Origin of the sequence: Streptomyces sp. S.PB5 (assembly GCF_030403745.1) — a bacterium.
Classification (GTDB): Bacteria; Actinomycetota; Actinomycetes; order Streptomycetales; family Streptomycetaceae; genus Streptomyces.
The window spans coordinates 1-53,942 of the sequence record NZ_JAQMWP010000036.1 but is presented as its reverse complement, the minus strand read 5'-3'; the positions used below and the strand labels follow the sequence as shown (position 1 = coordinate 53,942).

General features: G+C 71.2%; 44 protein-coding genes and 5 pseudogenes. 24 read left to right on the top strand and 25 right to left on the bottom strand.

From position 1 onward, the window contains the following. The 3 genes and pseudogenes from PH203_RS47515 to PH203_RS47505 form a co-directional block, all read right to left on the bottom strand. Window positions 1-123 (bottom strand): annotated as a pseudogene (locus PH203_RS47515) (2-oxoacid:ferredoxin oxidoreductase subunit beta); the annotation flags it as partial. Continuing rightward, window positions 113-2,014: a 2-oxoacid:acceptor oxidoreductase subunit alpha gene (locus tag PH203_RS47510; protein WP_289928988.1), complete on the bottom strand. Its 1,902-nt coding sequence runs from the start codon at window positions 2,012-2,014 to the stop codon at window positions 113-115. The pseudogene PH203_RS47515 and the gene PH203_RS47510, both read right to left, overlap by 11 nt. Before the next feature lie 447 nt (window positions 2,015-2,461). Beyond that, complete coding sequence (locus tag PH203_RS47505) at window positions 2,462-3,931, bottom strand: MFS transporter (RefSeq protein WP_289928986.1); 1,470 nt, start codon at window positions 3,929-3,931, stop codon at window positions 2,462-2,464. A 566-nt stretch (window positions 3,932-4,497) separates the two neighbouring features. Between PH203_RS47505 and PH203_RS47500 the strand changes: the two genes are divergently transcribed. The 10 genes from PH203_RS47500 (at window position 4,498) to PH203_RS47455 (ending at window position 15,080) form a co-directional block, all read left to right on the top strand. Next, on the top strand, window positions 4,498-5,568 hold the full coding sequence (locus PH203_RS47500; protein ID WP_289928983.1) for a ketoacyl-ACP synthase III family protein: 1,071 nt from the start codon (window positions 4,498-4,500) through the stop codon (window positions 5,566-5,568). Continuing rightward, window positions 5,568-6,560: a beta-ketoacyl-ACP synthase 3 gene (locus PH203_RS47495; RefSeq protein ID WP_289928979.1), complete on the top strand. Its 993-nt coding sequence runs from the start codon at window positions 5,568-5,570 to the stop codon at window positions 6,558-6,560. The genes PH203_RS47500 and PH203_RS47495 overlap by 1 nt, the downstream gene beginning before the upstream one ends. A 57-nt stretch (window positions 6,561-6,617) precedes the next feature. After that, window positions 6,618-7,505: a Phenylacetic acid catabolic protein gene (locus PH203_RS47490; protein WP_289928976.1), complete on the top strand. Its 888-nt coding sequence runs from the start codon at window positions 6,618-6,620 to the stop codon at window positions 7,503-7,505. Further along, window positions 7,505-8,542: a Phenylacetic acid catabolic protein gene (locus tag PH203_RS47485; RefSeq protein WP_289928975.1), complete on the top strand. Its 1,038-nt coding sequence runs from the start codon at window positions 7,505-7,507 to the stop codon at window positions 8,540-8,542. The genes PH203_RS47490 and PH203_RS47485 overlap by 1 nt, the downstream gene beginning before the upstream one ends. After that, a complete protein-coding gene (locus PH203_RS47480) occupies window positions 8,539-9,048 on the top strand; it encodes an iron-sulfur cluster assembly protein (RefSeq protein WP_289928974.1) in 510 nt (169 codons plus the stop codon). Before PH203_RS47485 ends, PH203_RS47480 begins: the two co-directional genes overlap by 4 nt. Next, entirely contained in the window at window positions 9,045-9,788 is a 744-nt protein-coding gene (locus PH203_RS47475) for an SDR family NAD(P)-dependent oxidoreductase (RefSeq protein ID WP_289928973.1), read from the top strand. Before PH203_RS47480 ends, PH203_RS47475 begins: the two co-directional genes overlap by 4 nt. After that, window positions 9,785-10,585 (top strand): enoyl-CoA hydratase-related protein, encoded by an 801-nt coding sequence (locus PH203_RS47470; RefSeq protein WP_289928971.1) that lies wholly within the window; start codon window positions 9,785-9,787, stop codon window positions 10,583-10,585. The genes PH203_RS47475 and PH203_RS47470 overlap by 4 nt, the downstream gene beginning before the upstream one ends. A gap of 5 nt (window positions 10,586-10,590) precedes the next feature. After that, on the top strand, window positions 10,591-12,294 hold the full coding sequence (locus PH203_RS47465; protein ID WP_289928970.1) for an AMP-binding protein: 1,704 nt from the start codon (window positions 10,591-10,593) through the stop codon (window positions 12,292-12,294). A 164-nt stretch (window positions 12,295-12,458) separates the two neighbouring features. After that, window positions 12,459-13,799, top strand: coding sequence for an MFS transporter (locus PH203_RS47460; RefSeq protein ID WP_289928969.1), 1,341 nt, complete (start codon window positions 12,459-12,461; stop codon window positions 13,797-13,799). 51 nt (window positions 13,800-13,850) lie between these two features. Continuing rightward, window positions 13,851-15,080, top strand: a complete 1,230-nt coding sequence (locus PH203_RS47455; RefSeq protein ID WP_289928967.1) for a cytochrome P450 — start codon at window positions 13,851-13,853, stop codon at window positions 15,078-15,080. A gap of 400 nt (window positions 15,081-15,480) precedes the next feature. On the opposite strand, the gene PH203_RS47450 is transcribed toward PH203_RS47455, so the two are convergent. From PH203_RS47450 to PH203_RS47410, 9 genes are all read right to left on the bottom strand, one after another. Next, window positions 15,481-16,785, bottom strand: coding sequence for an NAD(P)/FAD-dependent oxidoreductase (locus PH203_RS47450; protein WP_289928966.1), 1,305 nt, complete (start codon window positions 16,783-16,785; stop codon window positions 15,481-15,483). Window positions 16,786-16,837: 52 nt separating this feature from the next. Continuing rightward, window positions 16,838-17,857, bottom strand: coding sequence for a zinc-binding dehydrogenase (locus PH203_RS47445; protein WP_289928965.1), 1,020 nt, complete (start codon window positions 17,855-17,857; stop codon window positions 16,838-16,840). Window positions 17,858-17,890: 33 nt separating this feature from the next. Further along, window positions 17,891-19,384: an aldehyde dehydrogenase family protein gene (locus PH203_RS47440; RefSeq protein WP_289928964.1), complete on the bottom strand. Its 1,494-nt coding sequence runs from the start codon at window positions 19,382-19,384 to the stop codon at window positions 17,891-17,893. 54 nt (window positions 19,385-19,438) lie between these two features. Beyond that, the gene (locus tag PH203_RS47435) at window positions 19,439-20,980 is read right to left on the bottom strand and encodes a GMC family oxidoreductase N-terminal domain-containing protein (protein WP_289928962.1); all 1,542 of its coding nucleotides are present in this window, start codon (window positions 20,978-20,980) and stop codon (window positions 19,439-19,441) included. A gap of 62 nt (window positions 20,981-21,042) precedes the next feature. Next, complete coding sequence (locus PH203_RS47430; RefSeq protein WP_289928956.1) at window positions 21,043-22,287, bottom strand: cytochrome P450; 1,245 nt, start codon at window positions 22,285-22,287, stop codon at window positions 21,043-21,045. 103 nt (window positions 22,288-22,390) lie between these two features. Then, on the bottom strand, window positions 22,391-23,755 hold the full coding sequence (locus PH203_RS47425) for an aspartate kinase (RefSeq protein ID WP_289928949.1): 1,365 nt from the start codon (window positions 23,753-23,755) through the stop codon (window positions 22,391-22,393). Window positions 23,756-23,799: 44 nt separating this feature from the next. After that, window positions 23,800-24,912, bottom strand: coding sequence for a 3-dehydroquinate synthase II family protein (locus tag PH203_RS47420; protein ID WP_289928948.1), 1,113 nt, complete (start codon window positions 24,910-24,912; stop codon window positions 23,800-23,802). Window positions 24,913-25,046: 134 nt separating this feature from the next. Beyond that, complete coding sequence (locus tag PH203_RS47415; protein ID WP_289928946.1) at window positions 25,047-25,880, bottom strand: 2-amino-3,7-dideoxy-D-threo-hept-6-ulosonate synthase; 834 nt, start codon at window positions 25,878-25,880, stop codon at window positions 25,047-25,049. A 177-nt stretch (window positions 25,881-26,057) separates the two neighbouring features. Beyond that, window positions 26,058-27,101 carry a ParB N-terminal domain-containing protein gene (locus PH203_RS47410; RefSeq protein ID WP_289928943.1) on the bottom strand — a complete coding sequence of 348 codons (1,044 nt, stop codon included), beginning with the start codon at window positions 27,099-27,101 and terminating at the stop codon, window positions 26,058-26,060. 550 nt (window positions 27,102-27,651) lie between these two features. Here PH203_RS47410 and car point away from each other — a divergent pair. Then, the gene (gene car / locus PH203_RS47405) at window positions 27,652-31,194 is read left to right on the top strand and encodes a carboxylic acid reductase (RefSeq protein ID WP_289928942.1); all 3,543 of its coding nucleotides are present in this window, start codon (window positions 27,652-27,654) and stop codon (window positions 31,192-31,194) included. Between the two features lie 339 nt (window positions 31,195-31,533). Beyond that, entirely contained in the window at window positions 31,534-32,139 is a 606-nt protein-coding gene (locus tag PH203_RS47400) for a TetR/AcrR family transcriptional regulator (RefSeq protein WP_289928941.1), read from the top strand. A gap of 259 nt (window positions 32,140-32,398) precedes the next feature. On the opposite strand, the gene PH203_RS47395 is transcribed toward PH203_RS47400, so the two are convergent. From PH203_RS47395 to PH203_RS47385, 3 genes are all read right to left on the bottom strand, one after another. After that, complete coding sequence (locus PH203_RS47395; protein ID WP_289928940.1) at window positions 32,399-33,124, bottom strand: HAD-IB family hydrolase; 726 nt, start codon at window positions 33,122-33,124, stop codon at window positions 32,399-32,401. 14 nt (window positions 33,125-33,138) lie between these two features. Then, a complete protein-coding gene (locus PH203_RS47390; RefSeq protein ID WP_289928939.1) occupies window positions 33,139-34,374 on the bottom strand; it encodes an acyl-CoA dehydrogenase family protein in 1,236 nt (411 codons plus the stop codon). Between the two features lie 302 nt (window positions 34,375-34,676). Beyond that, complete coding sequence (locus tag PH203_RS47385; protein ID WP_289928938.1) at window positions 34,677-35,717, bottom strand: ScbA/BarX family gamma-butyrolactone biosynthesis protein; 1,041 nt, start codon at window positions 35,715-35,717, stop codon at window positions 34,677-34,679. Window positions 35,718-35,854: 137 nt separating this feature from the next. On the opposite strand from PH203_RS47385, the gene PH203_RS47380 reads away from it, so the two are divergent. Further along, window positions 35,855-36,484: a ScbR family autoregulator-binding transcription factor gene (locus PH203_RS47380; RefSeq protein ID WP_289928936.1), complete on the top strand. Its 630-nt coding sequence runs from the start codon at window positions 35,855-35,857 to the stop codon at window positions 36,482-36,484. Between the two features lie 487 nt (window positions 36,485-36,971). Next, window positions 36,972-37,952 (top strand): helix-turn-helix domain-containing protein, encoded by a 981-nt coding sequence (locus PH203_RS47375; protein WP_289928934.1) that lies wholly within the window; start codon window positions 36,972-36,974, stop codon window positions 37,950-37,952. A gap of 169 nt (window positions 37,953-38,121) precedes the next feature. Here PH203_RS47375 and PH203_RS49890 read toward each other — a convergent pair whose 3' ends face one another. From PH203_RS49890 to PH203_RS47370, 3 genes and pseudogenes are all read right to left on the bottom strand, one after another. Further along, window positions 38,122-38,349 carry a DUF6882 domain-containing protein gene (locus tag PH203_RS49890; RefSeq protein WP_354671326.1) on the bottom strand — a complete coding sequence of 76 codons (228 nt, stop codon included), beginning with the start codon at window positions 38,347-38,349 and terminating at the stop codon, window positions 38,122-38,124. 85 nt (window positions 38,350-38,434) lie between these two features. Next, a pseudogene (locus PH203_RS49885) lies at window positions 38,435-38,525 on the bottom strand (IS3 family transposase); the annotation flags it as partial. Window positions 38,526-38,735: 210 nt separating this feature from the next. Then, a complete protein-coding gene (locus PH203_RS47370) occupies window positions 38,736-39,113 on the bottom strand; it encodes a MerR family transcriptional regulator (protein ID WP_289928933.1) in 378 nt (125 codons plus the stop codon). 74 nt (window positions 39,114-39,187) lie between these two features. On the opposite strand from PH203_RS47370, the gene PH203_RS47365 reads away from it, so the two are divergent. Continuing rightward, on the top strand, window positions 39,188-39,916 hold the full coding sequence (locus tag PH203_RS47365) for an SDR family oxidoreductase (RefSeq protein ID WP_289928932.1): 729 nt from the start codon (window positions 39,188-39,190) through the stop codon (window positions 39,914-39,916). 153 nt (window positions 39,917-40,069) lie between these two features. Next, window positions 40,070-40,171, top strand: a pseudogene (locus PH203_RS47360) (IS5/IS1182 family transposase); the annotation flags it as partial. A gap of 558 nt (window positions 40,172-40,729) precedes the next feature. On the opposite strand, the gene PH203_RS47355 reads toward PH203_RS47360, so the two are convergent. Next, window positions 40,730-41,233 (bottom strand): MarR family transcriptional regulator, encoded by a 504-nt coding sequence (locus PH203_RS47355; RefSeq protein ID WP_289928930.1) that lies wholly within the window; start codon window positions 41,231-41,233, stop codon window positions 40,730-40,732. 178 nt (window positions 41,234-41,411) lie between these two features. Between PH203_RS47355 and PH203_RS47350 the strand changes: the two genes are divergently transcribed. The 4 genes and pseudogenes from PH203_RS47350 to PH203_RS47335 all read left to right on the top strand — a co-directional run. Continuing rightward, window positions 41,412-41,885 (top strand): cupin domain-containing protein, encoded by a 474-nt coding sequence (locus PH203_RS47350; protein ID WP_289928928.1) that lies wholly within the window; start codon window positions 41,412-41,414, stop codon window positions 41,883-41,885. Between the two features lie 149 nt (window positions 41,886-42,034). Beyond that, window positions 42,035-42,391, top strand: coding sequence for a hypothetical protein (locus PH203_RS47345; protein ID WP_289928927.1), 357 nt, complete (start codon window positions 42,035-42,037; stop codon window positions 42,389-42,391). A 95-nt stretch (window positions 42,392-42,486) separates the two neighbouring features. Continuing rightward, the gene (locus PH203_RS47340) at window positions 42,487-43,431 is read left to right on the top strand and encodes an NADP-dependent oxidoreductase (RefSeq protein ID WP_289928925.1); all 945 of its coding nucleotides are present in this window, start codon (window positions 42,487-42,489) and stop codon (window positions 43,429-43,431) included. A 94-nt stretch (window positions 43,432-43,525) separates the two neighbouring features. Next, a pseudogene (locus tag PH203_RS47335) lies at window positions 43,526-43,759 on the top strand (IS5/IS1182 family transposase); the annotation flags it as partial. Window positions 43,760-43,885: 126 nt separating this feature from the next. Here the strand turns inward: PH203_RS47335 and PH203_RS47330 are convergent. Continuing rightward, window positions 43,886-44,623 (bottom strand): SDR family oxidoreductase, encoded by a 738-nt coding sequence (locus PH203_RS47330; RefSeq protein ID WP_289928923.1) that lies wholly within the window; start codon window positions 44,621-44,623, stop codon window positions 43,886-43,888. 83 nt (window positions 44,624-44,706) lie between these two features. On the opposite strand from PH203_RS47330, the gene PH203_RS47325 reads away from it, so the two are divergent. Beyond that, the gene (locus PH203_RS47325) at window positions 44,707-45,345 is read left to right on the top strand and encodes a TetR/AcrR family transcriptional regulator (protein WP_289928922.1); all 639 of its coding nucleotides are present in this window, start codon (window positions 44,707-44,709) and stop codon (window positions 45,343-45,345) included. A gap of 100 nt (window positions 45,346-45,445) precedes the next feature. On the opposite strand, the gene PH203_RS47320 is transcribed toward PH203_RS47325, so the two are convergent. Continuing rightward, window positions 45,446-45,649, bottom strand: coding sequence for a hypothetical protein (locus PH203_RS47320; RefSeq protein ID WP_289928920.1), 204 nt, complete (start codon window positions 45,647-45,649; stop codon window positions 45,446-45,448). A 231-nt stretch (window positions 45,650-45,880) separates the two neighbouring features. Beyond that, window positions 45,881-46,009 (bottom strand): hypothetical protein, encoded by a 129-nt coding sequence (locus PH203_RS47315; protein WP_289928919.1) that lies wholly within the window; start codon window positions 46,007-46,009, stop codon window positions 45,881-45,883. A 1,177-nt stretch (window positions 46,010-47,186) separates the two neighbouring features. On the opposite strand from PH203_RS47315, the gene PH203_RS47310 reads away from it, so the two are divergent. After that, complete coding sequence (locus tag PH203_RS47310) at window positions 47,187-49,202, top strand: glycosyl hydrolase (RefSeq protein ID WP_289928918.1); 2,016 nt, start codon at window positions 47,187-47,189, stop codon at window positions 49,200-49,202. A gap of 198 nt (window positions 49,203-49,400) precedes the next feature. On the opposite strand, the pseudogene PH203_RS47305 reads toward PH203_RS47310, so the two are convergent. From PH203_RS47305 to PH203_RS47295, 3 genes and pseudogenes are all read right to left on the bottom strand, one after another. Then, window positions 49,401-50,265 (bottom strand): annotated as a pseudogene (locus PH203_RS47305) (transposase). A gap of 217 nt (window positions 50,266-50,482) precedes the next feature. Next, window positions 50,483-51,247 carry an MBL fold metallo-hydrolase gene (locus tag PH203_RS47300; protein WP_289928915.1) on the bottom strand — a complete coding sequence of 255 codons (765 nt, stop codon included), beginning with the start codon at window positions 51,245-51,247 and terminating at the stop codon, window positions 50,483-50,485. Between the two features lie 215 nt (window positions 51,248-51,462). Next, window positions 51,463-52,161, bottom strand: coding sequence for an SDR family oxidoreductase (locus PH203_RS47295; protein WP_289928914.1), 699 nt, complete (start codon window positions 52,159-52,161; stop codon window positions 51,463-51,465). 112 nt (window positions 52,162-52,273) lie between these two features. Here PH203_RS47295 and PH203_RS47290 point away from each other — a divergent pair, with 112 nt between their 5' ends. Together PH203_RS47290 and PH203_RS47285 are read left to right on the top strand one after the other, a co-directional pair. Further along, on the top strand, window positions 52,274-52,765 hold the full coding sequence (locus PH203_RS47290; protein ID WP_289928913.1) for a helix-turn-helix domain-containing protein: 492 nt from the start codon (window positions 52,274-52,276) through the stop codon (window positions 52,763-52,765). 102 nt (window positions 52,766-52,867) lie between these two features. Next, a complete protein-coding gene (locus PH203_RS47285; protein ID WP_289928911.1) occupies window positions 52,868-53,866 on the top strand; it encodes an alanine racemase in 999 nt (332 codons plus the stop codon). Window positions 53,867-53,942 lie beyond the last annotated feature (76 nt).

Below are 53,942 nucleotides of genomic sequence, written 5' to 3'. Positions count from 1 at the left end.
GCCCAGTTCGGGCATGAAGCCCTGCACCGCCGCCAGGATCGCGTAGTCACCGCACCCCGGGCACCAGCGCACCTCCTGATCCGACTTGAAGTCGCGGACGGTGAGCTTGAGTTCAGTCGGCATGGATGACTTCCTCCAGTACGTCGGCGAGCTGTTCCGTCCTGAACGGCATGCCGTTGACCTGGGTGTGGGAGCGGGCGTCGACCAGGTATCGCGCGCGGATCAACGTGGTCAGCTGTCCGAGGTTCATTTCGGGGACGACGACGCGGTCGTAGCGGGACAGGAGCTCGCCGAGGTTGCGCGGGAAGGGGTTGAGGTGGCGGAGGTGTGCCTGGGCGATGGGTTGGCCGGCCGTGCGAAGTCGGCGGACGGCTGCGGTGATGGGTCCGTAGGTCGATCCCCAGCCCAGCGCCAGAGTGCGGGCCCCGTGCGGGTCGTCCACTTCGACGTCCGGTACGGCGATGCCGTCGATCTTCGCCTGGCGGGTGCGGACCATGAGGTCGTGGTTGGCCGGGTCGTAGGAGATGTTGCCCGTGCCGTCCTGCTTCTCGATGCCGCCGATGCGGTGCTCCAGACCCGGCGTGCCCGGGACCGCCCACGGACGGGCAAGAGTCTGCGGATCCCGCTTGTACGGCCAGAAGACCTCGGAGCCGTCCTCCAGGGTGTGGTTCGGCTGGGAAGCGAACTGGACGTGCAGATCGGGGAGTTCGCCGGTTTCCGGGATGCACCAGGGTTCGGAGCCGTTGGCCAGGTAGCCGTCCGACAGCAGCAGGACGGGGGTGCGGTAGGTCAGTGCGATCCGGGCTGCCTCCAGTGCTGTGGCGAAGCAGTCCGCCGGTGTGCAGGGGGCGACGACCGGGACCGGAGCCTCGCCGTTGCGGCCGTACATCGCCTGCAGCAGGTCCGCCTGCTCGGTCTTGGTCGGCAGACCCGTCGACGGGCCGCCCCGCTGGATGTCGATGATCAGCAGGGGCAGTTCCAGGGAGACTGCCAGGCCGATGGTCTCCGACTTCAGTGCGATGCCGGGGCCCGAGGTCGTCGTCACGCCCAGTGAGCCGCCGAAGGCCGCGCCCAGCGCCGCGCCGATGCCGGCGATCTCGTCCTCGGCCTGGAAGGTGCGCACACCGAAGTTCTTGTGCCGGCTCAGCTCGTGCAGGATGTCCGAGGCCGGCGTGATCGGGTACGAGCCCAGGAACAGCGGCAGGTCCGCCTGGTGGGAGGCGGCGATCAGGCCGTAGGCGAGGGCCAGGTTGCCGGAGAGGGAGCGGTAGGTACCCGGTGCGAAGGCCTTCGTGGCCGGAGTGACCTGGTAGGAGACCGCGAAGTCCTCGGTCGTCTCGCCGAAGTTCCAGCCGGCCCGGAAGGCGGCGATGTTGGCTTCGGCGATGGCCGGTTTCTTGGCGAACTTGCGCCGCAGGAAGGCTTCCGTGCCTTCGGTTGGCCGGTGGTACATCCACGACAGCAGGCCCAGCGCGAACATGTTTTTCGAGCGGTCGGCGTCCTTGCGGGACAGTCCGTGGGCCTTCAGTGCCTCCACCGTCAGGGTTCCCAGCGCTACCGCGTGGATGTTGTAGCCGTCGAGGGAGCCGTCCTCGAGCGGGTTGGCCGGGTAGCCGGCCCTGGCCAGTGCGCGCTCGGTGAACGCGTCGGTGTTGACGATGAGTTCGGCGCCGCGCGGCAGGTCGGCGATGTTCGCCTTCAAGGCGGCCGGGTTCATGGCGACCAGGACGTCCGGTGCGTCGCCGGGGGTGAGGATGTCGTGATCGGCGAAGTGCAGTTGGAACGATGAGACGCCCGGCAGGGTTCCTGCGGGCGCCCGGATCTCCGCGGGGAAGTTCGGCAGCGTGGACAGATCGTTGCCGAAGGAGGCGGTCTGTGACGTGAAGCGGTCGCCCGTCAGTTGCATGCCGTCGCCGGAGTCGCCCGCGAACCGGATGACCACCCGCTCCAGTCGGCAGACCTCTTTCGCGGGCGGTGCCTCGGCCTCGGTGGACGGGCCGGTCTGGACAAGCATCGGAAAGCTCCTGTCGTCCTGGGTCTCGCGGATCGCGGTGCCGGAGGCCGTCGTACGCGGTCGTCGGCCCGGTCAGGAGGGTGGGGCGTGCCGCGGGTTCGGCGGGGACGGTTGAGCGGTCGCAGTCGACGTCTCGCCCGTCGGTTGCTGTCGCGGTGCCGTGGCCGGAGGCGTGCGGCGGCTGCTCTGCCCGCCGTGCAGGTGTGGCTGTGTCCGGGGCGCCGTTGTGCGCCGCCTGTCCGGTCGCCCGCGCACAGGTTCTCCGCCCGGATCAGCGTGGCCGGGGTGCGGGGCCGGCGGTAGTGCGTCTGGCGGTTGAGGCGTGCACAGGCGCCGTCGGTGCCACCGGTGGTGCGTGTCGTGTGCTCGCTGTGGCGGTCCGGTGCCGGGCGCCCGCATCGGGGGGTGCGGGCGCCCGGGTCGCCGCCGGCCGGGGGTGGGGCGGCGTCAGCCCGCCTGTGTGGCGGCGTCGGTGACCTCAGGGGCCGTTGTGGGGGTGGTGGCGGGTGCGGGGGTGGGGCGGGGCTGCTTCTTGAGGCCGAGGCCGATGACGGCGCCGGCGAGGGTGCCGACGGCGGCGACCCACCCTGCCATGCGCAGGCCGCCGACCAGCGCGTGCGGGTCGGGGTTGTGGCCGGCGTGGGCGTTGGCGACGGCGACCAGGGCGGCGAGGCCGAGGGCGCCGCCGATCTGGCGGCAGGTGGAGGCGAGCGCCGAGGCGACGCCCTGCTGGGCGGGTTCGGCTCCGGAGGAGGCCACGGCGACGAAGAGCGTGGGGAAGGCGAAGCCGCCGCCGGCGCCCCAGATGGCGATGCCCGGCACCAGGGCCCAGTAGGAGCCGTGGGTGGACATGCCGGCGATGACGGCGGCCAGTCCGACGGCGGTGGCGGTGGTGCCGAGGAAGAGCGTGGTGCGCACTCCCAGCAGGCCGAGGACCCGGGCGTTGAGCTTCATCGCGACCGCCATGCAGATCACGGTCGGCGGCAGGAAGGCGATGCCGGCGGCGAAGGGGCTGTAGTTCAGCACGGACTGCAGGTAGGTGGTGAGCAGGTAGTAGGTGCCGCCCAGGGACGCCTGGAAGACGATCAGCGCCAGCATGGGGATGTTCAGGCCGCGCAGGCGGAACAGCTTCAGGGGGACCAGGGGATCGGCGGAGCGCTTCTCGATCAGGACGAAGACGGCCAGCAGCAGGGCGCCGGTCGTCAGGGCGCCGAGGCCCTGCAGCGAGCCCCAGCCCTTGTCCGGGCCGCTGACCAGGCCGAACACCAGCAGCGTCGAGCCGACGGTGGCGACCGCGGCGCCGACGGCGTCGAAGCTGCGGCCGGTGCCGAAGGGGCGGTCGGGCGGCAGGACGCGGGTGGCGGCGAACGCCGCGATCAGCGCGAGGGGGACGTTGACGAAGAAGACCCAGCTCCAGCCGAAGGCACTGGTCAGCACTCCGCCGAACAGTGAGCCCGCCGCCAGGCCCGCGCTGCCGACGGCGCCCCACACGGATGTGGCCCGGTTGCGCTCCGGGCCGGGGGCGAACGTGGTGAAGACGAGCATCAGCGTCGCCGGTGTCAGCAGCGCACCGCCCACACCCTGGAGCGCGCGGGCGGCCACCAGGAGGCCGGCGTTCTGTGCGAGGCCGCCGGTGAGTGAGGACAGCGCGTAGATGACGAGTCCGGTCACCAGCATGCGGCGCGGGCCGATCCGGTCGGCCGCGCGGCCGCCGAAGAGCAGCAGTCCGCCGAGTGCGACCGCGTAGGCGCTGACGACCCACTGCAGCGACTGCGCGGAGAAGCCGAGCTGGCTGCCGATGTCCGGCAGTGCCACGTAGACGATGTTGTAGTCGATGGTGACGATGAACTGGGTGAACGCCAGCAGGGCGAGGGTGTACCCGGCCCACCGTGGCGATCGGGAGTCTGTGGTGGCCATGGGGTGGCTTCTTCCTTTTCCTTCGGGGTGAGCGGGGCGTGGGCCGACCGAGGGAGGTTCTGCAGCCGAGAATAATCCCTTCGTGAAGGTATGTAAATCTGAGGCGGGGGCCGGGATCAGGCAACTTCACCTCGCGATCGCACAGTTGAGGACGGCCACCCCTGCCGCGGAGCGGGCCGCGAGGGGCCGAAACGCCTGCCCGTGTGCAAGTGGGGAGGGTCCCCACTTGCACACGGGCAGGCACCTTCGCGCGGCACCGGCGGTGCGCAACGGTGCAGGCACCGCGGGTGGCGCCCGCGGGTCCGGTGCGGTGCGGCGCCCGCTCGCGGATGCCAGGCCCCGTCACAGTTACATACCTCTGCGAAGGTATGCGATTGTGAGCCGGAAGCCACTGGCAGCCCGGTGCGCGATGACCCCCGCGGTCGAGGGCCCGCGTATCGCACTGCGCCCTCACAACGGCGTTCCCCTCTTCCCTGGCCGGACGAACCGCCCAGCGCTCACCCGGCCCCGCTCGTCGGCCGGCGACCCGCACACGACACGGATCCCGAGCTTTCGAAGGAGCCTGCATGAAATTCGGAGACGATCTGCGGATCAAGACCGTGACCTCGTGGTTCCCACCGGACCGCGAGAACGTCGAGGACGCCGTGGCGGCCGGGAAGCTGACCGCCTCGGACGCACAGCGGCTCGGCGTCGGCCACCTGCCGTTCTCGGCCGCCCTGTCCGCTCCCGAGATGGCAGCGGAGGCCGGCCGCGCCGCACTGGGCAGGGCGGGCTGGAGCCCGTCCGCCGTCGGTCTGGTCCTGCACACCTGGATCTACCACCAGGGCCATGACATGTGGTCGCCGCCGCACTACGTGGCCCACGCGGTCGGCGCCGGCACCGCCACGCCCTACGGCGTCCAACAGGGCTGCAACGCCGGCTCGCTGGCCCTGCAGCTGGCCGGGATGCACCTGGACGCGGACCCGGGACTGGGTGCCGTGCTCGTCACGACGGGCGACCGGTTCTGTCCTCCCGGCATGGACCGCTGGACCTCCGACTACGGCCTCGGCTTCGGCGACGCGGGCACCGCGGCCCTGGTGCACCGGGGCGACGCGGAACCGGACGACTACGCCCTGCTGTCCCTGGCCACCGCGACCGACGCCCAGTTCGAGCTGATGATGCGGCACGGCAACGACTTCAGCCCGGCTCCCATGTGGCACGACGGCTTCATCGACCTGCGCACTCCGAAGAAGTCCTACATGGCGGCGTACGGCAAGGAGAAGTTCGAGACCACAGCCGGCCGCAACATCCGCAAGGTGATCACCGACAGCCTGCACGACGCGGGGCTGGAGCCCGACGACCCGAGGATCAAGTACATCGCGCTGCCCCGGCTCGGGGCGAGCCTGCTGGACTCCATCTACGGCCCCGTGCTCGACGAGCTGCTCAAGGCCGAGGCCCTGCGGTTCGGCTCAGCCACCGGCCACCTCGGATGCGGCGACTTCTTCGCCAACCTCGTCGACCTGCGCGACCGAGTGCCGCTGGAGCCGGGCGATGTCGCGCTGGTGATCAGCGGCGGGGCGGCCTGGACCTGGGCCTGCGCCGTCGTGCAGGTACCCGGCGGCCCGTCGCAGGACCGGGCCTCGGCGAAGGGCGTGTGATGGGCCACGGACTCCTCGGCCTGGGCGGCCACGTGCCGCTGCGGGTCATCGACAACGCGCAGGTCGCCCAGTGGACGGGCGCGGAAGAGAGCTGGATCGTCGAGCGGACCGGCATTCTGGAGCGCCGCTACCGCGAGCCCGGCACCGCCACCTCCGACCTGGCGCTGCACGCCGCGCGCGAGGCGCTTCGGGCGGTGCCGGAGGCGGCGGCCCGGCTGGGTGTGATGGTCGTGGCCACCTCCACCCCGGACCAGCCGCAGCCCTCCACGGGGGCCATCCTGCAGAACAAGCTCAGCCTGTCCGAGGTCCCGGCGTTCGACGTCAACGCGGTGTGTTCGGGCTTCCTGTACGCGCTGGCGGTCGCCGACTCGATGCTGTCGGCACGGCTGGCCGGCCAGGGCGGCGACCACGCCCTGGTGGTCGGCGCCGACATGTACTCCTCGCTGATGAACCGCACCGACCGGCGCACCGTCAGCCTCTTCGGCGACGGGGCCGGCGCAGTACTGCTCGGTCCGGTACCCGACGGGTACGGGGTGCTGGGCTGGCGGCTGGTCGCCCACGGCGAGCACCGCGAGCTGGTCGAGGTGCCCGCCGGCGGCACCCGTACGCCGTTGGACGCCCGCAGCCTAGAGGCCGGCGAGCACCTGTTCCGCATGCGGGGCCGCGAAGTGCGCGAATACGCGCTCGGTGTGCTGCCCAAGGTCATCGGCGAGGCGCTGGACTCGGCCGGGGTGCGGCTGGAGGACGTGAACCGCTTCATCCTGCACCAGGCCAACACCCGCCTGGTCGAGGCCTGTACGCGCGAACTGGGCGTCGATCCGGAGCGGGTGCCGCTGACCGCACCGCAGTTCGGCAACACCGCCACCGCCTCCATCCCCCTCACCCTGTGCGCGGAGAACGAGCGGCGGCCCTTCCGCCGGGGCGAACACCTGGTGCTGGCCGGAGTGGGCGGCGGCATGACCGCGGGGGCCGTGGTCGTCCGCTGGCACTGAGCCCTCCCCCGGCGAACACCGCTGCCGACCATACAAGCGCTGCGAAAGGAACCAGACATGCCGACTGCGACAGCGGCGGGACTGCGCTGCTACGAACTGTGGGACCCGATGCCCGACGAAGTGCGCGAAGGCGCCCGGCGGTTCGCCACCGTCCAGGCGCTCAACGAGCTGGTGGGCGTGCTGCCGTTCGCCGAGTGGCTGGACCGCGCGCCCAGCTGCACCCGGCGCCAGATGCTGATGGCCAAGGTCCAGGACGAGGTCGGCCACGGGCACGTGGCCGCGCGGGTCGCCGAGGACCTGGGCATGCCCCGCGAGCGGATCCTGGTGGACTACCTGGAGGGCCGCTCGAAGGTGCACAACATCTTCCACTACTCCTTCGCGTCCTGGGAGGAGTTCGGCCCCGGGCTGCTGCTGATGAACTCGGCGGCGATCTTCCAGTTCCGGTCGCTGATGAAGGGCGTCTACCTGCCCTACGGCCGTGCGCTGCGCAAGATCGAGCGCGAGGAGTCCTTCCACTACCAGCACGCCCTGGACCTGACCCACGAGGTGCTCACGCACGGAGACGCCGACCAGCGCCGCCGCGTGCAGGAGGGCTTCGAGACGTGGCTGCCGCGGGTGCTGGCCTACCTCGGCCCGCCGGACACCGACACCCTGCACGCCAACCGCATGCACCAGATCGGCCTGAAGCCCGACGGCAACGACGAGCTGCGCCAGGCCTGGCTCAGCAAGATCATCCCGGTGTTCGAGAAGCTCGGCGTGCACGTGGATCCCGCGCTGGCCCGCCAACTGCCCTCGGGAGAGTGGGAGTTCGCGATGCCCGACTGGGCCGAGGTGAAGAAGGTCATCGCGGGCGGCGGCCCCGCCTCGCAGCGCCGGCTGGAATGGGTGCGAACCGCCCTGGACCGCAACGCGCGCTACCGGCACGCCCTGCGGGGGGTGGCGTGATGCCACACGTTCCCACCGACACCGATGTCTACGAGGTGTTCGCGCAGACCGGCAGCGGCTCGCCGCTGAACCACGTCGGCTCCCTGCTGGCGCCGCGCCGGGACGCCGCCTGGCACCTGGCCAAGGAGACCTACGGGCGCCGCGACGACCTCTTCCGGCTCTGGGTGGTACGGCGCACCGACCTGATCGTCTCCAGCGCCGACGACCGCGGCCTGCTCGCGGCCAAGACCCGGATGCCGCACCGCCAGCCCGGATTCCCCACCACCCGCCGCCGCGACCGTGCCACCGCCCCGGACACCGCCGCCCCGCCGCAGCCCGCGTCCGCCGAATCCGGCGATCCGCGCGGGGCCGCCGGCCCCGACCCGAGCCGGCTGTGGCCGGCGCTCGCCGAGGACCTGTTCGTGCTGGGCAACCGGCTGGGCGAGCGCATCGTCGACTACATCGACCTGGAGGAGTCGCTGGCGGTCGGCTCGATCGGCCAGGAGGCACTGGCGCACGCCGAGACGATCCTGACGCTGCACGGATTCGACGCCCGTGCCGCCGACGCCCACCTCTTCGAGCGGCCGCAGGAGCAGTGGCGGGTCTCCCGTGTCATCGGGCTGCTCACCGACTGGCCGTCCACCGTGGCGGGCGGGCTGGTGCTCGCCGCGGCCGTCAGCGTGCTCGCCGAGGAACGCGCCGCCGGGGAGCCCGCGTTCGCCGCCATCCGCGACGAACAGCTGGTCCACCTGGAGCACTGGCGGCGCTGGGCACGGGCGCTGGCCGCCTGGCCGGAGACGGACCAGGAGTTCACCCAGGCCTACGCCGACGTGACGCACTGCGCCGGCGACCTGTTCGGCGCCGACCCGCACAACCCCCTGACGCAGACGCTGCACGCGCGGCTGGCCGCGCGCATCGGCGACAGCGGCGTCCCCGGCTCCCGCCTGCCGCACCAGCCGGTGCCACGGGCCGCCGGCAGAGGCGGCAGCGTCCTGGCCGACTGCCTCCGACGCGGCCGCCTCGTGCGCGAGCACTACGCCCCGGAGGTGTTCCTGTGAACGCCCCCACGACCACCCCGGCCCCCGACCCGCTCACCGGCGTCGTCGCCGAGGTGCTCGACCCCGAGATCGACGTCACCCTGGGCGACCTCGGAGTGGTGCGCTCGCTCTCCCGCACCGACGGCCGGATCGTGGTCCACCTCGCGCCCACCCGGCTCAGCTGCCCCGCCCGCGGCGAGATCGCCCGGCGGGTGCGCACCGCCCTCACCGAGGCCGCACCCGGGCACACAGTCGAGATCGTGTGGGAGCGCGGCACATGGCAGCCCGACGCGGTGACCGCCGCCGGGCACGACGCCCTGCGCAGCGCCGGCTACCACGTGGCGGGCAGCACGCCCCGCTGCCCCTACTGCGCCGGCGAGGACGTCGTCCGCGCAGGCCGCTTCGGCGGCGCGGTCTGCAAGGTGCCCTACGACTGCCGCGGCTGCGGATCGCCCTTCGATGTGATCGGTACGGCCGGCTGCTGCGCCGTGCTCCCGGTCCCCGACGCCAGGCAAGGAGGATCATGATGAGGCTCGCCGGAAAGACGGCCGTGATCACCGGGGGCTCCCGGGGACTGGGCCGCGCGATCGCCGAACGCTATCTACTCGAGGGCGCGCAGGTGGTGTGCGCCGCACGCAACCCCTACGACATCAAGGAGGTCCTGGACCTCTCCCCCGGCCGCGGCGCCTACGTCCCGGTCGACGTCACCAGCCCCGACTCGGTCGCCGCGCTGATGGCCGAGACCGCCGACCGCTTCGGCGGCGTGGACATCCTGGTCGCCAACGCCGGGGTGAGCCGGGACGGGCGAGTGGAGCGGCTGCCGGTCACCGACTGGCAGGACATGGTGGCCACCAACCTGACCGGGGTGTTCCTGTGCACCCAGGCGGCGATCCCCTACCTGGAACGCAGCCAGGCCCCCCGGATCGTCAACGTCTCCTCCAGCATGGCCACCCGGGTCGCCGTCGGCGCGGCCGGATACTGCGCCACCAAGGCCGCGGTGGAGATGTTCACCCGCGTCAGCGCCATCGAACTCGGCCCCCGCGGCATCCTGGTCAACTCCCTGGCCCCCGGCATCCTCGACGAAGGCATGGGCCAGCAGCTCACCGAGAACGACAAGATCTGGGCGCGCTACAAGACCCGGCTTTCGCTCGGCCGGCCCGGCGGCGCCGACGAGGCCGCCGACGCGGCCGTCTTCCTGGCCGGTCCCGAATCCAGCTACGTCAACGGCCACGTCCTCGAAGTCAACGGAGGCCTGCTGTGGTCATGACCAGCACCCCCACGGTGGAACGCCTCTCCGCCTGGCTGGACCTCGACGGAGCGGTGGGCATCCTGCGCCTGGACCGGCCGCCGCTGAACGTGCTCGACCGTGCCGCTCAGTCGGCGCTGCGCGCCGCGGCCGAGCAGGCCGCCGGCGACGAGCGGATCCGCGCGGTGGTCCTGTACGGCGGGCCCACGGCCTTCTCGGCCGGCGGTGACATCAAGGAGATGGCCGCGATGACGCACGCCGAGATGGTGGGGCACGCGCCCCTCCTCCAAGGCGCCTTCGACGCGGTGGCCGCCATCCCCAAACCGGTGGTGGCCGCGATCAACGGGCCCGCCCTCGGCGGCGGTTGCGAGCTGGCGCTGACCGCGGACGCCCGCATCTGCGGCACCGAGGCACGCCTGGGGCTGCCCGAGGTCCTGCTCGGCGTCATCCCCGGAGCCGGCGGCACCCAGCGGCTGCCGCGGCTGATCGGCCCGGCCAAGGCCAAGGAGCTCATCTTCACCGGCCGCCAGGTGGGTGCGGACGAGGCCCTGCAGCTGGGCCTGGTGGACCAGGTCGTGCCGACCGACCAGGTGCTGCCCGGCGCACTGCGCTGGGCGCGGCGCTTCGCCAAGGGCCCCGCGTTGGCCCTGCACGCCGCCAAGACGGCCGTGGACCAGGGGCTTGCGACCGACCTGGCCTGCGGTCTGGCCATCGAACGGTCGGTGTTCGCCGCCCTGTTCGCCACCGAGGACCGGCTGACCGGCATGCGGACCTTTGCCGCCGAGGGGCCAGGCCGCGCCGCCTTCGACGGGAGGTAGCCGTCATGCGTGAAGCGACCGAAGGGTTCCGGCGCGCCCGCGACCACCTGCTGTCCTCCTACGGGGACCTGCCGCGCGCCCGCGCCTTCCCCCGGCCCGTACTCGGCGAGACGTTCAGCTGGGTCGCGGACTGGTTCGACGTCATCGCCGACGGCAACGACGCCACCGCGCTGCGCGTGGTCGACCTCGACCGGCAGGGCGCGGTCCTCGCCGACACCGCGCTGAGCTTTTCCGAACTGGCCGAACGCTCCCGGCGCGTGGCCGGATGGCTGCACTCGATCGGCGTGCGGCGCGGGGAGCGCATCCTGCTCATGCTCGGTAACCGGGTGGAGCTGTGGGAGTGCGTGCTGGCCGCGTTCCGGCTGGGCGCCGCGGTCATCCCCGCGGCCGTCCAGCTCACCCCCGAGGACCTGGCCGAACGGCTGGAACGCGGCGCGGTGCGCCACGTCATCGCCCAGGCCGACCTCACCCCCAGGCTCGAGGCGCTGCACGGCAGTTGGACACGCGTCGCCGTCGGGGACCGGGTGGCGGGCTGGCAGGACTACCAGCAGGCCTACACCGCCGCACCGCTGCGGGAGGCGGTACGGACCCGGCCCGAGGACCCGTCGCTCGTCTACTTCACCTCCGGCACCACGGCCCGTCCCAAGATGGTCGGGCACACCGGGCTGAGCTATCCGGTCGGTCACCTGTCGACCATGTACTGGCTCGGTCTGCGCCCCGGTGACGTGCACCTGAACATCTCCTCGCCCGGGTGGGCCAAACACGCCTGGAGCTGTCTGTTCGCGCCCTGGAACGCGCAGGCTTCGGTCCTGGCCGTCAACCAGCCCCGGTTCGCGGCCCGTCCGCTGCTGCACATGATGTCGCGCTACGCGGCCACCTCCTTCTGCGCGCCGCCCACCGTGTGGCGCAGCCTCATCCAGGAGGACCTGAACCGGTGGCCGATCCGGCTGCGCGAGGCGGTGGCCGCCGGGGAACCGCTCAACGCGGAGGTCGTGCACCGCATCCGCGACGCCTGGGGCGTCACGGTACGGGACGGCTACGGGCAGACCGAGACGACCGCCCAGATCGGCACCCCGCCGGGGATGCCGGCCGTGGAGGGCGCGCTGGGCTGGGCGTTGCCGGGCTACGACGTGGCCCTGCTGGACGCGCGGACCGAGACCCCCCTCCTGGAGGGGGCGGCAGAAGGCGAGATCTGTCTGCCGCTGGCCGGCCGGCCCCTGGGTCTGATGAGCGGCTACCTCGGCGATCCCGAGGCGACCGCGCGCGCCCTGCACGGCGGCCTCTACCACACCGGCGACTTCGCCACCCGCGACGCCGGTGGCCTCTTCCGCTACCTGGGACGCGGCGACGACGTCTTCAAGGCGTCCGACTACCGCATCTCCCCCTTCGAACTGGAGAGCGTGCTGCTGCGGCACGCGGCCGTCGCCGACGCCGCGGTGGTGCCCTCACCCGAGCCGCTGCGCCTGGCCGTGCCCAAGGCATACATCGCCCTGGCCGCCGACTACAAGCCGGAGGCGCAGACCGCGCAGCAGATCCTGGCGCACGCCCGCGAGCACCTCGCCCCCTACAAGCGGATACGGCGGATCGAGTTCGCCGAGCTGCCCAAGACCATCTCCGGCAAGACCCAGCGGGCCGAGCTGCGCCGGCGCGAGGAGCAGCGGCGCACGCGCTCACCGCAGGAGTGGTGGGAGGAGGACTTCCCCGGCTAGCGCCCCGCTCCCCCGGTGCGGCTGCCGGGGGCGGTGTCCGCGCCGTACCACAGGCGCCCTTCATCCGACCGGTGAGCGGGCCGCGCCATGCCATCGGCGCCACCCGCCCCCCTCGGGCCGCACCACCTCACCGGCATCCTCGCCCCCTGAGCCTCGGAGACCCCATGACACCCGGCCCCGCCCACGACAGGCAGCGCGCCCAGACCGTACTGAGCAGCCTCATCGGCAACAGCATCGAGTTCTACGAGTTCCTCATCTACGGCTCCTTCTCGTCCCTGTACTTCGGCACCCTGTTCTTCCCCTCCTTCGCCCCCGCCACCGCAACCCTGCTGTCGCTGTCGACGTTCGCGGTCGCGTTCGTGGGCAGGCCGCTCGGCGCTGTCGTCTTCGGACACCTCGGGGACCGGCTGGGCCGCAGGACGACGCTGGTCACCACGCTCACCGTGATGGGCGGCGCGACGGTCCTGATCGGCCTGCTGCCCACCTACCGCACGATCGGAGTCGCCGCCCCGATCCTGCTGACCGTCCTGCGGTTCGTCCAGGGATGCTCACTCGGCGGGGAGTCCAGCGGCGGCTTCCTGATGGCGCTGGAGAACGCCCGGCCCGGCAAGCGGGGCCTGCTCACGGCCATCGTCGGCACCGGCAACGCCTGGGGGCTGCTGCTGGCCAACGGCGTCCTGCTGCTGGTCACCCTGCTGCCGGACCGTCAGGTGCTCTCGTGGGGATGGCGGCTGCCGTTCCTGTTCAGCGCGGTACTCGTGGCCTTCGCGCTGCGCGTGCGGCTGCGGCTGACGGAGACCCCCGAGTTCGAGCAGGTCAAGTCCGAAGGCGCCGTGAGGACCGTACCGGCGCTGGAGATCGTGGGACGGCACGGTCTGCTCACCCTGTGCGCGTCGCTGTCGGCGCTTCCGATGTTCCTGGTCTTCTACCTCGGGTCGGTGTTCTCGCTCAAATACGCCGCGAGCATCCACGTGAGCCGCGCGCAGATGCTGACCCTGCTCGCCGGATCGTGCATCTTCCTGATCGTCGCCATGCCGTTCTTCGGCCGGCTCGGGGACCACCGCGGCCGCAAAGCGGTCTTCGTCGGCGGCATCGCCGTCATGACGGTGGCTCCCTTCGCCTGGTTCCCGCTGCTGCAGACCAGGTCCCTGCCACTGATGGCGCTCGGCTTCCTGGTCCTGTTCGCCGGGTTCGCCGCGAACTACGGCGTGCAGGGCGCCTTCTACCCGCAACTGTTCCCCACGGCGCTGCGCTACTCCGGGATGTCCATCAGCTACAACGTGGGCGGTCTGCTCGGCGGCGCCGTCAGCCCTCTCATCGCCACCTCCCTGCTCGGCACCTATCACAGCTGGACACCGATCGCCCTGTACATGGCCGCGACCGGCGTCATCGGCCTGGCCGCGTCGCTGTTCCTGCGCGAGCGCACCGCCGGCTCACCCGCCCAACCCGCCACTGCCGCACGGCCGGTGGCCGCGCCCGCCGACGTCGCCACCGCCGCCGGCTGAGCGGAAGCCGGCGCAACCCTCCCCGTCCGATCCGAAGTCAGGAAGTCCTCCATGACAGCCCCGTCCGTCACGCGCTGCCCCGTCCTCGACCCCACCGGCCGGGCGATGCACGCGGAAGCCACCTCGCTGCGCGAGGCACCCGCCGTGCTGGTGGAGCTTCCGGGACCCGTCCGCGCCTGGGCGGTCACCCGGCACAGCGTCATCCAGTCGCTCACCAACGACCCACGTATCTCGCGCGACATACGACAGCACTGGCCCGACCTCGCCCACATGCCCGACGGCTGGCCGCTGGCCGCCCTCGCCCTGCAGCAGAGCTTCTTCAACTTCTACGGCGAGCAGCACCGCACCTCCCGGCGCCGAGTCGCCCCCACGTTCTCGCCACGGCAGGTCGAACGCATGCGCCCGCAGGTCCAGGCCACCGCCGACCGGCTGATCGACGCCCTGGCCGCACTGCCCCCCGGGTCCGTCGCCGACATCCGCCAGGCCCTCGCGCTGCCCCTGACCATCACCGTCATCTGCGACCTGTTCGGCGTCCCCGGCCACCTGCGCACCAAGATCGGCACCGGGATCGACGCGGTACTGAACTCCTCCCTCGGCCCGAAGGAGGCACAGGCCGCCAACGACACCCTGTACGAGCGGCTCGGCGAACTGCTGCGCCACAAGCGCCGGCACCCGGCCGCCGACCTGACCAGCGACCTGCTGCTGCCTGCCGATGACGGCCAGGAGCCGCTGTCGGAGGACGTGCTCCTCGGCACGCTGTTCCTCATGATCGGCGCCGGTTACGAGACCACCGTCAACCTCATCACCAGTGCCGTCCACGCCGTGCTCGGCCACCCCGAGACCCTCACCCTGATTCACGAGGGGACCATCGGCTGGAAGGACGTCATCGAGGAGACGCTGCGCATCGAGGGCCCGATCATGCACATACCGATGCGCTGCGCCCTGGAGGACATCGACCTGGGCGAAGGCGTCGTCATCCGCAAGGGTGATGCGATCACCGTCGCCTTCGCGGCCGCCGGACGCGACCCGCAACTGCACCCGCAGTGCCCCGAACGCTTCGACCCCACACGGGCCGGCAAGGAACACCTCGCGTTCGGCCACGGGCCCCACTTCTGCCTCGGCGCGCACCTCGCCCGCCTCGAGGCGGACGTCGCCCTGAGCACGCTCTTCGGCCGGCTGCCCGAGCTCGCCCTGGCACACCCCGGCCAGCAGCCCCCGCGCGTGGAGTCCTTCATCATCAACGGGCCCCAGCGCCTGGACGTCGTCCCGCGACCTGCCTGACCTGCCCACGCCGCCGGCGCCGCCTGCCGGGAACCCCGGGGCGGCGCCGGGGTGTGTCCGCGGCCTCGTCCGCCCGATGCCAGGGCCGCTCCCCCACGGCGCCGGCCGGGAGCACGTCCCGGCCGGCCCCGTTCGCCGGTCCCTGCCGGTACGGCCGCCGGGGGCCGTGAAGCCGGGCCCGTCGCGACCGTGCACTGCACACCGGCGACGACGAGGCGGCGCGGCACACGGCGGCGCGGCACGGCCGGATCAGAGGCGACACGCCGTCACCGCAGTGGCGTAGCACGGCCGGGACGCCCCCGACACGCCGCCGCAGCAGCCCGAAAGGGCCGTTCCAGTGCCGGCGCAACACGGCGGCGCCCGGCGGGACTTCCCGCCGGGCGCCGAGGGCGGCTCCGCTTCAGGCCCAGAGCGGGCCGAGCGCCGCCGGCGAGCGGTGGCGCAGTGTGTTGTCGAGGTGGATGCCGTGCGCGACCCGCTCCGCCTGGATCCGGGTGGAGGCGATGAGCAGCGGCATCACCGAACCGCCCTCGGGCAGGCCCGCGTAGTACAGCCCCGGCAGGGTGCCCGCCCCCGCGCGGTGCACCGGCATGCCGGTGTCGTCCAGGGCTGCGGGCGGCAGGATGCGGTAGTCGGGCACGAATCCCGTGGCCCAGACGATCGACGTGATGTTGTGGGCGGTCAGGTCCAGCCTGTCCCCGTGGTCCGTGAACAGCGAGTCGTCGAAGGGGGCTACGGGGGTGCGGTCGGGCACGACCAGGCCGTGCCGCGCTATCGCGGTGTCGATGGCCGCGAGGAGCTCGGACTCGGCGCGGGCCGCGGCCCGCGCGATGGCGCGGACGTTGTCCTGCAGGTGCAGGACGTCGCCCTGCGCGCCGCGGACGGTGCCGACGAGGGTGACGCCCTTGCGGGCCAGCACCCCGAGGTTGAGGTCGCGGCCGCCGGCCTTGCCGGTGAGTACCGACACGCCGGGCAGGACCGGCGAGTTGCCGCGCCCGCCGGAGGCGGACTCCAAGTTGCCTTCCAGCGGCAGCAGTTGCAGCCAGTCCAGGACCTGGGCGCCCCGGTAGCGGCGCGGCGAGGTCTTGTGGCGGCCGACCGCCAGGTACACCTGCCGGTCGGCGTCGCTGAGGTCCTCGGCGATCTGCTGGCCGCTGTTGCCCGAGCCGACGACGAGGACCGCGCCGGGCGGCAGCGACTGGGGGGTGCGGTAGTAGCGGGTGTGCAGCTGAGTGATCGACGGGTCGATCCGGGCGGTCAGTTCGGGCAGGCGCGGCGCGCAGTAGCCGCCGAGGGCGGCGACGACGTTGCGGGCCTCGACGGTTCGGCCGTTTTCCAGGTGGAGGAGGAAGCGTGCGTCGGGGTGGGCGGGCGTGTCGAGGGGCGATTCGACAGACCGCACGGAGGTGTGCTCGCGCACGTCGATGCCCGCCTGGGCCACGTAGCGCCGCAGCCGTGCGGCGACCTCGCGGGCGGGCATGTAGCCCTCGGGGTCGTCGCCGTCGTAGGGCATGCCGGGGAAGGTGACGGTCCGGTTGGGCGTGTTGACGCGCAGGCTCTCCCAGCGCTCCTTCGCCCAGGCCTGGCCGATCTCTCCCCGCTCGAAGACCGCCGCACGGTAGCCGAGGCGGGCAAGGCAGCCCGCGACCGAGCAGCCTTGCTGGCCCCCTCCGACAACGGCGGTCTCGACGAACTCGGTCATCATGGCTGCGCTCCTGGTCCGCTTGGGGTGTGGTGTCTGCTCGCGCGGTGGTGCGTCATGGGCCGGCGTCCCCGCCGGTGGCGTCGGCCCAGGGCAGTACGACCGTCTTGCCGGTGGCCTGGTCGGCCTCCATGCGGCGGTGGGCCGCCACGATGTCGTCCAGGGCGAAGACGGCATCGAGGCGAGGGCGGTAGAGGCCGGCCTGGACGGCGTCCACGATCCGCTGCAGCAGGCCCTGGCCGCCGGCGCCCTTGAGGGTGTCGCTGTGGAAGGCGGTGAGGCGGGTCCCGGTGGGGATCATGGCGATCGGTTCGAAGTCGGGGATCAGCCAGCCGCTGAGCGAACCCGCCACGCACACCGTCCCGCCGCGGCGCACCAGCCGCAGCGAGTCCGGCACCGTGCGGGTGCCCACCAGGTCCAGGACGTGGTCCGGTCCGTCGGGCCACAGCGCGTGCACGGCGTCGGCCGGCGGCCGGCCGTCGTCGAGCAGGACGTGGTCGGCGCCGGCCGCTTTCAGTGCGTCGGCCTTGCCTTCGGTGCGGGTGGTCGCCGCGGTCTCGATGCCGTGGGCGGCGGCGATCTGCAGCGCGGCCAGCCCCACCGAGGAGGTGCCGCCGCGGATCAGCAGCCGTCCCCCGCCGGACAGGACGCCCAGGGTGTCCAGGGCGCCGTGCGCGGTCAGGTAGGTCTCGGGCAGTGCGGCCAGGACCTCCCACGGCAGGGTGGTGGTCACCGGCATCAGCAGGGCGTCGGGCAGCAGCGCGTACTGCGCGTAGCCGCCGTCGAACCGGCGGCCCATCTCCCCCATGACCGCGGCCACCGTCGTCCCCGCCGGCAGCCCAGGGTCGGTGGAGTCGGCCACGGTGCCCACGCACTCGATGCCGAGCACGCGCGGGAAGGAGACGTCGGGGGAATGTCCCTGACGGGTCCTCAGTTCGGAGCGGTTCAGGCCCGCACCCTCCACGCGTACCAGGCTCCAGCCCTCGCGGACCTGCGGGACGGGCAGGTCGCGGATCTGCAGGACCTCCGGACCGCCCGCCCGCACGCAGACCGCCGCACGCATCGTCGTCTTCATGAGGCAACCACCTTGCCGATGTCCGGTTGATGGTCAGGCTTCGTCGACGACGTCGAGGGAGGGGGCCCAGCGGGGGATCTCCTCGCGGCCGGAGGGCAGGCGCAGGCTGCGGCTGAAGCTGTACTCCTGCAGGGTCTCCAGGGCGTGTTCACGGCCGTATCCGCTGGCGCCGACGCCACCGAACGGGGTGCCGGTGAAGGCGCGGTTGTAGTGGTTGACGAACACAATGCCGGCCTTCAGTTCGCGGCTGACCCGCAGGGCGCGCTCGGAGTCCCGGGTGAACACGCCGGCGACCAGACCGAACTCGGTGCCGTTGGCGATGCGGACGGCCTCGGCCTCGTCGTGGAAGGGGATCAGGCACACGACGGGCCCGAAGATCTCCTCCTGTGCGATGCGCATGTCGGGGGTGACGCCGGTGAACAGGGTCGGCGCCACGTAGTAGCCGTCGGCCAGTTCTGGGTCGGTGGGCAGGGGTGCCTGCGCGGCGACGGTCGCGCCCTCACGGACACCGATGTCGAGGTAGTCCAGCACCCGCTGCCGCTGTGCGGGGCTGACCAGCGGGCCGACGTGGGTGGCGGCGTCGGAACCGGCGCCGACCTTCAGTCGGCCGACGGCGGAGGCGAGACGGCGTGCCACCTCGTCGTGCAGGTCGGCGTGGACCAGGACGCGGGAGGATGCGGTGCAGGCCTCGCCCTGGTTGAAGTAGCCGCCCTCGACGGCCCAGCGCAGTGCCGAGTCCACATCCGCGTCGTCGAAGATCACCAGGGCGTTCTTGCCGCCGAGCTCCAGCAGCGTCGGCGTCAGGTTGTCGGCGGCCGTCTTGATCACGGCCCGGCCCGTGGTGGGCGCGCCGGTGAAGGAGATCTTGCCGACCAGGTGGTGGCCGGCCAGGTGGGCGCCGACCTCTCCGCCGCCGGGCACGATGTGCACAACGTCGTCCGGCAGCACCGACTGCACCAGTTCGGCGATGCGCAGCACCGACAGGGGCGCCTGCTCCGGCGGCTTCATGACCACGGCGTTGCCGGCGGCCAGGGCGGGTGCGAGCTTGCCGGCGGTGTGCAGCGGGGGCCAGTTGAACGGCACGATCGCGCCCACCACGCCGAACGGCTCGCGCACCGTGACGTCGAGCATGCTGCCCGCGTCGCGGACCTGGCCGGGCATCGCCTCGCACAGACCGGCGAACATCTCGAAGATGGTGACCGCGCCCTCCAGGTCGAACTGGCGTGCCTGGGTGAACGGCTTGCCGTTGTCGCTGGACTCCAGGGCCGCGATCTCGTCGGCGTGCTCGCGGATGACCTGGGCGACCTTGTACAGCCAGCGGCCTCGCTCGCGCGGGGTGCGGGCCTTCCACGCGTAATGGGCTTCGTGGGCGGTCCTGACCGCCTGGTCCACCCGGTCGGCGTCGGCCCCCTGGACAACTGTCAGGGGCCGGCCGGTGGCCGGGTCGTCCACGGTGAAGCGGTCGGCCTCGTTCTGGGACGACCAGCGGGTGCGCAGGACTTGTACGGCTTCGACGGTCGTGGACACGGGGTTCCTCCTGGCAGGGCGCCGGACGTCGCCGGCTCGGTCTGATGGTGGGGATCAGGTGTGCGGGGCGAGTCGTTCGCACAACACCGTGGCGATCCGCTCGGCGACCACGACGGCGGGGACGTTCGTGGCGACACGGGGCATGGCGGGGAACACCGAGGCGTCCGCGACGCTCAGGCCCTCGACGCCGCGTACGGCGCCGTCGGCGTCGACCACGGCGCCCGGGTCGTCGGGGCGGCCCATGCGCATCGTGGCGCTGGCGTGGTTGTAGTGGGCCGGGGCGCGGCGCACGGCGGCGGCCAGTTCCCGGTCGCTGATGTCCGCACCCGGTATCCGCTCGTCGGCCAGCAGGTCGGCCAGCGGGCGGGTGCGGGCCAGGCGGCGGGCCAGACGGACCCCGTCGGCGACCCGTTCGGCGTCGGCGGCGGTGGTGTACAGGCCGAGGTCGATCGTCGGCGCCTCCCCGGGGTCGCGCGAGGCCAGCCGTACGCTGCCGCGGGAGCGGGGCTGGACGCAGGAGACGAAGAAGACCATGTCCCAGCCGGTGGGGTGGTTTTCCGCCCACGGCACGAACTGTTCGGGCAGACTGCCGGCCGGTACCGCGGCGGAGGGCAGGATCTGGACGTCGAAGTCGGGCTCGCCCGGACCGGTGGCGACGCTCAGGACGCTGCCGAACACCGAGCGGGCGTCGGCCCGGGGCGGCTTGGCCGCGTGGACGTTCCAGTAGGCGGGGTGCTCGGTGAGGTTGCGTCCCACCCCGGGCAGGTCGGCCACCACGTCGATGCCGAGCGCGGTCAGCTCGCCGCGGTCGCCGATGCCCGAACGCAGGGCGATGGCGGGCGAGTTGTAGGCGCCGGCCGCGAGCACGACGTGCCGGGCGGGGATCTCCTCCCCGGTGGCCAGCCGGACGCCCCGGGCCCGGGCGCCGCGGAGCAGCACGCGGTCGACGAGCGTGTCGCCGCGCACCTGGAGGTTGGGCCGCTCGCGCACGGGGTTGAGGTAGCCGATGGCGGTGCTCAGCCGTATGCCGTCGGCCGCGCTGAGCGGGGTGCGGGCGAATCCCGGCACCCCGGGCGCGTTGAAGTCGGCGACCTGCGCATGCCCCAGACGCAGGCCGGCCTGCTCGGCGGCGACGGCGTGCTCGCCCAGGTCCTCGGGGGCGGGCAGCGTCATGCGGTAGGGCCCGCCCAGGCCGTGGTACTTCTCCTCGCCGTAGGGGTAGTGCTCCATCCGCCGGTACAGGGGGAGCATCCGCTCGTAGCCCCAGGCGTCGCCGGCCGCGGCGGCCCACGCGTCGTGGTCGGCGGGCCGGGCCCGCATGGCGACGCAGACGTTGACGGCCGAGCTGCCGCCGATGACGCGGCCCCGCGGCACGGGCACCTGGTTGCCGAAGGCGTCCGGGACGGAGCGGTAGCCCCAGTCGTAGGTGTAGGGGGCGTAGGTGGCGTCCTTGATGTCCGACGGTGTGTCGTCGGTGGTGGCGAAGTCGGGGCCCGCCTCCAGCAGGAGGACCGAGCGCCGCGGGTCGGCGCTGAGCCGGTTGGCCAGGACGCAGCCGGCGGATCCGCCGCCGATCACGATGACGTCGTAGGTCATGGCGGCCGCCTACTCGGTCCGGGGCCGGCCGGCCAGACGGCGCGGGCCGGGGGCTGGTGCGGTCATGATGCGGCCTCCCGTCGGGGCGGGAGGTTCCAGTGCAGGTGCAGTTCCTCGAATCCGCGGGCGATGACGAGGCGTTCGCGGGTGCGGGAGCCGGCGGGGCCCAGGCGCAGCCCGGGCAGGCGGTCGAAGAGCAGCGGGATGGCGACGCGCAGTTGCAGACGTGCCAGGGAGGCGCCGAGGCAGGCGTGGACGCCGCGGCCGAAGGCCATCTGGTGCCGGCGGGGGCGGTCGGTGAGGGCGAAGGCGTCGGGGTTGTCGAAGACGCAGCCGTCCCGGTTGGCGGAGCCCCAGTGGACCATCACGCGGTCACCCGGCACGAGGCGCCTGCCGCCGAGTTCCGTCTCACGGGTCACGGTACGGAACAGGCCCTGCACCGGGGACTCGAAGCGCAGGATCTCCTCGGTCATCGCCTCGGCGGACGCCTCGCCCGCGCGCAGGGCGGCGAGCTGGTCGGGGTGTTCCAGCAAGGTGACCAGACCGTTGCCGATGGCGCGGGTGACCGTGACGTGCCCGGCGATGATCAGGTTCATCACGATGCGCATCAGTTCCACGTCGTCGAGCCCGTGCTCGGCGCCGTACTGCGCCAGCGAGGCGACCAGGGAGTCCTCGCCGGCCCGGCCGGTGTCGTCCAGCAGGCCCATCACGTAGTGCTGCATGGCGACGACGTCACGGGCCCATGCGGCGCGTTGGGCCGGCTCGCCGGTGCCCACGGACAGCTTCAGCCAGTGGGAGCTCCACTGCCGCAGCAGCGGCACGTCCTCGGGCGGCATGCCCAGGATCCGTGCCATGACGATCAGGGGCAGGGGCCAGGCGTAGCCCTCGATGATGTCGGCCCGGCCGTCCGCGGCGAACCGGTCGATCAGCTTCTCGGCGGTGTCGCGGACGAAGGGCTCCAGCGCTGCCACGCGCCGCGGGGTGAAGACGCGGTTGACGGCAACGCGCAGCCGGGTGTGCTCCTCGCCGTCGCTCTCGGTCAGGTTCGGCGTCAGCGCCCAGCCTTCGGCCAGGACCTGTTTGACCTCGTCGGACTCGGGTCCCGCGGTGATGCGCACCGCGCTCGCGGAGGAGAAGGTCTCGGGGTCGTGGACGACGCGCGTCACGTCCTCGTGGCGGGTGAGAATCCAGAGGTCCCGGCCCGCATCGTGGAACACCGGGCACTGGGCGCGCATCTGTGCGTAGACGGGGTAGGGGTCGGCCAGTTGCTCGTCGCAGGTGGGGTCGAAGGCCGGTGTGGCGGTCATCGAAGGCCCTCCGGCCCCGGCCGGGCACCCCGGGCCGCCCGGCCGCCCGAGGTCGCGTGGGATGTGGGACATCGGTGTTCTCCCTCGTGGTGTGAGGCCGGGGTCACTCGGCGGCGGCCAGGGCGGGCATCGCCACGTCGTGCTGTCCCGGCCCGGCGGCCAGCGGCCAGGCGGCGCGGGCGTGGCCGGTGTCCGCCGGGTGGACCAGGGGCGTCACCGGCTCGGACAGGAAGGTGTCGTGGACGGTCTGGGTGGCCGCGGCCAGGTCGCTGCGGCCGGTCAGCACGCTGAGCCGGTTGGAGGTGACGTGCAGGTCGGTGCGTGCGGCGCCGACCGAGCGCAGGGCTTCCAGCAGCCGCAGCGGTGCGTACGGCCGGCGGCCGATGCCCAGGCCGACGACGGAGAGCCGGGCCAGGTTCGACGTCCAGTGCGCCTCGTCCAGGCGGATGCCGCGGTCGGTGTCGGCGAGCAGGTCCCGCATCTCCTCCACGCTGTCCTCGGGCAGGGTGAGCGCGATGTCGCCGGCGTCCTCGGTGCCGAGGTTGCCGTAGCGGCGCAGTTCGACCTCGGTCTCGCGCTCGACGAGTTCGCCGAGCAGGCGCAGGACGTGGTCGGAGGTGATCCGCCGCAGCACGCAGCGCACCAGGCCGGAGCGCCCGGCGACCCCGGCGATAGCGCGCACGCGGCCCGCGGGCGTCCAGAACTCCCCCGACGCCGCCCCGGCGGCGCGCCGGCCGTCGCCCACCCAGGTCTGCGGGCCGATCGCGGCGCTGTTGGAGCGCACCTTCAGATCGACGCCGTGGGTGCGCGCGTAGTCGACCGAGTCGGAGGCGAGCACCTTGGCGCCGCTGACGGCCAGTTCGGCCATCTCCTCGTACAGCAGGGAGGTGTGGCGGCGGGCGCCGGCGACCGTGCGGGGGTCGGCCGTGTAGACGCCGGCGACGTCGGTGACGATCTCGCAGTGGTCCGCGCCGAGCGCGGCGGCCAGGGCGACACCGGTGGTGTCGGAGCCGCCGCGGCCCAGGGTGGTGCGGGCCCCGGTGGCGATCGACTCGCCCTGGAATCCCGCGACGACGGGGACGGCTCCGCAGGCGAGTTCCTCGCGCAGCCGACGCGGGTCCACCTCCACGATCGTGGCCCGGCCGTGGCGGTGGTCGGTGCGGATGCCCGCCTCGGGACCGCTGAACGAGCGGCTGGCGACACCCTGGTGGCCCAGCGCCAGCGAGAGCAGTCCGGCGGACGCGGCTTCGCCCGTGCACAGCAGGGCGTCGAGTTCGCGTGCGTCGGGCCGGGCGGTCACGGCCGATGCCAGGCGCAGCAGTTCGTCGGTGGCCCCGCCCATGGCGGACACGACCACGACGACCTGGTTGCCGTCCTCGCGCGCCGCCCGGATCTGCCGTGCAGCTTCGATGACCTTTTCAGGTGTGGCGACCGACGTTCCGCCGTATTTCTGCACTATGAGCGCCATCTCACGCACTCTCTTCCTTCAAATCCGTGGACCGTGGAGGCTTGTCACTGCTCGTGCAGGAACTCCCGGATCGCGTAGCCGACGTGGCGCTGGTCGGTCATGGTGTGACCGAGGATGACGTCGCCGGGCCGCAGCTCGGTGAAGTTGTGCACGCTGCCGCCGGGGCCGAGCGCCCGCACGTGCCAGTCGTCCTGGCCGACCATGTCCACGAGCTGGCCGCTGCGGGTACGGGCCTCGATCCGCAGCATGGGGCGGGACTCCATCTTGATCCGGCCCACGACCACGGTGCGCACGCTGCCGTCGGTGCTGACGGCCAGGATCTCCGAGCCGCAGTGCAGTTCGGACAGGTACTGGGTGCGGTTGCCGGGGGTGAGGGTGTAGGAGGACAGGGCGGCGGCGTTCACCCGGAACGGGCGGGTGGGCATGTACGGCAGCGGGTGGGTCTCGCTGCTGACCAGGACCAGGCCGGTGGAGTACGAGCCGACCAGGATGCCCTCGTTGGGCCGCAGGTGGGAGCAGGTGTCGACGCAGACCCGGTCGCCCAGGCCGAGATGGGTGAGCTGGACGATCTCCAGTTCCTCCATCTCCAGGGAGGCGGCCTCGCCGCGGGTGACCTGCATCAGCTCGGTGGCGTCGCCGACCCGCTTGGGGGCCAGCAGCACCGCGTCCGAGCCGCGCTCCAGCACGCCGAGGGTGGTGGCCGCGTCCTCGACGTCCTCGACGACGGTGACGATGGAGCCCTTGGCCTTGTCGGCCGCCGCCAGCAGGATCTCCAGCGGGATTTTGCTGGGGTCCTGGCGGAACTCCACGAGGGTCAGCTCGGCCTCGTTGGCGATCCGGCAGGCGAGGTCGAGGCTCTGCTCGTCCAGCACCTTGACCAGGACGCCGGAGCGCAGGCCGGGACGCAGGCCCTGGAACTTCTCGGCGATGCTGTGGTCGGCGATGAGGAGGTCGACTGCGTCGACGAGCTGGTCGATGAGGGTGGTGGGTGTCTCACCGGTGACGACGGCGGCCTTCTGCACGTTCGGCGGGACCTTGCCGGCCAGTTCGGGGTCGTCCAGCACCACGGTCTCGACGCCGATGTGGGTGCTTTCCTCGACGATGGCGGTGGCGAGTTCGGAAGCGGTGCCACGGAGGTCGATCCAAGCGGATTTCATGTTCGCACCTTTGGTTGTGGGTGGCTTGCTGTCGTGGTCGCGCCTGGCTGTCGGTGACGGGTCGTCACGATGTCCGGAGGTGGAGCTGGAGGTGGGGGTGACCGGCTCGGTGAGGACGGCCGGGTGGGGGTGTGTCAGACGGTCGCCTCGGACAGTTCCTGGCCAAGGACGGCCAGGTCCTCCAGCGAGCGGGGCCCGGCGTGGACCCGGCGGGCCACCGAGCGGGCCAGTCCGCCCGGGTCGGGTGCCTGGAAGACGTTGCGTCCGACGGCGACGCCGAGCACGCCGGACTGCATCGTGCTGTCGATGAGGTCGAGGAACTGCCCGGTGTCCTTCAGGACGCCGCCGCCGGCGGTGACGACCGGGATCGGGCTGGCCTCGACGACCTCGCGCATCGTCAGGGGCGAGCCGGTGTAGGGCAGCTTGACGATGTCGGCGCCGAGGTCGGCGGCGACGTTCGCGGCATGGGCCAGCAGGACCGGGTCCCTGGGGTCGGTGATGCGGGGGCCCCGCGGATAGACCATCGCCAGCAGTGGCAGGCCGTAGCGTGCGCACTGGCCGGCGACCGCGCCGAGGTCGGTGAGCTGGGCGGCCTCGGTGTCCGACCCGAGGTTGATGTGCACGCTGACGCCGTCGGCGCCCAGGGCGACGGCCTCTTCCACGGCGCCCACCAGGATCTTGGCGTCCTTGTCGGGGGCGTGCTGGGTGCTGCCGTTGAGGTGGACGATCAGTGCCATGCGGCCGAGCGCGTCGGCCGGCAGGAACCTCACGCGCCCCTTGTGGACGATGATCCCGTCCACCTCGTTGGCGGCCATTTCCTCGACGAGTGTCGCGAATCCGGCAGCGGAAGCCACCGGACCGTCAGCCAGCGAGTGATCGAGCGGAACCAGAAACGTCGTCCCCGAAGCCGAGTGGATAATTCGCTGAGCCCGGCGATCCTTACCGCTCCAGGCGTATGCATCGGTCATTTTATCAACACCCTGTCCCAAACCCAGATGACCAGATCAGTTGTCCGGCGCGCATTCGGTGCGCTTTCTTCGGAAGTTTCTCTGCGGTGTTTTCGGTGTTGCCGAAACGACCAAACCAAGGAATTATCCGGCCCGTCAAGCCCCGCACTTTTCTCGCTTTTCGGCGTTTGCCGCGGGCTACTTCTGCTCCGGCGGCTGTGCCCGGCGCTGCGACACGCGGGCGGCAAGGTCCTGCCACGCCTGCACGCTCGCCTGCGCGAGTTCGGCGACGAAGTCCAGACAGTGGTCGGGCAGGTCCAGGACGAGCCCCTCCTGCGCCTGCGGACCCATGGCGGCCACCGCGAGGATGCTCAGCAGCAGGCGGCCGGACTGGTTGAAGCGCAGGGAGGGGTCGGTGCGCAGGGAGCGCAGCAGCGCGGTGGACCGGTCGAGCTTGCCCTGCCCCGAGGACGCGGGCCGGGCGGGGCCGGCCTTGACCTGGCGCGCGGGCGGCAGGCGGCGCTGTGCGGGGATGACGGCCCTGGTCTCCCGCTTCAGCTGGTCGCGCACGTCACGGACGGTGCCCGGGGACACGCCGGCCACCGCGCTCACCGCCCGCAGGGAGGAGGAGGGGTCCCTCAGGAGCATCTCCTTGGCGCGCTCCCGCCCGGCGGCGGTGCTGACCGGCCGCACGCGGCCGTCCCTGCCGAGCCTGGTCTGCCCGCCGGGCCGCCCGGTCGCCTCACGCAGGGCGGCGATCGTCTTGGGCGAGAGCCCGACGGCCGACGCGATGGCGCGGTTGGACCAGCCTTCCTGCTCGTACAGGATGCGCCTGCCCGCCGCCTTCCTGTCGGCCAGCGACAGCGGCAGCCCGTGCCGTACGTTCAGCCGGACCGCCAGAACGAAGGCGCTCGCGTCGTCGCCGTCGAACCAGCGCGCCCGGATGGCCTCCTGCCCTCGTAACCGGGCCGCGCGGACCCGGTGCACGCCGTCGACGACCCGGTTGGTGCCGCGCTGCACGACGATGGGCGGAAGATCGGCCTGCGATTCCGCCAGGACCCGTACGTGCTCGCCGTTCTCCCCCGCGGAGCGCGGCGAGTGAGACAGGTCGAGGTCCGCGATCGGTATCCAGTCCGTCTCCGTGCCGGCGTCCCGTCCTGCGGGGTCCGCCTCCGCGTCCCCGCGGTCCGGGGGGTGGGTGCGCGCGTCCCGTCGCTGGAGCACTGCTTCGCTTTCTGCCACGTTCGACCACACTCCTCAGCCACACCTGCCGCTGCCGGTCAGGGGCCGCAGAGTCTGTGCGCACTCCGACGGACCCACCACAAGAATACCTTCGCCAAGGTATCTTTTATAGCGGTCGGCGGCACCTCCCCTGGGCGGTGTGCAACCGGGGAAATCCCCGGTTGCACACCGCCCGGCAACGGGGGCCGCACCGGCGGGCGGGGACGGCGCGGCCTGGCGGGGGCGGGCGAGGGCACGCACCCCGTCCGTGTCCGGGACGGTGACGCGAGCGCACCACCTCCGGACCCGGTGCGCGAGAATTTTCCCGGCAGTCGCCCTGCCCGCCCGTACGAGAGCAATTCCGAACAGCCGTCGGCGACGCAATTCTCCACACCTCCCCTATCGCCCTGCGACAGCCTGGCCTCCATTTCTCTACGCGCGCTAAGCTGACCGCGCCTTGGCCACCGGAGCCCTCTGCTCCCCTGCGCCGGCCCGGCCCGTGGTGGTCCTCTTCGGCTTTCAGCCAGACTCATGTGCCGGAAAGAATTCGCGGTCACCGAAAGGCGTGGTCATGGGTAATGACTCACCAGGCACCACCGTGCACGCTTCCGCAGAAAAAACCCGGAAAGAGCGCATTGCCGAATTGTTCCGGGCCGAGCCGGAACTGGCCGACAGCATGCCGGTGGCCGGCGTCTTCGAGGAGCGGTCCGGACGCGCGCCGCGCCTGTCCGAGATCGTCCGGCGCACCCTCGTGGCGTACGCCGACCGGCCCGCCCTCGGCGAGCGTGCCCGGCAGTACGTCACCGTGGACGGCCGCGTCACCGCACGGCTGCTGCCCCGGTTCGACACCGTCTCCTACGGCGAGCTGTGGTCACGGCTGAGCGGCCTCGCCGCCGACTGGTACCACCACCCGCACCATCCGCTGCGCGAGGGCGACTTCGTCGCGATCCTGGGCTTCGCCGGCACCGACTACACCACCGTCGACCTGGCGTGCGGCCAGCTCGGGGCCATCGCCGTGCCCCTGCACACCAACGCCTCGGTCGACCACATCCGCCACCTGGTGACAGAAGCCGCCCCACGGGTCTTCGCCACCAGCACCGACCGGCTGGCGACCGTGCTGGAAGCGCTGGCCGGGCAGAGCAGCGTCCGCCGCATCCTCGTCTTCGACCACCACCCCGAGCTCGCCGAGCACCGGCAGGCGCTGACCGACGCCGAACGGCTGCTGGCCGCGGCGGATGCCCCGAAGTCGCTGGAGCTGCTCGCGGACGTGGTCGGCCGCGCCGGCTCGCTGCCGCCGCTGCCCGAACTGCCGCCGGACCACAGCGCGGACGGCGCGCTGTCGGCCCTCATCTACACCTCGGGCAGCACCGGCACGCCCAAGGGCGTGATGTTCCCGGAGTCGACGGTGTCCCTCATGTGGCGTCCGCCCGCGGGACCCGACCACCAGTACCCGCTGATCACCGCCAACTTCCTGCCGCAGAGCCACCTGGTCGCCAGGAGGATGGTGATCAAGACGCTGGCCACCGGCGGCACCGCGCACTTCGTGGCCCACAGCGACCTGTCCACCCTCCTGGAGGATCTGGCACTGATCCGGCCGACCGAGATCGCCATGGTGCCGCGGGTGTGCGAGCTGCTCTTCGAGAGCTACCACGCCCAGCTCAACCAGCGCGCGGCACACGGCGAGCCGGACGAGAACGACCGTGCCGAGGTGATCGCGCACCTGCGCGACCACGTGCTGGGCGGGCGCGTCATCCACGCCCCTTGCGGGTCCGCACCGCTCGCCCCGGAGCTGGCCGCCTTCCTCCGCGACGCCCTCGACGTCCCGCTGGTGAACAGCTACGGCACCACCGAGACCGGCCTGGTCATGCTGGGCAACCGCGTGCAGAGCCCCCCGGTGCTCGACTACAAGCTCGTGGACGTTCCCGAACTGGGCTACTCCACCGCCGACTTGCCCCATCCGCGCGGCGAACTGCTGGTGAAGACCTCCCTGATCACCCCCGGCTACTACCGGCGTCCCGAGGACACCGCCGAGGTCTTCGACCAGGACGGCTACTACCGCACCGGCGACATCATGGCCGAGACCGCGCCCGGCGAACTCTTCTACGTCGACCGGCGCAAGAACGTACTCAAGCTCTCCCAGGGCGAGTTCGTCGCGCTGTCCAGGGTGGAGGCGGCCCTGGTCGCCAGCCCCCTGGTGCGGCAGGTCTTCGTCTACGGCAACAGCGCGCGCGCCTACCTGCTCGCCGTGGTGGTGCCCACCCCCGAGGCGATCGCGCAGGCCCGCGACGAGACGGCGCTGAAAGCGGCGCTCAGCCGGTCGCTGCACAGCGTCGCCGCACAGGCCCGCCTGGCGCCGTACGAGATCCCGCGCGACCTGATCGTCGAGACCGTGCCCTTCAGCCAGGACAACGGCCTGCTGACCGACTCCACCAAGCAGCTGCGCCCACGGCTGAAGGAGCGCTACGGCGCACGACTGGAACAGCGCTACGCCGAACTCGCCGCCAGTCAGGCCGCGGAACTGCGCGCGGTGTGGCAGGACCACGACCGCCCGGTGGCCGAGACGCTCGCCCGCGCCGCGCAGGCCCTGCTGCCCGGACTCGACGCCGAGCCGGACCCGCAGCAGCGCTTCACCGACCTGGGAGGCGACTCGCTGTCGGCACTGTCGTTCGCGAACCTGCTGCGGGAGGTCTTCGGCGTCGAGGTCTCGGTCGGCACGGTCCTGGGACCGGCCAACACCCTGGGCGAGATCGCCGCCCACGTGGAGCGGCTGCGCGGCCCCGCCGCAGCGCAGCGGGCCACCTTCGCCGCCGTCCACGGCGAGGACGCCGCCTCGGTACGGGCCGGGGACCTCACTTTGGACAAGTTCATCGACGCCGGGACCCTCGCCGCCGCCACAGCACTGCCCCGGCCGGCCGGCGAGCCGCGCACGGTGCTGCTCACCGGGGCCAACGGCTACCTCGGCCGGCTGCTGTGCCTGGAGTGGCTCGAACGCCTGGCCCCCGTGGGCGGCACGCTGGTCTGCCTGGTGCGCGCCACCGACGACAGCGCCGCCCTCCAGCGCCTGGAGCAGGCCCTGGACAGCGGGGACACCGCGCTCAAGAGCCGCTTCGCCGACCTGACGGCCGGCGGGGCGCTGCGCGTACTGGCCGGCGACATCGGCGCGCCCCGCCTGGGCCTGGGCGAGCGGGACTGGCAGCAGCTGACCGCCACCGTCGACCTCATCGTGCACCCGGCGGCGCTGGTCAACCACGTGCTGCCCTACCGGGAGCTGTTCGAACCCAATGTGGCCGGCACCGCCGAGGTCGTCCGCGCCGCCCTGACCACCCGGCTGAAGCCGGTCGTGTACGTGTCCACCGTGGCCCTGGCCGCACACGGCACCACCACCGTGGCCGAGGACAGCGACATCAGGGCCGCCGACCCCGAGCGCGCGGTCGACGACCGGCAGGCGGGCGGCTACGCCACCAGCAAGTGGGCAGGCGAGGTGCTGCTGCGCGAGGCCCACGACCTGTGCGGGCTGCCGGTGACCGTGTTCCGCTGCGGCATGATCCTGGCGCACGCCCGCTACACCGGGCAGCTCAACGTGCCCGACACCTTCACCCGCCTGCTGCTGAGCCTGATCGCCACCGGGATCGCACCCGAGTCGTTCTATGACGGCGCCCGGGACGGCCGACGGCCGCGGGCCCACTACGACGGCCTGCCGGGGGACTTCGTCGCCGCCGCCGTGGCCGCCCTGGGCTACCGGAACGCCGAATTCCGGACGTTCCATGTGGTCAACCCGCACAACGACGGAGTCTCACTGGACACCGTGGTCGACTGGCTCCTCGACAGCGGAGTCACCGTCCGCCGGGTCGGCGGCCACCCGCAGTGGCGCACGCAGTTCGAGGCCGCGCTGCAGAGCCTGCCGCAGGTGCAGCGCCCGTACTCCCTGCTGCCGCTGATGGCCGCCTGGCGGGAGCCGCTGCCCCCGCGCACGACATCGGCACTGCCCGCCGAGCGGTTCCGTGCGGCGGTGCGCGCCGCCGGCATCGGCGCCGAGCGGGACATCCCGCACCTGTCCCGGCCGCTGATCGAGAAGTACATCGCGGACCTGCGGCACCTGGGCCTGATCTCGTAGAACCAGCCCCGCTGCGGGAGGCGACGGTGCGGCGCCTCTCGCAGCGACGACGGGCTCCCGGGAGCCGGCACGCCGGCCCCCGGGAGTCGGCGCGGCGCGCGGGCCCGGCAGGAATGCGGCGCCTGGCCCGGCCGGAGCGCGCTCCCCGCCCGCGAAGGGACGAGGCCGCCGCAACGCCGCATCCGCCCCCGGTCCGCGGTGGCCGGCGGGCGGAACGCGGCGGTGGCGGGATATCGCCGCGCTCCGGCGCCACCTGGATAAGGTCATGTCAATGCGGTCGGCGGTACGGCACCACATAACATACCTTTCTAAAGGTTTTTATTCGGGTGGAGGCTCGGCATGGTTCAAAAGCGTGCAGTCCGCACACGGCAGCAGGTGCTCGACGCGGCGGCCGAGCAGTTCGCCGCGCACGGCTACATGGGCACGACGCTGCTCGATGTGGTCAAGCGCACCGGCATGACCAAGGGCGCGCTGTACGGTCACTTCTCCTCCAAGGAGAAGCTGGCGGCGGCGCTGGTCGAAGAGGCCGGAGCCGAGCTGAGCCTGCGGGCGGCGCGGGCCGACCGGCCGGGACCGGCGGCGGTCGACGCACTGCGCGAGACGGTCCTCGACCTCACCCGGCACCTGCGCCAGGACGCGCGGGCCCGCTCCGCGTTGCGGCTCGCCGTGGAGGTCCCCTGTCTGGACCACAACGAACACGGGTTGGTGGAACGGATCTGCCTGCCCCTGGCCCGTGCCGTCGCACAGACGCAGGCCGACGGCGGGGGCTCGGGCCAACTGCCCCCGCAGGCCGTGGCCCGCTTGCTGATGTCAGCCTTCTTCGGGATCCCCCATCCCGTGCCCGACGACGACGCCGACGCGGCACGGCGGTTCGACGAGCTGTGGGCGACCGTGTCCGCACCGGCGCCGGACCGGCCGGCGCCACAGGGCCGTACCCGAAGGTGAAGTGCACCCACCTCCGAGTGCGCCCGCCTCCTCACCCGAGCGCGCCCCGACCCTCCCCCCGCCGCGCCCGAGACAGGGCGCGTACCGGGGGCGCGCTCGGCCGTACAGCCACCAAAAAAAAGGGGGGCTGCAGACGCCGGCGAGGTTTCAGCTCGGCCGGCGCTGAGATCCCCCCGGGGCGCGCTGCTCCACGGCCACCCCGCCACCGGCACGACGCTGCTCGCGTGCGCCGTCGCCGGCAAGGAGGAGGGTGCCGTTCTCAGACACCGGCCCTCGGGGTCTCCTCCCGGCGCCGCTCTCGCGGGCGCAGCAGGGCGGGGACCTCGCTCGCGGTCTGCGGGTGCAGCACCCGCGCCCACGGCAGCCGCGCCCGCAGTTGCACCGATCCGCCGACGATGACCGGGTTGCCCACCTCCGCCAGCATCGGCAGGTCCGAGACGTGGTCCCCGTAGGCGTAGCAGTGCGCCGGGTCCACGGCCGGGCGGCTTCGCAGCATGGCGCGGATCGCCGTGCGCTTCGCCTCCCCGATACAGGGCTCGCCCACGAGGCGGCCGGTCAGCACGCCGGCTCGGGCCTCGGGGACCGAGCACAGCAGGCACGCCGCGCCCACCTCCGCGGCAATGGGCGCCAGGACCGCGGGGAACGATCCGGACACCAGGATCACCATGTCCCCCGCCTCACGGTGCACCTCCAGCGCCTGGCGCGTGGAGGCCAGGTAGAAGCCGGCAGCCGCCGACCGCTCGGCGTACCAGACCCGGGCCAGCTCCTCGACCCGGGCGGCGGGCTCACCCGCCCAGGCGCGGTAGTACAGGCGGTTCATGGCCTCCCGGGGAGCGCCGGCGGACGTGCGGCGGGACAGCTCCCGGCGGACGCCGGCCGCGTGGCGGGCTCCCGGCGTTCCGCGGGTGGCACAGAAGTAGTACGCGAGGAAGTCGAACAGGGACTTCACCGCAATGAGGGTCTCGTCGACGTCACTGAAGACCAAGCGGGCAGGCCGGCTCACCGCGCTTCCCACAGCGCCGACGCCGACCACTCGCCCTCGGCCCAGTCGGCGTACGCGCCGGCCGCGACGTCCAGGCGCAGGGCGCCGTGCGCCGCCACCGTGTGCGTGTCCCGCCAGGCCCGCTGGACCTCGCTGGTGTCGTCCCGGGCATGGAGCCCGCCCGTCCTGAACAGCCGCTCGACGGCCTCCACCAGCAGCTCGGCCGCCACCGCGGCGTCGCGCCGGTTGGCCGCCTCGACACGCGCCGCGGTGGGCTCGGCGTCGGCGCCGGCTGCGGCCCGGTCCAGCAGCAGCGCCACGGCGTCGATCTCGGCGGCCGAGCGTGCCAGCACCCGCTGGACGGCCGGCTCGCCCAGGGCCGCCGGGCGCCCGGCGGCCGAAGTCACCGCCCAGCGCGTCCAGGACCGCAGAGCCAGCCGGGCCGCGCCGAGCGCCGGCGCGCAGAACATCGGGCCGCCGGCCAGCTGCGCGGACGCCTGGCGTGCCGGTGTGGCGCCGGGCTCGGCCACGGTGGCGAGCATGTGGCCCAGCAGGCAGGCGCGCCGGTCGGGGACGAACACCCCGTGCACCTCGACGGAGTTGCTGCCGGTGCCGCGTAATCCGGTGCTGCGCCAGGTGTCGTGCACGCTCACCTCGGAACGCGGCACCACCAGGACCCGTGCCGCGGCCCGCGCCGGAGCCGCGGGGGCGGCACCGGCTGCGACCGGGGCGTCGACGACGGGCGCCGCGAGCAGCACCCAGTGGGAGTGGTCCACGCCGCTGACACAGTCCCACCGGCCCTCCAGCAGCCAGCCGCCCGGTACCGGGCGGGCCGCTCCGGCGGGCGGGGCCAGGGCCGCGACGATCAGCGTGTCGGGGCCCTTCGCCCACAGCTCCCGCTGTCCTTCTTCGGGCAGCCTGGCGGCGTAGCGCCCATGCGCGGCCCAGAGCATGCCGCACCAGGCCGCCGAGGGGCAGTGTCCGGCGATCAGCGCCGTGGCGGTGATCAGGTCGGCGAAGCCACCCTCCCGGCCGCCCCATCGACGGGGCACGAAGTAGCGTGCGAAGCCCGCCTCTTTCAGCGCGGTCACGACCCCGGGCGCCAGCCGCCGGTCCCGGTCCGCCGCCCGTGCGGCATCTCCTGCCGCACGGGCGGCACGCAGGACGGCGTCCTCGGCGAGTGCGCCGCCCGTTCGCTGCGGACGGGAAAGGCCTGATCGCGGCCTTTCCCGCGGCTCAGCATGATCGAGCATCATTCAGCTCCTTGTCGAGCCGGGCATCGATATGGAAAAATACTTTCTCAACGGTTTCTTACTTGGAGGTGCAGATGCCGTGCGAGAGGCAGCGCTCCCGGCGCACCTGCGCTTCCGCACGCGTCCGGGTCCGGACGGCCCTCGCCGCCGTGCAGAACTCCATGGCCGGTGCCGCTGCGCGCTCGGACGTCCGCCGGCCGGCGCAGTCCGCGCACCTCACAGGGGGCGGTGAGCCGTCGGTTGTCTCATGCAGCGCAGTCCGCGGCAGCCGGCGAGGACGGCCCGCCGACCTGCGCCGCCCGCTATACCGCCGCGCCGGAGCCGACCGTGTCGGAGCAGAAGGTGACCTTGTCAGGCGCGGCGAGCAGGGCCCGGGGCAGCCACTCCATGGTGACCGTGGCGACGGCCTCCTCCCGCTGCACGGCCGCAATGCGCAGCCGCTTGCCGTCCGGCGCAGCCGCCGACGGCTGCAACTCGGCACACAGCCGCACCGGTTCGTCGAGGTTGGCGAAGGCGGGGCAGTCGACCTGGACGGCGCGCAGAACCGCTTGCGCGGATGCGTCCGAGCGGCGGTGGAGCAGGCGGTGGCCCAGCTGGCGGGCGCCTTCCAGGGTGACCATCAGCGGTATGTGGTCTCCGGGGTGGTCGAAGAGCACGGCGTGATGGAGATCGACCAGCAACTGCCACTCCCCCGCCTCCGTGCGGCCCAGCACGCTGTCCTTGGCCCGCAGGCGCCCGACGTCGGCCGCCGGCAGGCGAGTTGCGGCGCAGTGCCCGGCCCGGTCGGTCCCGTCATGGCCCTGCCCCTGCTTTCCCCGCCAGCGCAGCCGCCGGTACAGCTCCTCGTCGACGGCGCAGACGCTCAGTCCGGCCCGGGCACACTCGCGCCCGGCCACGGACACCACCGCGTCCACCCGCATGCCGAAGCGCCGGGGCGGCCTGTTCGCCAGCCACGACCACTGGACGTCCAAAGTGACGTGCAACGGGGTGTCGCCGACCACAAGGGCCGCATGGTCCGTGATGTCGAAGTGGGTGTCGCTGCCGACGAAGCGGTGCCCCAGCGGGATGCCGCAGTACTCGTGCGCCAGGTAGACCAGGGCCTGACGTACCGTCTCGGTCAGCAGCAGCGGGTCGCTCACGCCCTGGGCGTCGGGATAGTAAAGCGCGTGGTCTCGGGGCCACTGGGCTCCCACGAGGAACCTGTCCCGGCCCACCTGCAGGGCGTCCGTGATGAAGACCTCCGCGACGGCGGCCCGGTGGACCAGTTGCCGGGAGACCGGTTGAAGAAACTTCAGAGAGGCATTCACTTCTGCGGTGCCCGTTTCACCTGGGAACTGGCCCATGGTCTCTCCCTCGTGGGGTTCGGGAATACCGTGGCGATGCGATGTGAAAATATACCTTCGCAGAGGTATCTAGCAAGCGACCCATCTCGTGCGTGGCATGCGCACCGGGCACCGCAGAAGCGTACGGAAGAGGGATCATGAGCAAGCATCTCCGGACACCCACCGTGGCCAAGTCCGCCCCGCGGGAGCTCAAGCAGGAACGGGCCGGTCGCACCCGGAGGCTGCTTCTCAACGCCGCCGCCACTGCGTTCGCCGCCAAAGGGTTCCCCGCCGTCACGCTCCAGGACATCGCCGACCTCGCCGAGATGACCAAGGGAGCCGTCTACTTCCACTTCACCAACAAGGAGGCGGTGGCCGTCGCGGTCACCGAGGAGTTCTACACACAGCTGCCCGCCATCGCCGAATCGGTGACGGACAGGCAGCTCCCGCCGCTCGACGCGGTCGCCGAGCTCCTTCTGCGGACCGCGGTCGCCCTGCGCGACAACCCGGTCATGCAGGCCGGCGCCCGGCTGCAGATCGAACGGAACCTGGTCGACGCCGACCTGCCGACGCCGTTCAGCGGGTTCACCCAGCTCATCACCGAACTGCTGACACAGGCACAGGAAGAAGGCGCACTGCGGCCCACCACCGACATCGCCGCCATGGCGCGGGTCATCGTCGCCGCGTTCTTCGGCAGTCAGCACATCTCCTGGGTCCAGTGCAATCGCGAGGATCTCACCGCCCGCGTGCAGGAGATCATCGACATCACCATCCCCCGCCACGCCTGACATCCGTGCTCTCCCGGCCACCCACCACGGCAAGGAGAGCCTCTCCCCTGTCTGCCCTCACCCTCCCGGCCACCCCCCCTCGGCACCAGCGGCCCATCGGTCGGCGCGCAGGGCCTGGGCTGCATGGGCTTCAGAAGGCCGCATGGGCGTGGCCCTGGGTGAGGGGCAGACCTGTGGGTGAGGGTGGTGCGGGAGGTGTGGCACGCCTCGGGCCAGGTGCTGACATCCGTGGCGGTTCCGGTGGGCAGCCGGCGGAAGCGGTTGCGGATGTGGGCGGGTGCGTGGGCGAGTTCGTGCTCGATGGCGTCGCGGCCCTCGTGGAAGTGGCGCCAGCCTTCGTGGTGGACGGGAATGGCGGTGCGGGGTCGCAGACATGGACATGTGCACATGCCTGTGTGCTGTACATGCATCTTTGCCCGGAAAGCTCCGCACGGCGGACACTCGCACCCTAGGCGGCGGCCTGACGCCGCCCGGAACGGGAGGCGCCGTGCTCGTCCTCGACACAAACGATCTTCGAGTCGGTGACCGGATCGCGACCTTCGAGGCGGTGGCCGCCGGCGAAGGCGGCGTCTCCTCCGTCCAGGAGGAGCAGCCCGAGGCCACGACCTGGAAACGACTCGAACTCTGGCACCTCGGCCCGCTCACGCTCTTCCACACCCAGGGCACAGGGATGCGCATCACGCGCTCACTCCGGCAGGCGCGGCGCGATGTGATGGATACCGTCGCGATCAATATTCACCGCCAGGGAGTCGGCGGTTTCGCCTGGGCCGACCATCGCCAGCGCATCGGCCCGAACAGCGCGACCTTGCACCATATGCCGGACGGATACGAGTACTGGTGGTCCGGCCTGGGAAGCACCCTGGCCCTGATGTTCGACACCGAACGCCTCAGCCTGCCCGAAGAGACGATCCGCGCATCCATCCCGACGCTCGAGCACAGCCCCATCGGACGGCTCCTGATCAACCACGTTCTCGGCATGCACCGCATCGCCGACCAGATCACCATGGGCCCCGAAGCCGACGCCCTCGCCTCCGCCACCATGGAACTCGTCCGAGCCTGGGTGGTGTCCGTCGCCGGCGACGACCCCACCCGCCGAGCCGTCGCAAGGGAAACCCTCCTCACCCGTGTCCTTGCCTACACCCGCACCCACCTCAGGGAACCGGACCTCACCCCTCAGCGGATCGCCTGGGCGCACAACACCTCCGTTCGGACGCTGTACCGGTTGTGCGACGACGGCGGAGTCAGTCTCGAAAAGTGGATCATCCGCCACCGGCTCGAGGGCGCCCGTGCCGACCTCGCAGCCCCCAGACACTCCCACCGCACCATCGACACCATCGCCCGCAGCTGGGGCTTCACCAACCCCGCCTTCTTCTCCCGCCGCTTCCGCCAGACCTACGGCACCACCCCGAGCCAATGGCGAAGACTCTCTCAGCAGGGCCAGCTCCTGCTCCCGCCGGACGATCTCTGACCCACCTCCCCGGCTGACCGGCTGCGACGCAGGGGCGGGGTCTCCCGCTCCTGCATCGGCACGATGGATCACCACCATGCGAAGTACGAGGGCTTCGACCTCGACAAGAAAGCTGTTGCCCTTCCGGACGTGAGGACAGCGAGGCTTTCAACGCGGCAGCGCCTGTCCGCTAGTTGATATTGATGTTGAACGTGGACGCGCTGCCGTCTGCCATGGCCAAGGCGACCCGCCCGAAGGTAATCATCACCATGGAGTTGCCTCCAGAACCCCGACAAAAGCCGGTCGCCCCGGTGACCCTCACAGCCAACGCCGTGAGCGTCGCCGCCACTTGCTCATCAGCATCGATCTGCGGCGCTGCCAGAGCCTGGTGTCCATGGGCCTCGGCCCAGTCCCGAATGAAGCGCTCCGGGATCGGTGGAGGCTCCGGACTGCCCCGAGTTGGGTGGAGTCGAGTTGCTTGGTTTCACGCTACGGATGGGGGTGCGGAGTTCGTACTCCACCGGGCTGAGCATGCCCAGCGCGGAGTGCCTGCGCTGTCGGTTATGGAAGATTTCCGGGTACTCGTCGGACATCTCGTTCAACAGCTCGGGGCCTCCCTCGTTGCGCTTCGCGGCCTGTCACCTGATCAGGGACCCGCTCGAAGAGGCTCAGTGAACCGCACGCCGTCGCCCGCCCCCCCGGCCGGCCGAACCCACCCGGCGGTGACTGCCCCTCCACTACTCCTCGTCGCGCCGGCCGGGACAGCGAGGTCGGACCGCTGGTAAGAGGTCAGACCGAACGCGCCTACGGGTGCGTTTCCGTGATCGCGATGACTTGGTCAAGGCGGTCCCGGGCGGCCTGCAGTTCGTCGATCTTGGCCTGGATGCGCTCGCGCTCCACACGCAGCATGACTCGTTGATCGGCGTCGGTGTGACCCGCGTCCCAGCACGGAAGCAGTTCGGTGATCCTTCGGCTGGTCAGGCCGGCGGCGTACATCTGCTGGAAGAAGCGGACCCGGGCGATGGCGTCCTGGCGGTACAGGCGCTGGCCGGACGGGCTGCGCTCCGGGGTGAGCAGTCCCTGCTGCTCGTAGTAGCGCACGGCGCGCACCGACACGCCGGCCCCCCGAGCCACCTCGCCGATGCGGATCAACCGCTCGGTCGCGTCCTCCGTGACGGACATGGTGACTCCTCTCACCTGGCTCCGACGATCAGCACTTGCCTCTGACGTTAGCGTCAGGTTTTAGCGTACCGGCCATGGATATCAACAACTCCGTCGCCCTTGTCACGGGAGCCAACCGCGGCCTGGGCCGCGCCTTCGCCCAGCGCCTGCTCGAACGGGGCGCCCACAAGGTCTACGCGACGGCCCGCCGACCCGAGACCATAGACCTGCCCGGGGTCGAGGTGCTGCCTCTCGACATCGCCGATCCCGCATCGGTGCGGGCCGCCGCCCAGGCCGCCCCGGACGTCTCGCTGCTCATCAACAATGCCGGGATCAGTACGGGGACAGACCTGGTGACCGGTTCGCTCGACGCAGTGCGGCACGAGCTGGAGACCAATATGTTCGGCCACCTGGGAATGATCCGGGAGTTCGCGCCGGCACTCGCCAGGAACGGCGGGGGCGCGATCGTCAACGTCCTTTCCGCCATGTCGTGGTTCGGCGTCAAGGGCGCCAACGCCTACCACCTGTCCAAGGCCGCCGCCTGGGCCATGACCAACGGCGTCCGCCTGGAGCTCGCCGAGCAGGGCACGCTCGTCACAGCAGTACATCTCGGCCTGGCCGACACCGACATGTCGGCGGGCTGGCCCGTGGACAAGCTCGCTCCGTCCGACCTGGCCGACGCCGCCCTCGACGGTGTCGAGGCCGGTTCCGCCGAAGTCCTCGCCGACCAGTGGAGTCAGGACATCAAGGCCCGCCTGCCGCTGACACCTGAGGAGTTCAACGCCGCGATGGACCGCGCTCTGGCGGCTCTGACAGCTGGCTGACGAGCGCATCCGGCAGCACGGAGCCGAGTCGGCTGCTGCTCCGCCCCCTCTGGAACTCCTCTAGGTTCCAAGAGATCGGCCACGAGCACGGCGGGGCGGCGCCCGTCGCCGGTCGGCGACCCCAGTGGGAGCCGGTGGCGGGACGAACCGGAGGGTCACGCCCTCGGCCGATCACGAGGCGGACGGACCACCAAGATCCATCTCGCCTGCGACGGCAAAGGCCGCCTCCTCCCGATCCTGCTGACGCTCGGCCAACGCCAAGACAGTGTCTGCGCACGCCCTTTGCTCAGCCGTCCACGCGGAGGCGCCGCTCTCGAAGCGTAGGAGCAGGAGGTGGCACATCCTCCAGGGACGTCCTTCACGCCGGCGCCGGCCCGGGCGGCCAAGGATCTGGCCGATGCCCGCCTCACCGACGCCGGCCTGTCGCCGGCCGCGGTCGTCGCGGACCTGCACGTCTCGGTCCGCACCCTGCAGCGGGCGTTCGCGAGTCGGGACGAGTCGTTCAGCGCCTACATCCGCCGCCGACGCCTGGAAGAAGCGGCCGCGACGCTGAGCGCACCTCGCTCACCGCTCAGCGTCTGGTCAGGCCACCGCGCGCTGGCACCTCACCGACAAAAGCCGCTTCATCCGTGCCTTCAAGAAGCACTACCAGGCGACACCGGCGCGATTCGCCCGCCGTCCGGGCTGACGCCTCGGTCTGACTCGGTCTGCATCTGTCGCGTGCCGGTTCACCGGCGACTGCCGCGGCCGGCCCGGCATCTCGCCGCGTCCTGTTCCGCAGGAGTCTGCGGGGCTCCGACGCCTGTTGGGTCCCTATGCTCCGCCTTTGCGGCGGCGGGACGCGGCCGAGCGGGGTGGCGTCGAGCGCATGTGGTCGCGTACCGGCGCCAGCAGGGCGGCGAGGGCCTTGACGTTGTCGCGGGAGAGCGGCTCGAACAGCAGGCCGCTGACCACCTCGACGTGCCCCGGCAGCACCTTGGCCAGCAGCTCACGTCCGGCGTCGGTGATGGTGACGGTGATGCTCCGCTCGTCGTCGGGCGAGGGAGCGCGCACGACCAGGCCCCGCTTTTCGAGCAGATCCACCTGGTAGGTCAGACCGCTGCGGCTGTAGACGACGCCGTCGGCCAGGTCGGTCATGCGGTGGCTGCCGGTTGGTGAGTCTCCGAGGCGGGCCAGCAGCTGGAACTGCACATAGCTGAGATCACCGGTCTCGCGCAGCTGCTGCTCGACTGCATGCCGGAGCAGGCTGGTCACCTCGATGAGATCGAAGTAGGCGCCGAGCTGTACGGGGTCGAGGGATGGCGGTGCATCAGGCATGACCGGAGTGTACTGCTTCGAATTCGAAGAGTGTGGCTGGTCGTCCCCCCAGCCGCCACAGGCGGAGCCGGCACGGCACTCTCTGCGGGCAGCGGTGCCGTCCAGGCGGATGGACCGGGCGGGGGCGAGCCTCTCGGACCCGATGCCGTGACCTCAAGAGCCCACGCTATGGGCTGCATTGGGCCCGACTGAACACCGCAGAACATGGAGGCCGGGCAGTTCGGCGACGCAGGGTTGCGGGCAGGAGGACGACGCCGCCGCCCACGGACCCCGAGGATCGGCCGCGAGCATCCCCTGTCTCGCACAACGTGAGGACCAGCAGCGGGTCGAGTGGATCGGCGGGAGTGTCATCAGCGTCCTGCTCGACGCCGAGGCGACCGGCGGGCAGCTGGCTGTCGGCCGCTTCGACATCAGCAAGGGCGAGGCGCCGCCGTTCCACGTGCACAACAACGAGGACGAGGTACTCCTGCTCCAGTCCGGTTCGGCGCTGGTGTGGACCGACGAGGAGGAGCACGAGTTGCAGGAGGGCGGCATCGTCTTTCTGCCCCGGCACACCCCGCACGGTTACCGCATCACCTCCGACAAGGCGGATCTGCTGCTCATCTCGACCCCCCGGGAGGCTGGAGACGACGTTCCGCCACGCGGGCCGTGACCTTCGTCAGCCGCGCCCGGAGGGTTTCGAGAACTCCGCGCAGCTGCTCGCCGAAGCCGCGGAACCGTCCGGCGCCATCGCGTTTGGTCGTCCCCGGTGACGGCACCACGGCCCGGCTGCAGGGAGGAAGCCGTGCACGCGATGCCGGGATGAGCACCGCCGTGTGGAGTCCGGTGTCGCCAGCCGTCGTGAGTGCCGGCATCGGCCATCCGCGTCCGGCTCGCCGGCTCGCCGACCGGGCCGCGGAGGCTGTGTGCCGGTCGCTCGCGGCCGGTGGTGCGCGCGCCGAGGTGGAGGCGGTGGAGCTGCACCGGCTGGCGGCCGATCTCGCGCACGTCATACACAGGCGCCGGACCGACGTGCACGCCGACCCCATGCCCACGGTCGTCGTCGCCGACCCCGCCGACTCGCAACCCACGGCCCAAAGCGACGCAGGGCGGCTGCACGCCCGCATCGACCTCGCCGGCGCCGAACTCGCCGCGGCGATGCGCTCGCACCGGCAGTGACCAACGACACTTGCTTCGAATTCGAAGCAGATGTAGTGTCGCATCAGTGCTTCGAATTCGAAGTACATTGGATCGCAGTGAAGGTGAGAACCGAAATGAAGGCAGTGCGTTTCCACGAGTACGGCGACCCCGACGTCCTGAACTACGAGGACGTGGATCTTCCCGCCCCCGGGGCCGGTCAAGTCCGCATCCGCGTCGCCGCGACAACGTTCAACTCCGTCGACGGCAACATCCGCGGCGGCTTCATGCGCGGCCCCTTCCCGGTGGAGCTGCCGCACACCCCCGGTATAGACGTCGCCGGCACCGTCGATGCACTGGGCGAGGGCGTGAACGGCCTCGCGGCCGGTGACCAGGTCGTCGGCTTCCTGCCGATGGACAAGTCCGGCGCCGCCGCGCAGTACGTCCTCGCCCCGGCCGAGATCCTCGCCCCGGCACCCAAGAGCGTCCCGCTGGCCGACGCCGCCGCACTGCCGGTGGTGGGACTGACCGCGTACCAGGCGCTGTTCGACCACGCCAAGCTGACCGCCGGACAACGGGTGCTGATCAACGGCGCGGGCGGCGCGGTCGGCGGCCATGCCGTGCAACTGGCCAAGAACGCCGGCGCCTACGTGATCGCCACGGCCAGCCCGCGCAGCAGCGAGCAGGTCAGGACGGCGGGTGCCGACGAGGTCATCGACCACACCGCCACGGAGGTGACCGAAGCGGTGACCGAGCCGGTCGACGTCGTACTCAACCTCGCGCCGATCGACCCGGCACAACTGGCCGCGCTCCCCGGCCTGATCCGTTCCGGTGGAGTGCTGGTGAACACGACGGTGTGGATGCCCGCCCCCAGCGACGAGGAGCGCGGCGTACGCGGCATCGACCTGTTCGTGCGCAGCGACGCCGACCAACTGGCACAGCTGGTGGCGCTGGTCGACCGCGGGGAACTGTACATCGCCGTCGCCGAGCGGGTGCCGCTGGCCGAACTGCCGGCCCTGCACGCCCGCGCCGCCGCAGGCACAGCGCCCGGCAAGGCCATCGTCGTCCCGCCCACCGCCTGACATCCCCGACTTGAGAAAGCAACAGTCATGACCCTCAGCTCGGGCCCGGAAATCACCAAAGCCCTGGCGCCAGTTCGAGCACATGATCTCCGCACCGAAGAACCAGCGGGCCAACCGACAGCACAAAGGCAGCAGGGGCGGTCGGCCCGCCGGCTTCGGCAGGACGGTCTACAGGCGCAGGAACGAGGTGGAGCTGACGGCCAATGCCTTCAAAAGCTTCCGGGCCGCGGCGACGAGGTTCGACACACGCGCCTACGCCTTCTACGGCACTGTCACCGTTGCCTCGATCGGACTTTGGCTCCGGTCGCAACTCACCGGAGAAACCTAGTAGCACCCTCTCCCCGTCTTGCAGTTCCCTCACGATGCCCGCGCGCCGGCCACTCTCCTCAACACCCGGCCGAGAGTGCGCGCCCCATCGCTTCCAGGGAAGCGGATGCGCACCACCGGCCGTCGTTCAGGCCCGGGTGTAGCCACCGTCGGCGAAGAGTTCGGCGCCGGTGACGAACGACGAGGCGTCCGAGGCCAGGTAGAGGGCGGCGTCGGCGATTTCCTCGGCGTCGGCCAGCCGCCCCAGGGGCACGACGGCCTCGGCGAACTGGTCGACGTCCGGCCCCGCGGCGCCCAGCAGGCCAGGGGTCCGTGTGGGCCCCGGGCTGAGTACGTTGACCCGGAATCGGCGCTCCCGCGACTGCCGGGCCCAGTTGTGCACGAGGTTGCTCACCGCCGCCTTCGAGGCACTGTAGACCTCGAGTTGTTCATTGGGGCGCACGCTGTTGCTCGATCCGATGACCAGGATGGAGGCGTTCTCCGCCAGGAGCGGAAGCGCCTTCTGGACGGTGAACAACGTGCCCTTGACGTTGACGGCGAGGGTCAGGTCGACGTTCGCCTCGGTGTGGGCGCCGAGCGCGGCGTCCGCGACGATTCCCGCATTGGCCACCAGCACGTCGATGCGTCCGGCCTCCTCGCGGACTCGCGCGTAGAGCGCGTCCAGGTCGGCCAGGACCGAGACGTCGGATCGTACGCCGGTGGCCGCGGGACCTATCTCCTTGACTGCCGCTTCGAGGCGGTCGACGTCCCGGCCGGTCACGAAGACCCGTGCGCCCTCCCGGACGAAGCGGTGGGCGATGGCCAGCCCGATCCCGCTGGTCCCTCCGGTGATCACGGCCACCTTCTCCTGCAGTACGCCTGACATGTCGAACCCCTCAGTTATGGAATGGATCGTCCATAACGTAGGCAGTAATGGACGATCGAGTCAAGAATGGATACGCTGAGACCATGCCGAGACCACGCGCATTCGACGAACGCCAAGTCCTGGAGCGGGCCCGGGAACAGTTCTGGGCGACCGGCTATGCAGGGACCCGGATGGACGACATCGCCCAGGCGACCGGCCTGGGCAAGGGCAGCCTGTACGGCGCGTTCGGCGACAAGGCCAAGCTGTTCCACCGTGTGTTCGGCGACTGGTGCACCGCGGTCGTCGAGGTGGCCGAAGGGCGGCTCGCAGACGGCCCGGACGCAGAAGCCTTGGCCCGGCTGTCGGGATACGTGCGCCTGATGGCGGAGAACACCGCCTCCGACACCGAACGCCGCGGGTGCCTGTTGGCCAAGGGCGCGGCGGAACTCGCCCATCGCGATCCGACGGTCGCCGGGCGGTCGGCCGAGACCATGACCGCACTGCTGACCCTGCTACGGACGGAAATCTGCGCAGCGCAGCGCCACGGCGACATCGACAGCGCCGCGGATCCGGAGCGGTTGGCGGCACTGCTGCTGACAGTGGTCCGCGGTATCGAGGCGGTAGGCAAGGCCGGCCTGGATCCGGAGACACTGCGGAACATCGCAGACACGGCACTGGCGGTCCTGCCCAGGCCCGAGGGGAAACGCCTCACAACCGGGCGCAGGCCGGCCCGCAAAAACTGACAGGGTGCCATCACGGCCACATGACCCGCCGGACACGGCCCAGCCAGCCATTGACCGTCCACGGGGCCGTCAAAGGTGCGCCAGCCATCTCGCGCAGAGCTTATGGGGACTGGCGCCGTGAGCGTTGAGCCGTCATGAGAGTGATGCCGAGGACTCCGCCTGCACCGCTTCCTAGCGCCAGGCCGATCGCTATGTTGTCGAAGACGGACACCCCGAGCGCCAACCCGATGGCGACGCCGATCAGCATGCCGACAACAAGTCCCGTGCCGACGGACGATGATCCGACTTCCTCAGGCTTCGTCACGCGCTCATTGTGCTGGAGAGCGCTCGCATGACGGCCCATCACCGATCAGATACGGCCAGCCTGCGACAACATGGGCTGCCCGGTGATCCGGAACCGGGCTCCATGCATCGCTGTCAGGTCACCTGAGAGCGGCTCGGATCCCTCCAGTGTTGTCGGTTCCCATCGACATTTCCGAACCGTTTGATTGCTCAGTGTCGCCCAAAACCATCGACACACGTTGCCCGCTCCCACCTACGAACCCACCCCCACCGGCTCGTCGGCGTCGGCGGTCTGGAGGGCTTCGCTGATGAGCAGGTCGAGGTCGTCCGTGCTGGTGCGGTAGTTGCGCAGGCAGGCGCGCAACACGGTGCGCTCGTGCACGGCGACGGTGGCGAGGCAAGCCAGTCCTCGGGCCTGGACACGGCGGGCGATCCGGGCGTGGAACTCGTCGGGGTCTGTGCTGCCCGGGTCGGTGATGCGGAAGCAGCTGCGGCCGCCGCCAAGGGCGGCACCTCATCCTCTGCGACCTGGCCCAACACGACCGGGGCGACGCGGAGTTCGGCTGCGCGGGCCTCCCAGCAGGCCCGCTTCCGTCGAGGACCAGGCCGTGCGGGGTGAAGGCCGGCGCCCGGTGGGCGTCCTTCACTTCAGCGGCCGGTCAAGAGCACACGTCAGCGATCGCTGTCGCCAGCCTCCGCGGACAGAACACCACCCTTGTCTCCTTCCCGGCGAATGGACGGCAGTGAACCTGGAGGTCGATCGTCAATGACTCGCCGCATGAGGCGACTTGGCCAAGACAAGCCAGACTCTTTCTTTTTTGCTCAACCTCTAGTCGAATAGCGCCACTTGAAGCACACGTGTGTCGTGCGTTGCGGATGTCCCTGACCAGGACCCCCTCTACCTGCAGCCGACCGCGTCACGGGAAGGACCCCCACAAGTGACCTTCAGCCCACCGAGATCGAGATGGTCAAGAAGTCCAGGGACGGCTCCACGTTCCTGCTCAAGGTCGGCCACGCTGTGAAGTACGCACTCCTACCGGGGAAGTCACGACCGACCGCAATCTCGGGCAGAGCCGTGGCCGGTCCTCACGGCGACCCGATCGCCGGGGCCCCGGCGACCCTTTCCGAGTTCTCATCCCCTTCGGCGCCCACGGGAACGACATCACGGCCGGTGCACTCCTCGCATCGTGGCCACGCTCGTCGTCCTCCTGTTCCTCCAGCGCTGCACTGCAACGGGTCCGCGCGAGGCGCCACTGAGCGATCCGGGCCGGTTTCACAGCTCGGGGTCGCAGACCTGCGAGCGGAAGACCGCTCGGCCCCGGAGTGCGAGGACTGTTCGACGGCCGACTGACCAGGCCGAGCACCCGCCTGTCCACAGCTACCTGAGCGCCCCGGCCCGCCATACGACTACGGCTACGGCGACCAGCCGCCGTACCCGCACGACGCGCCTGGCGCCGCCGACGCGGGCGGCCCGCGACACCCCTCGGGGCCGTGCACCCCGGCGCCCCCAGAGGCAACCTCCCCTTGGCGAGAGATCGCCGCATCAAACGGAGACATACATGCCCAGCTCTCCACTGAACCGTCGCACGTTCATCCTCCTCGGCGCCACGGTCGCCGCGGCGTCCGGCGCCCGGTCATCGGTGGCCGCCGCGGCGACCTCCCCCACCGCGCTCGCCGGCGCGCCGACGCCGGTCCGGATCGTCGACGACAAGGCGACCCCCGCCACCCGCGCGCTGTTCGCGTACCTGAAGCGGCAGCAGGGCAAAGGCATCCTGTTCGGTCACCAGCACGACCTCACCTATGGCTTCACCTTCACCGCCCCCGACGGCAAGGCGTCCGACACCAGGGCGGCGGTGGGTGACTACCCCGCGGTCTTCGGCTGGGACACCCTCGTCCTCGACGGCGACGAACGCCCCGGCGTCGAGGACGGCACCGAAGCCGAGAACATCGCCGCGCTCAGCCGGTGCATCCGGCAGGGAGACGCACGCGGCGGGATCAACACCCTCAGCGCTCACCTGCCGAACTTCGTCACCGGCAAGAACTTCTACGACACAACGGGCCGAGTGGTCAGCCAGATCCTTCCCGGAGGCGCGAAACACGCGGACTTCAACGCCTTCCTCGATCGCATCGCGAAAGCGGTCAAGGGCGCACGGCGGCCGGACGGCACCGCGATCCCGGTCGTCTTCCGCCCCTTCCACGAGAACAACGGAGCCTGGTTCTGGTGGGGCGCCGGCCACACCACCTCGGCCGAGTTCATCGAGCTGTTCCGCTACACCGTCGAGTACCTGCGCGACACCAGAGGCGTCCACAACCTGCTCTACGCCTACTCGCCCAACTCGAGCTTCGGAGGCGACCCGACCGGCTACCTGAAGACCTACCCCGGCGACCGCTTCGTCGACATCCTCGGCTACGACTCCTACGACGAGAACGCCGGACCGACTCCCTGGCTGGACGGTGTGGTGAAGGATCTGGCGATGGTGGTCCGGCTGGCGAACGAGCGAGGCAAGGCACCGGCCTTCACCGAGTTCGGGGAGGGCGGCACCGAGGTCCGCAACCCGCAGTGGTTCACCCAGCTGTCGCAGGCCGTCCAGGCGGACCCGCTGGCCCGTCAGGTGACGTACATGCTCACCTGGGCCAACTTCGGAGGCACCAAGCGTGCTTATGTCCCGTACCCGGGCCACGTCCTGCTGCCGGACTTCGTCGCCTACCACCAGGACCCCTACACCCTGTTCGCCGCTGATCTCCGGGGGGTGTACTCCGCTCGCACCACCGCTGTCAGGAACGCCCCGTTCCTGCACCTTGTGACCCCTACGGACCGACAGCGCGTAACGGCCTCCAAGACCACCGTCCGGGTGCGTATCACGCCCGCGAGGGCGAGCCGGGTCACCTACCGCGTGAACGGCGGACGCGCCAGACCACTGCGCCTCGACGGCGACGGCTTCTACTCGGGCGACTGGTCGATCGACCCGGCCACGCGGAACAACCGCTCGGTGACCCTCACCGTGAGCGCGCGGGTGGATGGCAAGACGCTCACCGACTCGGCCGTGGTCCTCCTCACCGAGGCCCAACCGCTGCCTGCCGGCTGGGTCGACGACTTCGAGGGATACGCCGGAGACGATGTCGCCCTGAACGAGGCGTACACCCACGTCAACTCCCACACCCTCACCCTGTCGGCCGACCACAAGTCCTCGGGCACCTACGGACTGGCCTACGCGTACGACTTCACCGGCGCCGAGTACACCGGCACGGGCAAGCCGGTCGACGCGGACTGGTCCGCCTTCACATCCCTTGCGCTGTGGCTGCGGGGCGACGGTTCCGCAAACGGCGGGGCGCTCCAGATCGTCGCCGGCGGAGTCGATTTCTGGTACCAGGTTCCGCTGTCCGACACGAGCGGGCAGGAAGTCAGGGCGCCCTTCAGCGAGTTCGCGCCCGCTCCCTGGGACACCGCACACGCCGGAGCCGTGCTCGACGCGGCTCACCTCGCCGAGGTGACGGCGTTCAACCTGTACCTCGTCCATGGGAGCGGCGCGGCGACCAAGGGCATCGTGTACGTGGACAACATCAGAGCCGAATGACACACGGGCACGCGGTAACCCCGTGCCGAACGGCACGCCCGGCGCGGGGTTACCGCCGCCCGAGTCCCCTTGCGCCGAGATCACGCTCCTGACCCGGTGCGACGGCGACCGCATCGAGGCCGGCCGACGGCTGCGGGGCTCGTACGTCGATGCGGGAGTGGAGGCAACGCCGTGACTCTGCTGGTGATGTTGGGCAGGTCATGCGGTGGCTGAGCACAGAGTGCGGAAGTGCCTGGCCCGGCGTCGTGTTCTGGGTGCGGCATCGATCCAGTCGGCGATGCGGGCGACGTTGCAGGCCATCGCGGTGAGGGCATGCTGGACGTGGGTGCGGGCCAGGCCGCGGTAGCGGGAACGTCGCAGCCCGTGGGCCCGGACGTTCTGCGAGAAGGTGGCCTCGATGCCGGCGCGGATCGCGTAGCGGTGCTGCCACTGCTCAGTCTGCTGATCGAGTCGGTTTCGCGTCTGGATCTCATGCAGCGGCCGGGGCAGCACGGCCGCTGAGCGGGGCCGGGCCGCAGAGGATGTGCACCGGGTGCGGTCGGGGCAGGATCGGCAGTCTGCCTCGGCGAACCGGGTCTACAGATAGGTGTGGGCCTTGATCCTCAGCTCCGTCCAGGACACGCGTCGGTGCGCTGCCGCCCCCGGCCTTGAGCAGGCCTGCCTCCCTCAGCCGGTCCAGCATCACCTGCAGCAGCCGGTCGGCGGCGCCATCCTGCTCGGCCCGCGTGGCCCTGATCTCGCACAGGACCGAGTGATCGAACTCCGGATCCTCCAGCTCCAGCCCAATGGCGTACTTCTCGTCGATCCGGGTGCGGACCGCGTCCGCCGCCGCCCGGTCGGACAGGTTTTCCGCGAACTGCAGCACCGACACCAGCGCGAGCTGCCCCGGCGACAATCCCGGCCTGCCGTCGTCCGGATATACGCCGGCGAACTCCTCGTCCTGGAACAGGACATCCGGCCGGTCCCTGATGAGCATGGCCGGGGTGCCCATCGGACACGCTGCCCGCGCCGTTCGCACTGTCCGTGCCGGGGTTCGCTGGTGGCTCTCCGGCGGCAGCGACACCGCGACCACCTCCACCGACGAGGCCGCCCCGCACACTCCCGGCCAAGCACCGCGCACAGACAGCCGCCAGCAACTCACCAACATCACCAAGAGAGTCACTGCATTGCGTCCAAACCGGCTCCTGAAGCACCGCCACCCCGGCCCCAAGGACTACTTCTGGCCAGCGGGAGTGAGGAAGTCTCAGTGGAGCACTGCCCCAACCACCCTGGTCACACGCTCATTTGACAGGCCCGGGGTAGAGGGCGACCGCTCCGCCCCACAGAGCACCGGGGTTCAGACGCTCGGGAAACCGGTCCACCATGGCTTCGAAGAAGCCGAGGGCATCGTCGTGCTTGGGGAGCAGCTCGTCCACGGTGTCGAGGTACTGCCTGGTCTCGGCAATGGCGCGAGTGGCGTCGTCGTCGAGCTCCTTGTTCTTGTGGCCGGTGACGATCCAGCGGGGGTGGAGGGCTTCGACGGTGTCGATGGCCTGACGCCATGCCTCCAGGCCCCCGTTCGCGGCTTCGCGCAGGAACTGGTGCACGCCGTTGTAGATCACGTCGCCGGCGACCACCAGCTCGAGGGCAGGGACATGCAGGACGCTGGTGTCGTCGGTGTCGCTGTGACCGGCCTCGACGATCACCAGTTCGTGTCCTTCGAGCGTGAACCGGTTCTTGGGCACAGTGACGGCCGTTACGGGGGCGTCCGGGATCTGGCCGGGGAAGAGGGCGTCCCAGAAGCGTTCACGGATCGCCACATTGATATGCATCTGCTTGATGGTGCCCGCCGACGCGACGACCTGAGCGCCAAACTGCCGGGCGAGCAGGTCAGCGGTGAACCAGTGGTCCCCGTGGCCATGAGTGATGAAGATATGGGTCAGATTCTTGCCGCTGGCTTCGATCCACTCCCCCACTGCTTCAGCCTGACTGATGGTCAGAGGCGGGTCGACCAGCACGGCGTCACGGTCCCCGTGGACAAGCGTGACGGACAGAGGCGAGAACATGCGCCGGTCGCCGTTGGGTACGCGTTCGGCAACGTTCTGCGGGATGGGGTCGGCGATGAAGACCTCGTATGCGAGTGCACTTTTTTCAGACACGATAGTTACCTCTTGTCAGTGATTGCTTGGCAGTCAGCCGGGAGGTCTGCCGATCGCCGGTCGGCTCGCCAGGGCGCTTCGACCGGCCTGCGCGCTGGGCGGCGACTGCGGAGGGAGTCGGCTCAGCCGAGCTGTGGGTAGAGGGCGGCGACGCCGCCGGAGAGGTTCGCCAGGACCTGGCGGCTGAAGTCGTCGACGACGATCTCGGGTGCACCGGCGGCGATGCCGTCCGCGGCGGCACGGGCGACGTCCGCCGGGTCGGTCTTCGGTTCGGTGAGGTGGCGGGCCATGTCGGTGTCCATGAGGCCGACGTGCAGTCCGGACACGGTGATGCCGCTGGGCGCGAGCTGCTGACGCACGGTGTTGGTCATGCTCCATGCCGCGGACTTGGCGGCGGAATAGGCGCCGACGGCCGGGACGCCGACCCACGACAACACCGACAGGATGTTCAGGATCGCCCCTCCGCCCCGGGCCTCGATCACCGGGGTGAAGGCCCGGATCACGCGCAGGGTGCCCAGGTAGTGGGTGTCCAACTCCAGGTGGAGCGCGTCCCAGTTGCCGGACAGCGGATCGGCCCCGGTGGAGCTGCCCGCGTTGTTGATCAGCACGGTGACGTCAGGGGCCGCCTCGGCGGCCGCGGCGACCGACGCCGGATCGGTGACGTCCAGCTGGATCGCCTTCACTCCGGGCAGATCGATCTGCTCGGGTCGGCGGGCCGCCGCATACACGGTGGCGCCTCGAGCGGCCAGTTCCTGGGCGAGTGCCCTGCCGAGCCCACGGTTGGCGCCGGTGACCAGGGCGGTTGCTGTGCTGATGTCCATGACTTCTCCCTCGGGGTCCACAGACCAAGGCTGACTTGCATTTAGTGAAGTCAGCTTCGACGGTATAGCCTGGCTACTGCTGAAGCAAGCCAGCCAGGAGAGAGGAAGAGCGATGAGCGATCTGTCGTCGGAACGGGACGCCTGGTCCATGGCCAACTGCTCCATCGCCCGGACCCTGGAGATCGTCGGCACCAGGGCGGCGCTGCTGATCATGCGCGAGGCGTTCTTCGGCACCCGCCGGTTCGACGACTTCGCGAAGCGGGTCGGTATCGGCGAACCCGCTGCAGCGGCACGCCTGAAGGAACTGACCGCCGCCGGACTTCTGGAGCGCGTCCCCTATCAGGAGCCCGGCCAACGGACCCGGCACGCCTACCAATTGACCGAGAAGGGCCGGGACTTCCTGCCCGTGCTCGTGGCACTACGGCAGTGGGGCGACACCTGGGCCACCGACGAGCAGGGGCCCCCGGTCGTCGTACGCCACAAGGGATGCGGTGCCGAGGTGCATGCCGCGCTTCGATGCACCGACCGGCACGACGTGCACTTCGAGGACTCGTTCGTCGACGCCGGCCCGGGTCTTGTCCGCATCGACCCGGACAGTCCTTAGTTCGTCCCGATTGGTACATACGGCCTGAGGTGATGGCCCTGTGGGCCTGGTCCGCCGACCTGCCATGATCATCTGGACGTGTTCCGTGATGGGAGGCAAGAGATGGCGCTACCGCTGCCCGATGGGCTGGCTACGCCGGCGCTCGTGGTCGATCCGGACGTTCTGGACAGAAACATCTCACGGATGGCTGATGCTTCGCGGTCTCAAGGGTTCGCTCTGCGCCCGCACGCCAAGAGCCACAAGTGCGCGCAGATCGCCGACCGTCAGCTTCGATCCGGCGCTCGCGGGCTGTCGGTGGCCACGATCAGCGAGGCCGAGGCATTCGCCCGGGTCGGCGTGGATGACCTGTTCATCGCTTACCCCGTGTGGCTCGATGCCGACAAGACGCAGCGGCTGCGCAGGTTGGCCGACGACGTCGCCCTGAGAGTCGGCGTCGAATCGGTCGAAGGCGCGCAGCGACTGGGCAAGGCCGTGCGGGGCAGCGCCCGGCCGGTCGAGGTGCTCATCGAGGTCGACAGCGGGAGCCATCGCACGGGAGTGCAGCCTCACGCTGCTGGTGAGGTCGGGAAGGCTGCCGCAGACGCGGGTCTCGATGTTGCCGGGGTGTTCACGTTCCCGGGACACGGCTACGGGCACGACGTGCAGGCGCGCGAGCGTGCCGCACGGGACGAGGAGCGCACACTGAGCGAGGCCGCACAGGCGCTGCGGGACCTTGGGATCGACGTCCGTGTGATCAGTGGCGGGTCGACCCCTACGGTGGGGCGGTGGCAGCCGGGGGAGGTGAACGAGTTGCGGCCCGGTGTCTACGTCTTCAATGACGCCACCCAGCTGGCTATCGGCACATGCGGTGTGGAGGATCTGGCGCTGGTTGCCGCGGCGACGGTGATCAGCGTTCCCGCCACTGACCGCTTTGTGCTCGATGTCGGTAGCAAGGTCCTCGGCTCCGACCGGTCGCCTTGGGTGACGGGCCACGGCTACCTGCCCCAGTTCCCGCAGGGAACCATCACCGGGTTGTGGGAGCACCACGCCGTTGTCCGGCTTCCGGAAGGGGTGCGGGGACCACGCCTTGGGTCACTGGTCACTGTGAGCCTCCCCTCGTAGCGTGGAGACCGTGACCGGAGGGATAGTTGAGGGTCGTGGGATCCAGGAAACGCATCTACAACGCGGAGTTCCGCGA

Excerpts from the sequence above, each read along its gene's own strand:
- PH203_RS47510 (WP_289928988.1), bottom strand. The coding sequence starts at position 2,014 with ATGCTTGTCCAGACCGGCCCGTCCACCGAGGCCGAGGCACCGCCCGCG.
- PH203_RS47505 (WP_289928986.1), bottom strand. The coding sequence starts at position 3,931 with ATGGCCACCACAGACTCCCGATCGCCACGGTGGGCCGGGTACACCCTC.
- PH203_RS47500 (WP_289928983.1), top strand. The coding sequence starts at position 4,498 with ATGAAATTCGGAGACGATCTGCGGATCAAGACCGTGACCTCGTGGTTC.
- PH203_RS47495 (WP_289928979.1), top strand. The coding sequence starts at position 5,568 with ATGGGCCACGGACTCCTCGGCCTGGGCGGCCACGTGCCGCTGCGGGTC.
- PH203_RS47490 (WP_289928976.1), top strand. The coding sequence starts at position 6,618 with ATGCCGACTGCGACAGCGGCGGGACTGCGCTGCTACGAACTGTGGGAC.
- PH203_RS47485 (WP_289928975.1), top strand. The coding sequence starts at position 7,505 with ATGCCACACGTTCCCACCGACACCGATGTCTACGAGGTGTTCGCGCAG.
- PH203_RS47475 (WP_289928973.1), top strand. The coding sequence starts at position 9,045 with ATGATGAGGCTCGCCGGAAAGACGGCCGTGATCACCGGGGGCTCCCGG.
- PH203_RS47470 (WP_289928971.1), top strand. The coding sequence starts at position 9,785 with ATGACCAGCACCCCCACGGTGGAACGCCTCTCCGCCTGGCTGGACCTC.
- PH203_RS47465 (WP_289928970.1), top strand. The coding sequence starts at position 10,591 with ATGCGTGAAGCGACCGAAGGGTTCCGGCGCGCCCGCGACCACCTGCTG.
- PH203_RS47460 (WP_289928969.1), top strand. The coding sequence starts at position 12,459 with ATGACACCCGGCCCCGCCCACGACAGGCAGCGCGCCCAGACCGTACTG.
- PH203_RS47455 (WP_289928967.1), top strand. The coding sequence starts at position 13,851 with ATGACAGCCCCGTCCGTCACGCGCTGCCCCGTCCTCGACCCCACCGGC.
- PH203_RS47450 (WP_289928966.1), bottom strand. The coding sequence starts at position 16,785 with ATGATGACCGAGTTCGTCGAGACCGCCGTTGTCGGAGGGGGCCAGCAA.
- PH203_RS47445 (WP_289928965.1), bottom strand. The coding sequence starts at position 17,857 with ATGAAGACGACGATGCGTGCGGCGGTCTGCGTGCGGGCGGGCGGTCCG.
- PH203_RS47435 (WP_289928962.1), bottom strand. The coding sequence starts at position 20,980 with ATGACCTACGACGTCATCGTGATCGGCGGCGGATCCGCCGGCTGCGTC.
- PH203_RS47430 (WP_289928956.1), bottom strand. The coding sequence starts at position 22,287 with ATGACCGCCACACCGGCCTTCGACCCCACCTGCGACGAGCAACTGGCC.
- PH203_RS47425 (WP_289928949.1), bottom strand. The coding sequence starts at position 23,755 with ATGGCGCTCATAGTGCAGAAATACGGCGGAACGTCGGTCGCCACACCT.
- PH203_RS47420 (WP_289928948.1), bottom strand. The coding sequence starts at position 24,912 with ATGAAATCCGCTTGGATCGACCTCCGTGGCACCGCTTCCGAACTCGCC.
- PH203_RS47415 (WP_289928946.1), bottom strand. The coding sequence starts at position 25,880 with ATGACCGATGCATACGCCTGGAGCGGTAAGGATCGCCGGGCTCAGCGA.
- car (WP_289928942.1), top strand. The coding sequence starts at position 27,652 with ATGGGTAATGACTCACCAGGCACCACCGTGCACGCTTCCGCAGAAAAA.
- PH203_RS47400 (WP_289928941.1), top strand. The coding sequence starts at position 31,534 with ATGGTTCAAAAGCGTGCAGTCCGCACACGGCAGCAGGTGCTCGACGCG.
- PH203_RS47390 (WP_289928939.1), bottom strand. The coding sequence starts at position 34,374 with ATGCTCGATCATGCTGAGCCGCGGGAAAGGCCGCGATCAGGCCTTTCC.
- PH203_RS47385 (WP_289928938.1), bottom strand. The coding sequence starts at position 35,717 with ATGGGCCAGTTCCCAGGTGAAACGGGCACCGCAGAAGTGAATGCCTCT.
- PH203_RS47380 (WP_289928936.1), top strand. The coding sequence starts at position 35,855 with ATGAGCAAGCATCTCCGGACACCCACCGTGGCCAAGTCCGCCCCGCGG.
- PH203_RS47370 (WP_289928933.1), bottom strand. The coding sequence starts at position 39,113 with ATGTCCGTCACGGAGGACGCGACCGAGCGGTTGATCCGCATCGGCGAG.
- PH203_RS47365 (WP_289928932.1), top strand. The coding sequence starts at position 39,188 with ATGGATATCAACAACTCCGTCGCCCTTGTCACGGGAGCCAACCGCGGC.
- PH203_RS47355 (WP_289928930.1), bottom strand. The coding sequence starts at position 41,233 with ATGCCTGATGCACCGCCATCCCTCGACCCCGTACAGCTCGGCGCCTAC.
- PH203_RS47345 (WP_289928927.1), top strand. The coding sequence starts at position 42,035 with ATGAGCACCGCCGTGTGGAGTCCGGTGTCGCCAGCCGTCGTGAGTGCC.
- PH203_RS47340 (WP_289928925.1), top strand. The coding sequence starts at position 42,487 with ATGAAGGCAGTGCGTTTCCACGAGTACGGCGACCCCGACGTCCTGAAC.
- PH203_RS47330 (WP_289928923.1), bottom strand. The coding sequence starts at position 44,623 with ATGTCAGGCGTACTGCAGGAGAAGGTGGCCGTGATCACCGGAGGGACC.
- PH203_RS47325 (WP_289928922.1), top strand. The coding sequence starts at position 44,707 with ATGCCGAGACCACGCGCATTCGACGAACGCCAAGTCCTGGAGCGGGCC.
- PH203_RS47310 (WP_289928918.1), top strand. The coding sequence starts at position 47,187 with ATGCCCAGCTCTCCACTGAACCGTCGCACGTTCATCCTCCTCGGCGCC.
- PH203_RS47300 (WP_289928915.1), bottom strand. The coding sequence starts at position 51,247 with ATGTTCTCGCCTCTGTCCGTCACGCTTGTCCACGGGGACCGTGACGCC.
- PH203_RS47295 (WP_289928914.1), bottom strand. The coding sequence starts at position 52,161 with ATGGACATCAGCACAGCAACCGCCCTGGTCACCGGCGCCAACCGTGGG.
- PH203_RS47290 (WP_289928913.1), top strand. The coding sequence starts at position 52,274 with ATGAGCGATCTGTCGTCGGAACGGGACGCCTGGTCCATGGCCAACTGC.
- PH203_RS47285 (WP_289928911.1), top strand. The coding sequence starts at position 52,868 with ATGGCGCTACCGCTGCCCGATGGGCTGGCTACGCCGGCGCTCGTGGTC.